The organism is Larkinella arboricola (assembly GCF_003259745.1).
In the GTDB taxonomy this organism is placed as follows: Bacteria; Bacteroidota; Bacteroidia; order Cytophagales; family Spirosomataceae; genus Larkinella; species Larkinella arboricola.
The window spans coordinates 1-43913 of sequence record NZ_QLMC01000012.1; the positions used below are offsets into that span (position 1 = coordinate 1).

34 protein-coding genes and 4 pseudogenes are annotated in these 43913 nt (G+C 45.4%); 26 read left to right on the forward strand and 12 right to left on the reverse strand.

Annotation, left to right across the window (positions count from 1 at the left end; translation table 11 throughout):
• Window positions 1-30: 30 nt before the first annotated feature.
• Window positions 31-1202 (reverse strand): IS3 family transposase gene (locus LX87_RS27070; RefSeq protein WP_374755150.1). Its coding sequence is split into 2 segments (ribosomal slippage): window positions 31-947 and window positions 947-1202, totalling 1173 coding nucleotides; the frame shifts between segments, so codons are not numbered across the junction.
• Between the two features lie 65 nt (window positions 1203-1267).
• On the opposite strand from LX87_RS27070, the pseudogene LX87_RS27075 reads away from it, so the two are divergent.
• The 6 genes and pseudogenes from LX87_RS27075 to LX87_RS29435 form a co-directional block, all read left to right on the forward strand.
• A pseudogene (locus LX87_RS27075) lies at window positions 1268-1945 on the forward strand (IS3 family transposase); the annotation flags it as partial.
• 40 nt (window positions 1946-1985) lie between these two features.
• Window positions 1986-2774 (forward strand): transposase, encoded by a 789-nt coding sequence (locus LX87_RS27080; protein ID WP_229310843.1) that lies wholly within the window; start codon window positions 1986-1988, stop codon window positions 2772-2774.
• A 475-nt stretch (window positions 2775-3249) separates the two neighbouring features.
• The gene (locus LX87_RS27085; protein ID WP_111631450.1) at window positions 3250-3561 is read left to right on the forward strand and encodes a type II toxin-antitoxin system HigB family toxin; all 312 of its coding nucleotides are present in this window, start codon (window positions 3250-3252) and stop codon (window positions 3559-3561) included.
• A complete protein-coding gene (locus LX87_RS27090; protein ID WP_111631451.1) occupies window positions 3545-3904 on the forward strand; it encodes a helix-turn-helix domain-containing protein in 360 nt (119 codons plus the stop codon). Before LX87_RS27085 ends, LX87_RS27090 begins: the two co-directional genes overlap by 17 nt.
• Before the next feature lie 53 nt (window positions 3905-3957).
• Window positions 3958-4374 (forward strand): hypothetical protein, encoded by a 417-nt coding sequence (locus tag LX87_RS27095; RefSeq protein ID WP_111631452.1) that lies wholly within the window; start codon window positions 3958-3960, stop codon window positions 4372-4374.
• A gap of 495 nt (window positions 4375-4869) precedes the next feature.
• Window positions 4870-5133, forward strand: a pseudogene (locus LX87_RS29435) (response regulator); the annotation flags it as partial.
• 461 nt (window positions 5134-5594) lie between these two features.
• Here LX87_RS29435 and LX87_RS27105 read toward each other — a convergent pair.
• Window positions 5595-6140: a hypothetical protein gene (locus tag LX87_RS27105; RefSeq protein WP_146624579.1), complete on the reverse strand. Its 546-nt coding sequence runs from the start codon at window positions 6138-6140 to the stop codon at window positions 5595-5597.
• Between the two features lie 512 nt (window positions 6141-6652).
• Complete coding sequence (locus tag LX87_RS27110; RefSeq protein WP_111631455.1) at window positions 6653-7264, reverse strand: hypothetical protein; 612 nt, start codon at window positions 7262-7264, stop codon at window positions 6653-6655.
• Window positions 7265-8026: 762 nt separating this feature from the next.
• Between LX87_RS27110 and LX87_RS27120 the strand changes: the two genes are divergently transcribed.
• Window positions 8027-8224, forward strand: coding sequence for a hypothetical protein (locus LX87_RS27120; RefSeq protein WP_111631457.1), 198 nt, complete (start codon window positions 8027-8029; stop codon window positions 8222-8224).
• A 32-nt stretch (window positions 8225-8256) separates the two neighbouring features.
• On the opposite strand, the pseudogene LX87_RS27125 reads toward LX87_RS27120, so the two are convergent.
• Window positions 8257-9720: pseudogene (locus LX87_RS27125) on the reverse strand (ISL3 family transposase); the annotation flags it as partial.
• A 733-nt stretch (window positions 9721-10453) separates the two neighbouring features.
• Here LX87_RS27125 and LX87_RS27130 point away from each other — a divergent pair.
• The 6 genes from LX87_RS27130 (at window position 10454) to LX87_RS27155 (ending at window position 17263) form a co-directional block, all read left to right on the forward strand.
• Window positions 10454-12787 carry a TonB-dependent receptor gene (locus LX87_RS27130; protein ID WP_111631459.1) on the forward strand — a complete coding sequence of 778 codons (2334 nt, stop codon included), beginning with the start codon at window positions 10454-10456 and terminating at the stop codon, window positions 12785-12787.
• Between the two features lie 5 nt (window positions 12788-12792).
• On the forward strand, window positions 12793-14001 hold the full coding sequence (locus LX87_RS27135; protein ID WP_229310844.1) for a DUF4374 domain-containing protein: 1209 nt from the start codon (window positions 12793-12795) through the stop codon (window positions 13999-14001).
• Window positions 14002-14092: 91 nt separating this feature from the next.
• Entirely contained in the window at window positions 14093-14416 is a 324-nt protein-coding gene (locus LX87_RS27140) for a hypothetical protein (protein ID WP_111631461.1), read from the forward strand.
• 2 nt (window positions 14417-14418) lie between these two features.
• Window positions 14419-14694 (forward strand): hypothetical protein, encoded by a 276-nt coding sequence (locus LX87_RS27145; RefSeq protein WP_111631462.1) that lies wholly within the window; start codon window positions 14419-14421, stop codon window positions 14692-14694.
• A 13-nt stretch (window positions 14695-14707) separates the two neighbouring features.
• The gene (locus LX87_RS27150) at window positions 14708-16387 is read left to right on the forward strand and encodes a PepSY-associated TM helix domain-containing protein (protein WP_111631463.1); all 1680 of its coding nucleotides are present in this window, start codon (window positions 14708-14710) and stop codon (window positions 16385-16387) included.
• Window positions 16388-16546: 159 nt separating this feature from the next.
• On the forward strand, window positions 16547-17263 hold the full coding sequence (locus tag LX87_RS27155; protein ID WP_111631464.1) for a DUF4198 domain-containing protein: 717 nt from the start codon (window positions 16547-16549) through the stop codon (window positions 17261-17263).
• Between the two features lie 115 nt (window positions 17264-17378).
• Here LX87_RS27155 and LX87_RS27160 read toward each other — a convergent pair whose 3' ends face one another.
• On the reverse strand, window positions 17379-17645 hold the full coding sequence (locus LX87_RS27160) for a recombinase family protein (RefSeq protein WP_111631465.1): 267 nt from the start codon (window positions 17643-17645) through the stop codon (window positions 17379-17381).
• A gap of 166 nt (window positions 17646-17811) precedes the next feature.
• Window positions 17812-18735, reverse strand: a complete 924-nt coding sequence (locus LX87_RS27165; protein ID WP_111631466.1) for a hypothetical protein — start codon at window positions 18733-18735, stop codon at window positions 17812-17814.
• 844 nt (window positions 18736-19579) lie between these two features.
• Between LX87_RS27165 and LX87_RS27170 the strand changes: the two genes are divergently transcribed.
• Both LX87_RS27170 and LX87_RS27175 read left to right on the forward strand, forming a co-directional pair.
• Window positions 19580-19906, forward strand: a complete 327-nt coding sequence (locus tag LX87_RS27170; protein ID WP_111631467.1) for a PadR family transcriptional regulator — start codon at window positions 19580-19582, stop codon at window positions 19904-19906.
• On the forward strand, window positions 19903-22518 hold the full coding sequence (locus LX87_RS27175; protein ID WP_170139484.1) for an ABC transporter permease: 2616 nt from the start codon (window positions 19903-19905) through the stop codon (window positions 22516-22518). Before LX87_RS27170 ends, LX87_RS27175 begins: the two co-directional genes overlap by 4 nt.
• 39 nt (window positions 22519-22557) lie before the next feature.
• Here the strand turns inward: LX87_RS27175 and LX87_RS27180 are convergent, their stop codons facing one another.
• Entirely contained in the window at window positions 22558-22767 is a 210-nt protein-coding gene (locus LX87_RS27180; protein ID WP_229310845.1) for a recombinase family protein, read from the reverse strand.
• Window positions 22768-23024: 257 nt separating this feature from the next.
• Window positions 23025-23948: a hypothetical protein gene (locus LX87_RS27185; RefSeq protein ID WP_111631469.1), complete on the reverse strand. Its 924-nt coding sequence runs from the start codon at window positions 23946-23948 to the stop codon at window positions 23025-23027.
• A gap of 536 nt (window positions 23949-24484) precedes the next feature.
• Here LX87_RS27185 and LX87_RS27190 point away from each other — a divergent pair.
• The 3 genes from LX87_RS27190 (at window position 24485) to LX87_RS27200 (ending at window position 26479) form a co-directional block, all read left to right on the forward strand.
• Window positions 24485-25372: a hypothetical protein gene (locus LX87_RS27190; RefSeq protein WP_111631470.1), complete on the forward strand. Its 888-nt coding sequence runs from the start codon at window positions 24485-24487 to the stop codon at window positions 25370-25372.
• Window positions 25373-25850: 478 nt separating this feature from the next.
• A complete protein-coding gene (locus tag LX87_RS27195) occupies window positions 25851-26057 on the forward strand; it encodes a hypothetical protein (protein ID WP_111631471.1) in 207 nt (68 codons plus the stop codon).
• Window positions 26054-26479 (forward strand): hypothetical protein, encoded by a 426-nt coding sequence (locus LX87_RS27200; protein WP_111631472.1) that lies wholly within the window; start codon window positions 26054-26056, stop codon window positions 26477-26479. Before LX87_RS27195 ends, LX87_RS27200 begins: the two co-directional genes overlap by 4 nt.
• 194 nt (window positions 26480-26673) lie before the next feature.
• On the opposite strand, the gene LX87_RS27205 is transcribed toward LX87_RS27200, so the two are convergent.
• Window positions 26674-27069, reverse strand: a complete 396-nt coding sequence (locus LX87_RS27205; RefSeq protein WP_170139485.1) for a hypothetical protein — start codon at window positions 27067-27069, stop codon at window positions 26674-26676.
• A gap of 699 nt (window positions 27070-27768) precedes the next feature.
• On the opposite strand from LX87_RS27205, the gene LX87_RS27210 reads away from it, so the two are divergent.
• The gene (locus LX87_RS27210) at window positions 27769-31623 is read left to right on the forward strand and encodes a T9SS type A sorting domain-containing protein (protein ID WP_170139486.1); all 3855 of its coding nucleotides are present in this window, start codon (window positions 27769-27771) and stop codon (window positions 31621-31623) included.
• A gap of 175 nt (window positions 31624-31798) precedes the next feature.
• Here LX87_RS27210 and LX87_RS27215 read toward each other — a convergent pair whose 3' ends face one another.
• From LX87_RS27215 to LX87_RS29440, 3 genes are all read right to left on the reverse strand, one after another.
• Window positions 31799-32479 (reverse strand): site-specific integrase, encoded by a 681-nt coding sequence (locus LX87_RS27215; protein ID WP_229310846.1) that lies wholly within the window; start codon window positions 32477-32479, stop codon window positions 31799-31801.
• Between the two features lie 860 nt (window positions 32480-33339).
• Window positions 33340-34275 carry an IS3 family transposase gene (locus tag LX87_RS27220; RefSeq protein ID WP_111631476.1) on the reverse strand — a complete coding sequence of 312 codons (936 nt, stop codon included), beginning with the start codon at window positions 34273-34275 and terminating at the stop codon, window positions 33340-33342.
• A gap of 6 nt (window positions 34276-34281) precedes the next feature.
• Window positions 34282-34485: a helix-turn-helix domain-containing protein gene (locus LX87_RS29440; RefSeq protein WP_170139487.1), complete on the reverse strand. Its 204-nt coding sequence runs from the start codon at window positions 34483-34485 to the stop codon at window positions 34282-34284.
• 1156 nt (window positions 34486-35641) lie between these two features.
• Between LX87_RS29440 and LX87_RS27230 the strand changes: the two genes are divergently transcribed.
• The 7 genes and pseudogenes from LX87_RS27230 to tnpA form a co-directional block, all read left to right on the forward strand.
• Complete coding sequence (locus tag LX87_RS27230; RefSeq protein WP_111631478.1) at window positions 35642-36811, forward strand: hypothetical protein; 1170 nt, start codon at window positions 35642-35644, stop codon at window positions 36809-36811.
• Window positions 36811-39087 (forward strand): hypothetical protein, encoded by a 2277-nt coding sequence (locus LX87_RS27235; protein WP_111631479.1) that lies wholly within the window; start codon window positions 36811-36813, stop codon window positions 39085-39087. Before LX87_RS27230 ends, LX87_RS27235 begins: the two co-directional genes overlap by 1 nt.
• 64 nt (window positions 39088-39151) lie before the next feature.
• Window positions 39152-40468, forward strand: a complete 1317-nt coding sequence (locus LX87_RS27240; RefSeq protein ID WP_111631480.1) for a toll/interleukin-1 receptor domain-containing protein — start codon at window positions 39152-39154, stop codon at window positions 40466-40468.
• A gap of 173 nt (window positions 40469-40641) precedes the next feature.
• Entirely contained in the window at window positions 40642-41778 is a 1137-nt protein-coding gene (locus LX87_RS27245; RefSeq protein ID WP_170139488.1) for a dsDNA nuclease domain-containing protein, read from the forward strand.
• Window positions 41778-42341, forward strand: coding sequence for a hypothetical protein (locus LX87_RS27250; RefSeq protein ID WP_111631482.1), 564 nt, complete (start codon window positions 41778-41780; stop codon window positions 42339-42341). The genes LX87_RS27245 and LX87_RS27250 overlap by 1 nt, the downstream gene beginning before the upstream one ends.
• Window positions 42342-42355: 14 nt before the next feature.
• Window positions 42356-43567: a hypothetical protein gene (locus tag LX87_RS27255; RefSeq protein WP_111631483.1), complete on the forward strand. Its 1212-nt coding sequence runs from the start codon at window positions 42356-42358 to the stop codon at window positions 43565-43567.
• 67 nt (window positions 43568-43634) lie between these two features.
• Window positions 43635-43895: pseudogene (gene tnpA / locus LX87_RS27260) on the forward strand (IS66 family insertion sequence element accessory protein TnpA); the annotation flags it as partial.
• Window positions 43896-43913 lie beyond the last annotated feature (18 nt).

Genomic DNA, 43913 nt, shown 5'->3' on the forward strand with positions numbered 1-43913 from the left:
TGGACTTGCAACAGAAAACTGGACAAATTTTTAAGCCACGTTTTGTAATGAACCATTATTGAATTCAAAAGGGGACAGATAGCCTAATCCTGAATGCCTTCTCTGTCGATTATACCAGATTTCAATATATTCAAATACGGATTGTTTAGCCTCAGCCCGAGTTTGGAAATCTTGATGATACACCAACTCCGACTTTAAGCTTTTAAAAAAGCTTTCTGCCACGGCGTTATCCCAGCAATTTCCCTTTCGGCTCATGCTTTGCAAAACCAATGGGTGTTTTTTCAATAATTGAGTAAATGCCGGACAGGCGTACTGTATGCCTCTATCAGAATGAAAGATGAGGTTGCGGGTGATAGGCCGATTTTTGACAGCCATTTGCCAGGCTGCAATAGTTGTTTCGATGGCCTTCATTGATTGGCTTAGCGACCATCCAATGATTTTTCGATCATACAAGTCCATAATGATAGTCAAGTAAACCCATCCTTCACTTGTAGAGATATACGTTAAATCAGATACCCAAGCTTTTCCGGGTTGCGAGGGATTAAAGTTTCGATTCAAATGATTGGCTGCCACTGGATACGAATGGTTAGTGTCGGTAGTAGCAACCACAAATTTCTTTTTAATAAGGCTTTTAAGGTGGGCTTTGCGCATGAGTCGAGCTACCCGAGGGCGGGAAATCTTTATACCTTGACTCAAAAGCTCCTGGGTAATTCGGGGGCTACCGTATGTCTGCTTGCTGGCCGAAAATACGGTACGAATCTGCTTCAGAAGATTTTCAGTTTCTTGCACTCGCTTGCTAGGTTTTTGTTTTAACCAGCTATAATAGCCACTACGGCTTACTTTCAGTACCTTACACATCTTCTCAACAGGAAACATAGCGACATGCGCCTTTATGAATCGAAATATTTCCCGTCGCTCTTGGAGAAGATGCCGACTGCCTTTTTTAGGATGTCCCTTTCTAGTTGAGCTTCCTTCAGTTCTCGTTTTAATCGGATGATTTCCTGTTGTTCCTGGCTTAACTGCTGGCGAGAAGAAGAATTCTTATCCTGCTGGGGAAGACGCTCTCGACGCCATCGGGCCAGAATGTCGGGGGTAATGCCTAATTCATTAGCCGTAGACGTCAATGAACCTTTTACCATAGCCAAATCCACAGCTAATTTCTTGAACTCCTCGTCGTAATGTCTTCGGGTCTTTTTCATCATTCACTAAGTTAGATCACGCTTAACTTAATGTCCAATCAAATGTAGCAGGTCCAGAACTCCGCGAGCAGGGCATAAAAGTATCCCGCAACCGGGTAGCCAGGCTCATGAAGAAGGCCGGTATTCGCAGTATCATCTACAAAAAGTATCGCGTGCAGACCACTGAATCAGATCACGATTATCCAGTGGCCAAAAATTTGCTGAACCGAGAGTTTACCGCTGACAAACCGGGCCAAAAATGGGTATCGGACATCACGTATATTGCCACTGGCCAAGGCTGGCTGTATCTGACCGCGATTTTAGATCTGGCCGACCGAAAAGTGGTAGGCTGGGCGATAAGCGATACGCTCAAAGCGGTAGGCACGACGGTAACAGCTTGGCGTATGGCGCTCAAAAATAGAGCAATATCCAGTCATCTTCTCTTTCATTCGGATCGGGGTGTTCAATATGCCTGCGCTGAATTTAGAGATGAGCTGAAGAATTTGCCGGTTGAACAGAGTATGACGGGGCCGCCCGGCGGTCGCAAAGGGAATTGTTGGGATAACGCGGTTGCGGAGAGTTTTTTCAAGACGCTCAAAAGTGAGTTGGTTAACCATGTGCATTTTGCCACACGTGCAGCAGCTCGGTTAGCGATCTTTGAGTATATCGAGAGTTGGTACAACCGTCGACGGAAACATTCGACATTGAAGTACCGAACACCCAGTCAACAGGAGTCTTATTTTTTCACTACCGCAATGGCCGCCTGAAAAATCTCCATAATACTGTTGCAAGTCCAACCTGCGCAGTTTGGGCCAAAAGTCCAAGAATGATACCATTGACGCAGTCGGCTTGGCTCGTATGGGGTTGGAGCAACTTCTTCCCCTTTGGCAACCACTATCTAAAAGCATTTATAGCCTACGTCTATTGACCCGTCAACACCAACGCTTGCAAGAATTAAAGACGCAATGTTTAAATCAAAAGCATGCTTTGGAACATAGCCCTATTAAGGATCTGTTGATCACCAAACAATTAGAAAAGCTATCAGGTATCTATGATCAGCAAATGCAAGCACTGCTTCAAGCTATTAACGAATTGATTCAAAAGGATACTCTGCTTCAGTGCCGCGTTGAAAAATTAGTAGCTATTAAAGGTTTAGGCTTACTGTCAATTGCAACACTGATTGCCGAAACCAATGGCTTTGAAGGTTTTGATAATCAACGTCAGTTAGTTAGCTACGCCGGTTATGATGTGGTAGAGAATCAATCCGGCAAGCGAGTGGGCAAAACCCGCATTTCTAAGAAAGGCAACAGCCATATCCGTCGTATACTTCATTTGCCCGCTTTCAATGCCGTTCGCTATGGAGAACCGGCTTGTCAATCACTCTTCGAGCGGGTTTATGGGCGCAGCGGCATAAAGATGAAAGGATATGTAGCCGTACAAAAAAAGCTTTTATTACTGGTCTACACGCTCTGGAAAAGTGAAGCGGCTTACGATCCCATGTATTCGACCCAACAGCAAAATGTATCCAAAAAAGTAGTCCCGACTAGCAGGACTACGCAGGATGAAGGAACTGTAGCTCTCTTCTCCCATGGATAATTCAAAGATATTGAAAAAATGCTAAATGAAAACTTGTACTTCACGACAGTACCAGCGTTCGGTAATCATCTGAGCATGAATACCGAATTCGCTGCTGAGTTGAGCCAGTGTTTTGTGTCCTTTGAGCGCTTCTAAAACCACCCTGGTTTTGAAGTGGGCATCGTGGATGCGTCGAATAGGATTGGCCATTGTTGGACATTTTCTAGTTGCAAGATAAGTTGTTTCAAGTTATTCTTGCTGTCCAGCTTTTGGAGAACACCATAGTAATAGTTTTGTCAGAAGTACCCGGATCAGCACTTTGGCTAAGCAACAGAAGTTTTAGCAAGCTTTGCAAACTAAAACTTTTCCTTTACCTTTGATGTTACCAGTATGGTAACAGGCATTATCGCTGATACCCTTAATATTCTCAGTCTCGGGGTGACCGCAATAACAGCAAATTCGCGAACCTTAAAACTCCTATTAGAGGAGACAGAGCATGAGAATTATTAGTGTAAAGTACATTGTGAATTTTTACGAGAAGCATCCAGCCTCGAAGAGCAGTCTGGATGCGTTTGTCAGCGAGGTAAAAGCCGCTGACTGGCAAAAACCCAACGACATTATTGAACGGTTCCCGAGCGCCGATCTGATTACTAGTAAGCGCTATGTGTTCAACATCAAGGGCAATAATTTTCGACTAGTTGCCGATGTCGAGTTCACAAAGAAGCTCGTTTTTGTTGTCTGGATTGGGACCCATGCAGAGTATGACAAAATAGACGTCAAGACCGTTAGATATGTTAAAAGTGATTAAAACAGAGCAGGAGTATGAAAACGCCCTAGAGCGTGTCTATGAACTCATGCAACTGGATTTAGAAGATGATTCTCCGGAATCTGATGAACTGGAAGTGTTGGCACTGCTTGTAGAACATTACGAGCAGGCTCACTACCCCATTGCACCGCCGAAACCGATCGATGCGATCCTGTTCCGTTTGGAACAAATGAATATGGACAAAAGCGAGTTGTCCAAAATTTTGGGTGCTCGTAGCCGCCAATCCGAGATCCTAAGCGGTAAAAGAAAGCTGAGTCTGGAGATGATCCGCAAACTGCACAGCGAGCTGCATATCCCTGCCGAAAGCCTTATTGCAGCTTACTAGTAATCAGTCCGGCTTCATTGAAGCCGGGTTTGTTTTATAGCTACCTTTGAGCGATGGCTAAGAAATTTCTATTAGCTCCCCTGACCCAGGCTGAACGGGCCCAGCAGATTCAGCAGGTTAACCAGATATTTCCACCCGAAGAACCCCGAGCGGAAGCTCCAAGCCCAGCCGGGGATAGTCAGCAGGAACTGGCTACCACAACGTACACCCGGAGCTTTTTGCACCATGGCATGCCATGCGAGGTCTCGTGCGAGATCAACAGCACCTGCAATGTATTAGCTTTTGTCAATGGCCAGGCGGTCTACTCTCGCTATCAGGTATACAAAGCGGAACTGGAGGGCTATCTGGTGACGGCCATGAAACTGGTGGAAGTGGAAGCCGAGCGCCGACATCCGCTTGGTGCTGAGGTAGACGCGACGCAGCGAATGTTGTTGCGGCTGGGGTTTGTCAAGCAGGAGAATACAGTGTGATTATGGATTGCAGGACATCGTCTACCGAAGATAGCTGATTAATTGAACCTATCACCTCTACCGTAATAGTTCTTTGCCATGCAGGTGCCGCGACTGCACAAGCGGGCTACAGCAGAAAAATAATTGTAAATACGCAATTGGATTTGCTCTTCAAGATCTCCCTACTCACGTTGAAGGCGCTGAATGTACGGTTGCTGATCCAACTTGATTTATTGCTGCTCCTTAACCTAGGCTAGGGTAAATTAATTGGTGCCTCGCAATTGGTATCATCTTTGATTGCTAAGTATCAGCAACGAGTTATTCACCTCACTATCAACCCTGGTTGATGCTGAGGGCAAAAAGATGAACAGAAAGCCAAGAATCCTGGTCGTAGATGATGATGCGACGTACCGGCATTTAATCACCCACCGGTTAATTCACGCCGGTTATCAGGTGCTTATTGCCAGTGATGGCCGCCAGGTTCTCAACTGGGTTTGATCAGCCGAGCAACGCCCCGATTTGATCCTGTTGGATTTGTTGATGCCCCATATGAGTGGCATTGAAGTACTGGAAAGCTTACGAGCTTCTGGCGATAAAGTGCCAGTGATCCTAATATCAGGTGCCGAGTGGCCCATCGCTCGGGAAGGGTTAGTCCAAAGTTCAGCGAATGCGTTTTTAGCCAAACCTTTTTCGGTCCAGGAATTATTGGGTAAAATTGAATTTCTGCTTCAGGCACCGAGTGAAGGTGATGCTTTAAGAAACAACCCCCCGGCGAAGTAGCCGAGCCTGATGTTTTGATGTGCTTTACACGTTTCTTACTGGGCAGAAAGGTAATTACCAGACAGTGGATTTTTCAGGAAAAGCATATGTGTTGCAGAGTTTAGCATACAAACGGGGGAATTTTGTACATGAACGACAATTTAATAAGACAGTTCCGGTATCCTTCAACAGGAAGCCGCCTGGTTCCGCGACATTGTTAATCCTCTTGAAGTTGGCGAGGTAATTTGCAACACCTACCAACTCGATGCTTATTACCGGGTGATTCAGCGTAACACCACTGAGGTAGTAGTCCATGTTTGTGCGATGAAAAAGGCCGACTGATACCCAATATCTTGCCGTTTCCCTTGGGCGACAGCCGTACTATTGGTAGTAAGATTTTTTGGGGCTGATTCTCCGACTTCTCAACCGCTTACGAAGCCAGGATCCGCTTGGTTAAATTTTTGACGTAGATTCATAGGCCACTACTTGAAGGTGGCTCTAAACTTGCCTTCCGTTACTTTATGATTAGCCGAAAGAACCTGATAAATGCCATTCGTCTGGGTAAACTGATCAAGGTTGCTTAAAGTAAAAGTCCCTTCCACTATGCCCCCTTTCAAGGTGTCTAGTTTCGTGATCTCGATAGTGCCCCTCGCATTAGGACCACTGGTTTGATAACCGGAGGTAGGTGTGTCGAGAAACATAAACGATGGCCGGTTGGAGACGTCAAAGCTGGAGAACTCGTATTTTTTAACCTGGATTGATTGGCTGCTGATGAGATGAACCGTGGCTTGCTGTTTCAGTTGACCCGAATACAGTACATGAATCAACTGGTACAAGGGCAGGGCTGGTGTGTTTGACAGGGTTACCACCGACGTATTGATGCTGACGTTATTCTCCAGGCGGTGTAAGGTGCCATCCAGTTTGAATTCAATAAAATCGGTGCCACCAGCTTTGGCATCGGGCGTAGCAGCTTCTTTTTGGCAGGCACTCAAACACAGGACACAGATTAGGGAGTAGAATAGTTTCATAGCTAAGGAGGTTGCTTTATTCTGTCTTGCCTCTCATTCCGCCCAGTTCTTTTACAATCTTAAGTATTTAATTATCAACAATCAAGCTCAATCAGTGATGGGTGTAAATTAGAGTAGTTCGATCCATCTCCAGGCATCTTTTACCGCATCGGTATTGCGGCTCACTCACTGAAGCTGCCAATGCCTCAGTTCCTGCCGCGATAATTGTTCAGCCGCTTAGTCAAATAGGATTTGAGGGAAGTGCGGGAATGCGTAGGTGTATGTAGTCAAGTAAAAGTGGACAACTAAGGGGGAAAAGAGAAGAGCCACCAGTGTGAGTAAGTCCGCTCTTAACATGGGCCAAGCCCGTATCTTATGTCTCGACCCACACTGGTGGCTCTTCATCATGTTTAAGGTATTCAAAATAAGGGTGTTGAGCAACCGTTACAAACGTACTATGTTAAGAGAATATCAAAGGAAAAGGCGACATCTACTTTCAATTAGAATCATAAAATAGTATCAGAGCGTACTTGTTAATCCTTTAATTTGCTAATCGCTTTTAGGCGGTTAATCAACTCCTTATTCGGCAGCGTGCTTGGAAACAATGCTTTTACTAACGGCAGTTGGTAGGGCTCTTCACTTTGTAAAAATTCTGTGGTGGGTAAATTCGGGAGATTATTTGCAAAGTAAGGTTGATTCTCGAATACACAGCTATGGCTACTGAACCGACTTAGGACATACCCACCAAAAACAGGCGTCCCATCTAAGGTTAATGCAATAGCATAATAAGAGCCGTGTTCTTTAGTCAACGAGTCTATTGCTACGCTGTTAGGGCCATTAGCTTTTGACAACCATTCATATAATGAAACCTTTAATTTGAAAAAGCCCTGCTTTTGGTCAAAATAGTCGATGTCTGATTCGGTCAAAGGCTGACCCACTAAACGAAACTTAGTAAGATTAACTTGGCAATTCCCATTCGTTCCAAGCCTATCACCAGGATCAGCTAAATAAATGGCCAATCCCTTCGAAGCTCTAGTCGACGCTATATCGCGTGGTGGTTCAGCGCTAGGATTACCAGAATCGGAGCATGACAAACTGCTCACGATCAGAAACAAACTTATTGTTATTGTAACGAGGTGTTTCATAGGACAAAAGTATTTTATATTACTGATTTGACTCAAGCCAAAATCTTGTTGTATAAGTAAAAACGCTTCTTACTGCTTTTTTGCATTCTCCCGCTGTATAGGATTTAATACCATAGGCTTTTGCTTCACATATATTACCATATGTCTTTCCATTACACCCACAGACAGGATCATAGTTGGTATAACACCCTGAGGAATCCCTTGGCTTTTCAGTACATGTTAAGTCCGGACTCACTTCTTTGCTGCGGCAACATAGAAAAGCAATGAGTAAGGGGAAAGACAGAAATGGGCGCATAATAATCAGTTTTTGATACGACCCCTACTATGTTAAAATGGTTGAAACTCCTGTTGTATAATCAATGTGGCTGTTGCAAAAGTCGCTATCCGAAATCATCGGCTTAAAAAATCGGTATTTTTAAGCTAATCCATTGTCTTGTCCTAAAATCGTTCGATTGAGCGGGTACCATTGAATACCCAGGACAACTGGAGTAGGCAGTTTGATGCTTTTTACTTACCTTGTTTTGACTTCAGAACCAAGCTCATCAACCTATAAATGGTACCTATCAGTCCTTCCTGAAATCTGGGCTGGAATGGATCATGCCTCCCCAAGAGGTACTTGATGAATTCACTGGTGATCTCCCCCGCGAGAATCCCGTATAGTAAAATCTTGATTCACCCATCCATTCCCTGAAGTCAGTTTGTGCTTCTAATCAGCCAAAACCATGGGAAAGCCAACTGCAGACTTGCCAATCGTCAATCCTCATGCTGCCGGAATTGATCGCACCGGCGCCCCGGATCGGCTCCCGTAACCATTGGGTAGCCGTCGATCAGAATAAGGAAAACGTCCAATCCTTTGGCGTTTACACGCTCGACCACCAACTTCTCATCAATCATCTACGGCAGTATGGTATTACGTCGGTAGCCATGGAAAGCACGGGTAGTTACTATATATTCCGGTGAATGGCTCATCGTCACTTTTGGTGAATCCGATCTTATGCAGATGGCATTATCATCCTTCGACGGAGTAACTCAAAACTCGCCCTGCCGTACATGGCTCGTTTCACCGTTTTCAGCCGATTCACTTGCCCTTCTACCTGACCACTACTCCATGTGGATTGAAAGGCTTGCCGGACGGCAGCATAATCCGATTCTAGACTCCGACTAAAGTGTCGTAAAGCATTAATTTCGGACTGTTTGGCCACTGATAGCCAGTGATCTAACCCGTTATCGTCTTGATCTTTCATTAAATTTCGGAATTGCAAAGCCAATTTGTGAGCTGTCTGTGCCAATGGGCAATTCAAATAAACCCGTTGTATAAAATCTCTGGCAGCTTCGTCCTGAATCGAATTTAAAGGGCGCATCAACCACTGACTGACCTGGCGCACGGAGTAGTAGGTTATTTGGGGACTCAGCGGCAATAATACTTTGGGATTTCTGGGATAGCTCCGAATCATCCGAAACAAACTACTGGCTCCGCCTCGAAAACCCCGTTGCTGAATCTCAGCATGCAGAATAGCAATACGCTGTTCGCCTTCCTGCCACCGCTGGCGAATGTAAGTTTCGTAAGCCGATACCCCGGAGGTTCGGACCGGGGTGTGCTTTCGGGCAGTGTATTGAGTCCATTGAAGGTATTTTCTTACTGTGGTACGTGAGATGCCCAGCTGCCGGGCAATGGAACGGCCCGAATGACCCGCTTGTTGCAAAGTCTTAACTTGCTCAAATCGTATCTGGCGGTTACTAACTGGGGCAGAAGGCTTTTGCACTGGCTGGTCTTCGATAGCTTCCTGCCCTTGCAGACTCAGTTCTTGGGCCGTTTGTCGTAACAGGATCTGTTGCCCTTCCACAAACCGCTCAATCGCATCGCCTAAGTTCTTTAACAGATGCCACCGGTCGGCAATCTGCACCGCCTGGGGGGCGCCTTCGGTCGCTACTAAGGCATAGGTACTGGCTCGATCCCGGCAGATGATTTCCACCCCCGGATGATCTAGTAGCCACTGTTTCAGCGTTTGCGTTTCCCGATCCGGTAGCAGATCGACCACTTTTTGCTTTTCCAAATCGACTAGAATAGTGCCATAGCGATCTCCCTTTTTAAATGCCCAATCGTCCACTCCTAATACTTTGGGCGTTTGCTGAGCCGGTAACGGAGCGGACAGTAGGCGTCGAAGTAGGGTTGAACCACTAACTTTAAGTCCAAAGAGCTTACACACCCGACTCCCGACTTGGCCACCAGTAATCATAGCGATCTGGAGCAATTTCATTTGGCAAGCTTCCATCCAGCGGGCATAGGGATGAATGCACATTGAAAATCGTTCCGTAAATATCCGACGAGAGCAGTCAGAGTTATCACAAAAAAACTTACGGACTTTTAACTGCCAAATCAAAGGCTTGCTTACCACAGGTAAGTCGGTAAGCTTCCGATAATACCGGCTATGGATGCGCTTACTGAGCATAGCGCAGCATGGACACGACTTTCATGGATCGGTGCTGATCAGTTGAACCTGGAAACCATCAGATGATTCGATAACGGCCGTACATGTAAGAAACGGCAGGGAAGATAAAAAAGACGCCAACACGTCTAGTAAACACCAATTTCACCAAAAGTGACGATGAGCCAATATGCCCGGAATGGGGTCAGCATCACCGGAATATCCAGCTTCCTGGAACAGGGGGCTTTTTTTGTTGGAGAGGGCAGGAAGGGCAACCCAACCGACGGGCAATTACGATGAGCCAACTTCTCCGAAATATACAGTTAATGGACATCATCCCCTGGATGCCCAGTTAGTCAAAGGGTCACATGGCCGATTGCCGGACTCAGAATCAGATTATCCAGTCTTTCTGACGTATTGCCCAGAGTTATTGCCCCAAACCTATACATATATACAAATCTCGGAAAGTTGTATCCCTAAAATGCTTCATCGAATAGTATGTCAATAAGAATAAACTCTTGCACTTATTAAAGTAAGATTAATTTTATTTGGACTATTTATAAATAATAACTTAGTTTTGTGCCACTGTTTATGACATCCAGAATGTAGCTGCAACTACGTTTCGAGAGCTGATCAGCTTTGACGAAAGCCTTTGGGCGACTTTAAGCGGTGAGTATAAACAAAAAGAGCCGGTCGGCTGCAACCTTCCGGCTCGGCCTGTCTGGCGACAGGTGCTCTACAACGGGGTAACATTATAAAGCAAATGCAAATTAACAAAATTCTGCATGTAGGACTTCTATGTCTTCTTACTTATTGTGGATGGGCTCAACAAACGGGGAGCAGTCTGATTGGAACCATACGAACGGCTGAGGGGCAGCCACTACCGGGGGCATCGATTAGCCTGACCGACAGAAGCTCGGGAACGTTCGCCGATCCACAGGGAACGTATCGGCTGGAAAACCTAAGCGCCGGTAAACACACCGTCGTTGTCTCGTTTGTTGGTTATCAGAAAACCAGCCGGGTGGTTCACGTGCATGAAGGCAAGCCGACGCGGATGGACGTCAACCTGCAGCCCGAATCCAACGAATTAGATGCGGTGACTGTAATCGGTCGTACCGAAGTCCAGGAGGTGAATCGACAGTCGTTCAATGTTACCGCCATTGATGCCAAGCAACTCTATAATTCCACACTTGATCTCAGCAGTGCACTGGATCGAGTGTCCGGCGTACGGGTGCGCGAATCAGGGGGCGTAGGCTCCAATTTCAATCTTTCCTTAAACGGTTTTTCTGGCAACCGTATCCGGTATTTCATTGACGGAGTACCGATGGACAATTTCGGCTCCTCCTTTCAAATCAATAACATTCCGATCAATACCGCTGAAAGGCTTGAAGTATATAAAGGGGTTGTTCCGATCTGGCTGGGTTCGGATGCGTTGGGAGGGGCGATCAACATTGTTACCGGCGATCGTTTTCGGAATTATGTAGATGCTTCTTATTCCTATGGCTCTTTTAATACGCATCGTAGCGTCGTAAATACAGCGTTTACGACCAAAAGTGGCTTTACGATACGTCTAAATGCCTTCCAGAACTACTCGGACAACAACTACAAAGTTACTGTTGATGCCGCCGATATTTATACGGGTGCTTATAAGCCCAATGCCGTCGTCAGGCGTTTTCACGATACGTATCACAACGAAACGGTTATTGCCAATGTAGGCGTGGTCGGTAAAAAATTCGCCGACCAACTGCTGTTGGGAATCACTCTTGGGAAAAATTATAAGGAATTACAAACGGGAGCCCGAATGGTTGCGGTCTTCGGTGGCTGGCACAGACGGGGCAATATTGTCATGCCCACGGTAAAGTACCGCAAAACAAACCTGATCAAAGGCCTCGATGTGACGCTGAATGCCAATTACAACCTGGGCAAGGAACGTAACATCGATACACTGTCGGCACGATTTGACTGGTATGGTAATTCAAAGCCGAATCCGAATGGAGAAGGCCGTGGCCGCAGTCTGTCGACATACGGTAATAACAATGGACTACTAACCGCAACCGCCAACTACAAATTATCGGATCGACAAGCCATTGCGCTAAGTAACGTCTTCAGTACGTTTTATCGAAAAGGCACAGATGTATTTAACGAAAGTTTCACGCAGGGCGATATACGACCCCGACTCAATAAGAATGTATTGGGTGTAGGCTATACCTACGATGTGAAAGATAAATGGAGCACCTCTATTTTTGGCAAATATTTATACCAGAAAACGCCCGGCCAAACCACATTCAGGAAATTTGGTTATGGTGTGGCCACCAGTTATTTCCTGACACCCGGTTTTCAGTTGAAAGCTTCGTACGAGCAAGCTAATCGTTTGCCGGAAGCCAACGAACTTTTTGGGGATGTGGAATTAGTGCAGGGTAATCTTTCCCTAAAACCTGAGCAAAGTCAGAACATAAACGTTGGGTTCACCTACAGTTTTGTGGCTAAAGAAGATCACCGTTTTCTGATCAATGCAAACGCCATTTACCGGTATTCCGATAATTACATCTATTCCAGATTCAATCAGAATCAATCGGCTCTGGTACTGGATAACCTCGACGGCGTATTTACCCTCGGCGGTGAAGGAGAAATCCGGTATTCCTACAAACGATTCTTATCGGCCGGAGCAACCCTCACCTATCAGAAACTGGAGAACCGACAACAGTACGTGTTTGATAGCAACGGCAATCGGGTCCTGAGCCCGGTTTACAAGGACCAAATGCCCAATATTCCGTATTTCTTCGGCAATGCAGATGCCTCGCTGACACTGAGGGATCTCGGACAAAAAGGAAACGTACTGAACATTGGCTACAATCTGCTGTACGTCCATGCCTTTTGGCTCTACTGGCCCAGTCGCGGGGGCGATAAGCTTAGTATTCCAAGGCAAGTTAGTCATGATCTGAATGCGGTATATAGTCTGAAGAATGGCAAGTACAATATCGGACTAGAGGCACGTAACATCACGGACAATCTGCTGTATGACAACTTCAGCTTACAAAAGCCCGGTCGGGGCTTCTACCTGAACTTTCGTTATTTCTTTAATTCGTTTAACATATAATGTCTATGAAATTCAGATCGACTCTCGCGCTAACTATGGCTGCGGGGATTCTGGCCTCGTGTAGTGACAAGAATGAAATCGCACTCGACAATCCAGGTAATTACATCTTGGCGGTTAGTCCGGCGGCCTCCACGGGTGTGGCTGATTATCTGATAACGGCTCAAAACCTGGATACCGGCACCATCTCAACGGCAGGCAATGGAGTTGAGCAGGATGGAACGTACCGCTATTATGTAACGCATAATGGCAAGTTCTTCAGTATGCTTTACGGGCAGGGTAATCCCGGAGCTGTTACCGCCTACAATATCCAGAATGGTAAACTGACCAAACTAACCAATTTTCAGACCGAAACCGTACAAGCCTTTGCACCATTTAATGATGACCTGTTGTTATTCAAAATTTCACGAAGCCTGACGGCGCCTACCTCAAGCTGGTATAAGGTAAATACCAACAGCCTGACCATCTCCTCAGAAGGTACCGTCAACACCCTCGACCTGACCGGGTTGGGCGAACTGGCTCATTTCACCTGGATCAAGCAAGTGGGTACGAAGCTATTTGCTCCTTATCAAACCATTAACGATCGAAGCTTCAATACGGCTTATCCCGATCAGGCTTCCATTGCTATTTTCAATTATGCCGATATGAAACTTGACAAGGTGATTACGGATAAGCGGACTAGTTTTATTGGGAAGTATTTCACAGACGGCCTTTCTGTTCAGGAAAATGGGGATATCTATGGATTTTCTCCCGCAGCTGCCACAACAGGAGGGACGATTTCTACGACCAAACCCTCGGCTGTCTTAAAAATCAAGTCAGGTACTACCGAGTTTGATCAAAGCTATTTCTTCGACGTGGAGGCCGCCAGCGGTGGAATGAGCATTACTTCGTGGCTGTATGTAGGGAACAATACGTATATCGTAAACGCTGTGGCAAGGGCTGAAAAAACGAATGGATTTCCGAATGGTAATCATATAGGTATTGTGAATGTAATTGATAAAACCTACAAAGCGGTTACAGGCATGCCTGACGTGGCCAGCATCTCCAACCTGACCACCACCAACTATACGCCTAAAGATGGTAAAACAGGGTACATCGGTGTCAACTTAACCGACGGCACCAGCTACATCTATAAGATTGATGCAAGCACGCAAACGGCTACCCGAGGTTTAAAAGTGGAAGGTGGTGCCGTTACCGCCGTACAAAATCTGAAATAAGACATCCTGATGCCACCGAACCAGAGGCTTCCAGGAGCCTCTGGTTCGCTGAGTTTGTAAAGCACAACTGGTAAATCATTCTGAACTGCTTATGCTCACCACCTTGTACTTCGTACAGTTTATCGCCTTTTACCTTTGGCAAATCACGGCTCCTAAACGTCAGCCCGTAGGCGGGTTCTGGACCTACGCGGTAGCGAACAAATCGCAGACGCGTCTTATTGGGGTTGCCTTATCGCTGGCCGCTTGCGTAGGCTTTGTCGCTCAATGGGGTTTGGCAAGTGGCCTATTTGGCTTTTTTGTGGGGTTGATGGCCGTTGGTTGTCTTTCAGTGGTCATCGAGCCGTTGAATTACTTGCGTGTTCAGGGAGTTGCTGCGATCTATATCAGTTGTGTGCTCTTAGAAATGATCCTTTAGCTATGCCAGCCAATAAAAAATACCTGACAAAATCGCCTTGGATAAAATTATCTAAACTACTGGCGGGTTCGCTAGGTGGTTACTTAGTGACCATTAGTTTTCACGCGGCCCTGACCCGCGTGTTTCCGAAGGAATACGTCATGGTGACCTCGTTCATAACGGGCTACCTACTTTGGGCAACGCTTTTATTAGTTGCTTTCCTGATCCCGCAAGCCTGGAAAACCTGGGCCATCTATGCGCTAGCAATAGGGGTCTGTTCAGGCATTTACTTCATTTGAATCGGTTACGGTTATGGACAACAGGAAATACAATATTTATTTCAATACCCATACGATTAGTGGCATCATTATCTGCGCGATTTTGTATGTTATGTTCTTTGCCGGTTCGTTCTCCTTCTTTAAGGACGATTTGGCCTCGTGGCAAAAAAATGAGTCCTATTTGAGCCATGAAGCGGAGGTAAAAAAGAATTTCAACTTTATTCTGGATTCACTCGCCAAACATCATACGCTGAAAGGGCGTGATTTTGACCTGACGATGCAACGGCATCAGGCGGGCGTATACGTTTCGATGACGGCCTCGCACGATCCGATTGTACAAAAACAAAAGAAGCCTAAAAAGAAACCGGAAGGAAGACGTGGCCGGGGTAGAGGTGGAGATGAGGATTCTGCGTTCTTTACCTATGATTTCAGCAAACAGCAGGAGGCTGATTACGCGTCCAGCTATACCATCGGTGAATTTTTGTACCGCTTACACTTTTTAGCGCAACTAAACCAGGTTTTCCCCTTTCGTATTGGCGTACCCTTTGGTTACCTGCTGGCCGGTATTGTCTCCTTCATCTTTCTATTTGCCCTCATTACGGGGTTGCTGCTGCACTGGGACAAGATTGTATCTAATTTCTTTACGTTCAGGCCCTGGAGTAAACGCAAAACTTTATGGACCGATCTGCATACGGTTCTGGGGGTGATCGGTTTTCCGTATCAACTCGTGTTCGCGATAACGGGCGTGATCCTGATCTTTAATTCCTTCCTGATTATTCCCTATACGAAGTTATTTTACAAGGGCAATGAAGAAAAAATATACCAGGATCTGGGGTATGGCATAAAGTCAGATTTTACGTATGCGAACCAGCCGTTGGCCACCCCATTCGATATCAACCGGCTGGTTACTCAGACCGAACAGAAATGGCCCCAAAGCGATATCAGTTTGATTGCCATCCGAAATTACGGGGATGAAAACATGCACGTGGTGATCCAAGGAAAGCCCCATACGGATGCCCAGCTGAATGGTCAGGGGGAAATCATCTACCGGATACGCGACCAGAAGATTATTTCGGAACGTGCCCCGCTGGCAACGCCTTCGTATATACACACAGTCAGAGGGCTCATTTTACGGCTGCATTTTGGCGATTTTGGTGGTAGGCCCCTGCGCGTGGTCTATTTCGTTTTGGGTATTCTGGGCTGTATCGTCATCAACTCCGGCGTGATGATCTGGCTGGTAGCTAGGGACAATAAGAATATTCCCGCCCGTAAACGAACCTTTAATTTCTGGACTGCCAACGTCTATATCTCCTCCAGCTTAAGTATGTTGCCCGTTACGGCTTTCACCATGACGGCATTGCTGCTGCTCAATAAACCGGACCAATCGGATATCTATCATTGGTACTTTTATTCCTGGCTCACCCTGGGCGTTTATTTCCTGATTCGGAAAGATCTGGCCCTGGTGAATCGGCAATCGCTATGCTTATCCATGGTAACCTGTTTTCTACTGCCTCTGGCTGACGGGGTCAGACGCGGTAACTGGTTTTGGAACACTTTTACCCGTGGTGCTTTTGACATCCTGTTTATCGATGTGCTTTTTCTTTGTTTATCGATTATTAGCGGAGTTATTCTGTGGAAGCTTGAGCAGAAAAAGCGTACTCATCCAAGTTCGGTACAGGTAAAAGAGAAAGTTGGCCAATTAGGCACTTCTTGATACAGGATAGCTTAACTGCTAGTGCACCCTCACGCCCGATGGTAACCGATTCCTGCACCCACACTTCGTTTGGTAGACACGGTTTTATCCTTGCCGATCTGAATAAACAGAATCATTCCTTTTCTCATCAAATCAATAGTCCATTTCAACAACCTTGTCATGAACCGATTCAGCTTGCTTACTCTGCTTATTTCACTCCTCAACCTTGCAAACGTATATGCGCATGCGTTATGGATACAAACCAACCCAATTGGCAAAAAGGGCCAGAAACAAACGGTTACCGTTCTTTACGCCGAACCGGGTGAGCCGTCTGAAAAGATTGGCGACTGGTATTCCGATGTCAAATCGTTTGAGTTATGGCTAATCGGCCCCGGTGGTCAGAAAACCCAGCTAACGGTAAGCCCGGCTCAGGACCACTTTACGGCCGAATTTACTCCCGAACAGGACGGCGTTTATACACTGGCTGTCGGCCATGGAGCTAAAGGCCTGGGGGGTACCACTAAATATCAGTTTAATGCGACCGCAGCGGTAACCGTCGGCAAGCAGACCTCAGCGTTGATAGCTCACCCCAATGAATTAAATGTAGCCGTTACGGATGCAGGAAAATCCTACGCCGTAGGCAAGCCGGTGTTGCTGACGGTTGTCTTCAACAGCCGCCCGGCTGAAAAACTGCGGGTATCGGTGCATTCGCCTAGTGGTTGGAATAGAGAAATCCAGACGAATGCAAGTGGTATTGCCGAGTTTACCCCCGTCTGGCCGGGCCGCTATTATATTGAAGCTAGTAAGACCGAAAAGAGGGCCGGGGAACAGGATGGCAAGCCTTATCAGGCAGTATGGCGCTGTGCGACCTATGTGCTTGACGTCATGGAACGCTAATTTAGCATTAAAGGTCATTGCCACTGTATTATCCTCTCAACTGTAAGTTTCTTAGCCATGGGAATATGGGCAGAACCATTAAGTTAGCCCATACTCCTTAGGGCGAGGTGATCCTCTACTCGGATTGTGAGCTAAGGTACGCTTCCAGTTTGGCCCTTTGTTTCGCTACCTTTCCGCCGATGAATTTCATCGACTGCACGATTCTATCATAGCCTTCGACTGGAGCCAATTGCCGACTCGCGCTGGGCAAGGCGCTGATGACTAAGATGGTCCAGTTTTGCCGGGTTAAAAGCCGTTTGACGGTTTCCGCCCGAAACAACATTCCTTTGCGGGTGCGAAAGCCGGGTTCGTTGAGTTGCCGGGCAATCGCCGTTAAGGTCAATTTCTGAAATTGATCAAGCTATAAACATGTTGAGCAGATAGCTTACGGTGTTTAGGCTATATTAGCCATGAGATAGCACCGGATCAACTCATAATCATCTTCCTTCCCCTTTCCAACTCTCCATCAAAATAGGAGAAGACGGCAGACCGTTCGCCGGTATCCTGGTTTACAAAGTAAAGCTCAAGAGACCATCCAGGAGCGGGGCCTTTCTCATCAGCAGCGGATCGGGATCATAAGCCTGCCTGGAGTGCTGTTGGAGTTCGACCAACCCAAACCAATGGGCAAACTGCTCGACAAAGCGCCAGCGGTACACCCGCTCAAATTCCAGCCACGAACCCGCCAGACGAGACGAGGGAATCGGTTCTCGCAAGTGGGGAAAGGCCCTGAGGACTTTAGCCGCATAAAAATCCGTGTTCTGCCATTGACTGCCGTAGCGGTGGACCAGGTACAGCGAATAGGCCCAGCCGAACTGCCCCGCCGGGGTTTGGGCCTGATCCAGATATGCCCAGTTAAAGCGGTGGGTATAGTCCTGGAGCACCTGCTTAAAGAGCACGCTTCGCTGTTTCGCCAAAGCCTGCCCGCCCGCTTTGGTCAACCAGAGCGCATTTTGTCGTTTTTTCACGAAGGGGCTCAGCATCAGGCCCACTTTCAGTGCCTGCAGAAAGGCCACATTGTCCTCGGAAATCTTTTTAGTTATGCCCAGTTCAATATCCTCCTGCACCAGCAGCTTGCATTCATAGAGTTCTCGGCAGAGTGCCAGGGGCAGGTTGCCCTTGAGGGTCAGTTTGATGGGCTGGACGAGTAGGTGCTGATAAAGTATCTCCATCAACACGAAGAAGGGAATTTGATCCAGCAGCGAATCGGCCAGCTCAGGCAGTAAGCACAGCGGTGAGCTACTGCCCCAGGGGTCGCTCAGTAACGGATGCATCTGCTGGGGCGAGAGGCCTTCAAAATCCGGAAGCGGCTGCTGGTTGCGGGCCTGCATAAAAGCGGCCATCTTCTGATTCACTTCTTCGAGTGACAAGTGGCCTTGGGTCACCTCGGGATGAGCTGTGAGGAAGGCTTGCCAGATTTCGTAGGCAACTCCCATAGGACCAGCAGCTTAGAGAAGGGGGTGAGTAGTTCAAAGATATCATAAATTGAAAAGCGAGATTATCATGCCCCGATAAAATCTCTTCCATTCTGATTTTAGCGTTACAACGTTTTCACAACGCTGGACATCGAACCGATCGGAGTCCAAAGAAGTGGGTTTAACATTTATTAAACGTCCGTTTAAGCCTTGTAATAAAATCGACACGTCAATACTTGTGACCGTGGAACACCTCTAGGGCTGGGAAATCAGACAAAATTTACAGAGGCTTGACCCTCGTAGAGCTTTTATGATTTTACAAAAAGGGGCAAATACATTCGTCTACCTTATCACAGACGAATCATTCACCAAGAAGACATTTTAAGTACAAACAAGTATTGGAAAGGGGAAGAGAGGTTCCAAATTTTCCGTTGCGTTACCACAGTCTGATCATTTATTGAAGTGACTTATAGTTACAAATTCATTTGCCTAACCCATGAAGTTGTACTTGCCACATACCTCAAAACAAGCAGAGCTTGTACGATGCACTCATAAAAGCAAGAGTGATTCAAAAATAAATTGCTGTACATTTGGGACTTTCGCAGGATCGGCCTCTCAATTGAGCGGATGATGCTATTTCATGTTTATACCTACACCGTCCGCGAGCTTTCCCATTTCCTATTGCTGCCCCTTATCTCAGTTTATTAGTCAACTTTTTTACCTGTCCAAAACCGTACAGAAACTGTCCGTTTTTGGACAAGATATTCCAGACCGTTCGGGAGAAATGGGTCATTCCTGTTCACAATACCCTTTTTTCGAGACTGGTCCGTCATTTGTTATACATTTATGCAAGTAATCAGGCCATATGAAAGGAACTTACTTAGGCGAATTTGAAGAGGTGGTTTTGCTGGCCGTGGCCATCCGCTCGGGCGACGCCTACGGCGCGGCTGTGGTGAGCGAGATTGAGCAGCAGATGGGTCGTTCGGTAAACTTGGGGGCGGTGCACTCGGCCTTGAACCGACTCCAGGAAAAAGGCTTGGTCAGCTCCGAAATGGGTGGCAGGACAACCGAACGGGGTGGTCGTCGCAAACGCCTGTATGCAGTGACAGCTTATGGTCGCCGGGCCCTCGATGAGATGCGTCAATTGCGTAATCAGATGTGGGACACCATTCCCCGCACCGTCTGGTCATGAAATCCGTCAATCCGCCACCCTTCGCTACCCGCTTGCTGCACTGGTTCTATGCTTCTCCGCAGGCAGAGGAGCTGGAAGGTGATTTGGATGAACTATTTCAGCAACGCGTGCGGGAAGTTGGCTTGAAACAGGCCCGATGGCGCTACGTGCGCGATGTGGTGAGTCTGCTGCGGCCTTCCCTGATGAAACGAAAAGAAAAACGCTATTCAAAACCAACCCATACCACGATGTTGCGTAACTATCTCACCATTGCCTGGCGAAATCTACGGAAAAACACGGCCTATTCTTTTATTAACATCGGCGGGTTAGCGGTAGGAATGACCGTGGCCATGTTGATCGGGCTCTGGATCTACGATGAAGTAAGTTTCAATCAATACCATCCCAACTACGACCGCATTGCCCAGGTCATGCAACATGGTACGTTTAATGGTAAGGTCGATTCCCAGGTGGCGAACCCCGGCGTCCTGGGTCCCGAAATCCGGGCCAAGTATGGCCCAACTTTCAAGTATGTGGTGCAGGCCTCCTGGCCCGGTTCATACATACTGTCACTAGGCGATAATCATGTCTCGAAAGAAGGCATCTATTTTGAACCCGACGGCCCGGTTATGCTGGGCCTGCGCATGCGGCAGGGGACGTATAGCGGCTTAAAAGATCCCTACTCGATTATGCTTTCGGAATCGGTGGCCAAATCCCTGTTTGGGACCCAAAATCCATTGGGTAAAACCCTAAAAGTAGGCCGAAAATATGCTGTAAAAGTAACGGGTGTTTACGAAGACCTGCCCTACAACACCTCCTTTCGGAATGTAAAAGTGATTATGCCGTGGGCATTGTGGCTGATCGATAATCCCTGGGCCAAAACGATGAGAAACCCCTGGGGAAGCAACTTTAGTCAGACATTTGCTCAGGTGGCCGACCACATAACTATGGAAGAGGCTTCGGGCCGAATCAAGAATGTTAAATTGGCCAACGTGAGTAAGGAGGAAGCCCGGTACAACTGGGTGGTTTTTCTGCACCCCATGCGCAAGTGGGAATTGTATAGCGAATTCAAAAATGGCGTGAATACGGGCGGTCAAATCAAATACGTCTGGCTGTTTGGCATTATCGGCATCTTTGTCCTGGTGCTGGCTTGTATCAATTTCATGAATTTGGCCACGGCCCGTAGCGAAAAAAGAGCCAAAGAAGTGGGTATCCGTAAAGCGGTTGGCTCGGTGCGGTCGCAGTTGATCAATCAATTTTTTGCGGAGTCCTATCTGGTGGTGTCCCTGGCGTTCCTGGTGGCGGTGCTGCTGGTGTTAGTGCTACTGCCGCCTTTCAATGAAATAGCCGATAAAAAAATAGAGTTTCTTTGGGCACATCCGCAGTTCTGGCTCATGAGCTTGGCTTTTATTGGCATGACCGGATTACTGGCAGGCAGCTATCCGGCTTTTTATTTGTCTTCGTTTCAGCCGCTGAGTGTCTTAAAGGGTACGTTTCGGGTGGGCAAGTGGGCCGCTATTCCTCGTAAAGCCTTGGTGGTTCTGCAATTTACCGTTTCCATTGTTCTCATTATTGGGACCATCATCGTCTATCAACAAATCCAGCACGCTAAAAACCGGCCCATTGGCTATAATCGCAACGGGCTGGTTACCATGGGCGTAGAGAAAGAAATAAGTGATCATTTCGACGCATTCAGAGCCGAGCTGAAATCGGCCGGTGCCATCGAAGAATTGGCCGTCTCGAACAGTCCGTTGACGGGTGTCTGGAACACCAATGGGGGCTTCGACTGGGCGGGCAAAGACCCCAACCTGGCGGTCGATTTCCCCAACGCCAACGTGACCTATGAATGGGGCAAAACCGTGGGTTGGAAAGTAAAGCAAGGGCGCGACTTCTCCCGCGAGTTCGCGACGGATTCATCGGCCTTCATCATTAACGAAGCCATGAAGCAATTTCTGGGCTTCAAAAACCCGGTCGGCAAAATCCTGAAGTGGGATAATAAGCCCTACACGATTATTGGGGTGGTGAGTGACATTATGGCCGAGTCTCCTTTTTACCCGGTTCGCCCTTCGCTGTATCATATCACCGGTTCGGACTATCAAGGAAATATGGTTCTTCGCCTTCATGCGGCCAAAAGCCCTAATCAGTCCATCGCGCTAATTGAGCAAATATGGCGAAAATACGTCCCCAACGTACCCTTTCAGTATGAATTTGTCCATCAGCAGTACGGGGCCAAATTCAAATCGGAGGAACGGATTGGCACCTTATCGGCCTACTTTGCGGTACTGGCTATTTTCATTTCCTGTTTAGGAATATTCGGCATGGCGAGTTTCGTGGCTGAACAACGTACGAAAGAAATCGGTATTCGCAAAGTGTTAGGGGCCAGCGTTATCAATCTCTGGCAGTTACTCACCAAAGATTTTGCGGTGCTCGTATTGGTTGCCTGCGTGATTGCGTCCCCGATTGCCTGGTACTACCTCACCGACTGGCTGAGAGAGTATGATTATCGGGTCACTATTTCGTGGTGGGTGTTTGTCGTAGCTGCGGCTGGCGCTTTACTGATTACGCTTATAACGGTCAGTTTTCAGAGTATTAAGGCTGCGTTAGTCAATCCGGTGAAGAGCCTGCGTAGCGAATAGCAAGCTACTAGGAGCAAAATGGGGATAACTAGGGTGGTCCTATTTTTCTTTTCCACCCTTCTGCCGAACCAAGAGCCGTTTGACGGTTTCGGCCCGAAACAAGGCTCCTTTACGGGTACGAAAGCCGTGTTCGTTGAGTTGCTGGGCAATGGCCGTTAACGTCAGGTTCTGATACTGGTAAAGTCGGATTAACTCACCCGCCTGTTTGTTGGCCGGGTGGCTGCGGGCGTTCTCCTTAATCACCTCCACGCCTATGTAGCGGTTGTATTAAAGCTACATACAAAATCTACCTTAGCCAAGCGTAAGGTGACGTACTTTAAGCGTCATAGAGGCCTTGTTACAAATCTTAAACGGTCGTTTCCGGTTTGTAACTTTCCTGAGAAGCCCTTACTAGGCTCCTTCCACTAAAAATAAATGATCCGTTTTAGCGAGTTGGGATCTTGGTTCCCCTTTCCAACTTTTCATCAAAATAGGGCAGACGGCAGACCGTTCTTAGGGATCCTGGTTTACAAAGTAAAGCGCAAGAGGCTATCCAGAAGCGGAGTCTTTCGGATTAACAACGGATCGGGATCATAAAACCGCCGGGGCTGCTCTTGGAGTTCAACCAACACAAACCAATGGGCAAACTGCTCGACAAAGCGCCAGCGGTACACCCGCTCAAATTCCAAATAAGAACCCGCTAGGCGAGACGAGGGAATCGGTTCTCGCAAGTGGGGAAAGGCCTTTAAGACTTTAGCGGCATAAAAATCCGTGCTTTGCCACTGACTACCGTAGCAGTGGACCAGGTACAGCGAATAGGCCCAGCCGAACTGCCCCGCTGGGGTCTGGGCCTGATCCAGATACGCCCAGTTAAAGCGGTGGGTATAGTCCTGGAGCACCTGCTTGAAGAGCACGCTCCGCTTTTTTGCCAAAGCCTGCCCGCCCGCTTTGGTCAGCGAGAGGGTATTTTGCCGTTTTTTCACGAAGGGGCTCAGCAACAGGCCCGTTTTCAGCGCCTGCAGAAAGGCCACATTGTCCTCGGAGATCTTTTTGGTAATGCCCTTTTCGATATCTTCCTGCACCAGCAGCTTGCGTTCATAGAGCTCTCGACACAGCGCCAGAGGCAGGTTGCCCTTCGGAGTCAGTTTGATGGGTTGGACGAGTAAGTGCTGATAGAGGACTTCCATCAACCTAAAAAAAGGAATTTGATCCAGTAGTGAATCCTCCATCTCAGGCAGTAAGCACAGCGGTGAGCTACTGCCCCAGGGGTCACTCAGTAACAGATGCATCTGCTGGGGGGAGAGGTCTTCAAAATCCGGCAGCGGCTGCTGGTTGCGGGCCTGCATAAAAGCGGCCATCTTCTGATTCACTTCCTGGAGTGACCAGTGGCCGTGGGCCACCTCGGGATGAGCGGTAATGAAGGCTTGCCAAATTTCGTCAGCGACTCCCATAGAACAAGCGGGCAAGAGTAGTGGATGAGTGCTTCAAAGATACAGGAAATCCAATGCGAGTGGGGCATACCTCGACAAAATCAAGATCTTTGCTTCTATAACATTTTCACAACGCTCGTTTAAGACTTGAAATAAGCTGGATTCTCGCTTTCTTAATCTAGTGAAACCTCGTCATAACATGTTAAGTTACTAATACTACTACAAACAAATACCACAAAGGCGACCGCCGCGCGGGGAAAAGGCATCATTCTAATTCAGATCAACAACTGACACCACTATGCCAAATAACAACAGGTCGTGGTATGGGATTCAACCGCTTTACTAAATTGGTCCAACCAAGCGGGACTAAGACAACTGGTAACGCCAATGTTTTAGTCGTAGTGTTACTAAGGGCTTCCATTACTTATTCCCCCTTGGCTCTGATGGCAGGCTCGCACAATTCACTACATAAATTGAGTAGTATAGGGGCTGCCATTAAGCCCTATAGCGGTAAAACTCAAAGATTGCCGTCTATCTTTACCCTCAAATCGATAACTATGAACAAATTTTTAAAGACCATCACTACCGCGTTTATTGCACTGGTTATATCCTCTTGTGTTTACGGCATAGTCAAAGCATTTACTGGCAACTATCTTGTCAACGCGTCTTTCATCACCAGTGGATTGATTCTGCTGGCCGTTGCTCTCCTGCTTTACGGGGTAATCTACAGCTTAAAAAAAGTTTGGACGCTGAGTGTCGTCCTGATAGCCGTTTTCTTAGAGAGTTGCAACTACGCCAAATCCAACCAGCAAGTGGTTGTGAGTGACGACTGCGGTATGAAATGGAAGCTAATCGGTGCGGGCGATGCCGTACCCCGAGGCACCGGAAACCCCTGCTTTATGAAGGTGGTCATTCCCAACTTTCCCATGCAAGGTGACAGCCGTTTTATTGCCAACCTGAAAGACCGCGTTCGGGCAACGGTTCACATTGATTACGATTACTCCATCACCAAGCCACTGGCCTTCATTGTTCAGGCCAAGTATTTAGGCAAGGCCAACACGAATGCCGATGAAAGTGGGGCGCTGGAACCCTCGGCCTTTGAAGGAGCGGAGAACATGGTCATTGATAAGCGGATCAAGGATGTAAGCAAGTCCCTGTTTTTGGGCCAGGATATTATCGAACTCGATCAGGCCGATCTTGAAAATCACCTTCTGGTTGAATCCAACCAGGCACTCGAGCCCTACGGTGTGCAGTTGAACTTTATCACGCTGACCTTTGATCTTGATGAGCAGACCCGCCAGGCTATTGATGTGTCTACTGCCATGAAGATCTACGAAAGCAAGGGACTGGCCGACGTTGGAAAGCAAGTGATGATTCAACGCGCCGGGGCTACCAAGATCACCGTTGAAAACAAGCTTCCGCAGGCTGCGGAACCCAAAGACTAATTAAGCCCCGCGCCTGCTCTCACCGGGGCAGGCGCCCAAGCACAAAACCCGGCGAAGTAGCCGGGCTTGTCTTGTCCTTTACACGTTTCTTACCGGCTAGAAAGGTAGTTGCCAGACCGTGTCTTTTTCAGGAAAGCATCTGGATTGCCGAGTCTGGCCTACGAACGGTCAGCTTGAATACATGAATAACGATTTAATAAGGTATCCCACTACTTAAATCGTGACGCAAAAGTAACGTTTGCGGGAAAGCATTTGCCATGTAGATCCAACGGCTTCATAAGCGAGCTACAGCAGAAAAATACGTGTAAATAGGTAGAACGACATTCCGACAAAAGTAGAATAGCTCCTTTTTGAGATCACCCCCTTGGTAGTGATAGGTATGAGCAATCTTCCAACTAACCAAGGATTTAAAGGGTCATAGGAATCAAAGGTTAGCATCAAATGAACTAGTTTTGACTTACTCCCAGCCACTTACCCCATGAAAGCTCTCCTACTGCTCCTGCTTTTCACCTCTGTTACGGTAAGTTACCGAAAAACGGTCTTTGAACCGGACCTTACCGATCCACGCTTACCGGCCTACACCCAGAAAGGCAATCAAGTGGGCGGGGCCTTCATTAACGGTGTTGCCTGGCAAACCTATTATTCGGGGCCCCAAGGGGTGAACCCACCCAAAGATGCTTTGTGATTACTAGCGATTCCGCCGGAACCACCACTCAGTTTCAACTTCGGGGAACCCTCCATGAAGGGGCTCACAAAGGCAAAACGGTTTACCTGGACTTTTTGATTGGTCAACTTCACATTACAGCACCGGGTCAACTGCTGGCACTCAAAGGCCGGACCTTTGTGCTGGACGGAAAACAGAACTATGCCGTGCTGGAGGATTACGACGGGGCCTATAGCCAAAATAACCGCATGATCACCCGCTATACTGGCGGTATGGGGGAGTTGCAGATTAAGTATGTCAGGGAGCTAACGCACATGACGGTTAATGCATCGGGCTATTCGTACCATCCTTGCATCATCTCGGGTAGTTTTACTACCACTATCCCGGCCGGTTCGACGCAACTGGAGATCCTGCAGGGGCGTTTTGATTTTATCTACCCCTGATTGTGAGTGTAGCGATAGAAGTGTCCAATAGCAATGCCAGTAGCTTTTCTAGGGAATAGGGTTTTGTTTGCCTCATGAAAGATTCCAACAGATCAACGTCAGAAAGCTGACGTTGAAAACAGGCCCTGAATTGCGGGGATCATGAACTGACCCATCAAAGTGGGTTTAGTTACGAAACGGATTCTGAAGCCTGGCTACAAAGGTGCAATAGAGGAGACAGTCAGGTAGTAGAATCGATAACCCACCGGGCCCGTGATACGCTTTTCACGTTCGTAGTAGCGGCCTGTAAAGCGTACTTGAGTCATGGGCTTTTGATAGTCTACGGGTAGGTTACAGGTAAGTCCCATATCGGCCGAATCCATGCTGGTAGCCACCTGGATTCCATACGTAGCCGCCGTCGAATCATAGTACACGGTGCCCACTGCTTCTTTCAGTTCTCTGACAAAGGCGCCTGCCTGGGGGCAGGGATCTACTCTTTCTTTTTTCTGACAACCGACCAGGAAGGTCAGAAAAGCGATAAGCTTAATGATCGATAGGCAAGGCTTCATACGATTGATGGAAATAAATTTAATTGTTAGAGGCAGAATCACAGGCCGGGGTTGGAATACATCCTAAAAGATTAATTGCTCTATTTATAGGGGAGCAAGGAATTAGGTCACCTTCCCACGTTGTGGAGTGGCCAGCAAACCGGGCCTACTGGATTACCGTAGGCTTCTGAGTTAACACTGACTATCGGCCTGAGTCGCCAATAAATAGGCTATCGACAAAATTGACTCCATTGAAAAAAGCAGGATTCAGATTGGCGACCAAATCATTTCCATCAGCTGTGCCGAGGCTGTTTACAAACGGCTGAAGGGATTACCGTAGGCTGAGCCCTTAGGTAATTTTCGGTGTTCTATTTCTACGAAATAAAACCTCGTGACTGACCTTGGCCCTGAAAATTAGACATTGAATGAGAAGATGAGTTTTTTGACTAAGAGAAGAACGCGGAAGTAGTGATTTAACGTTTATCAAACGCCAGATTAGAAAATGTAACGGAGCAGTACTATTATACAAATAAGATTTGGGAAAGCCTTACTACTGGTTGTGACTCATTAAATCCAGCTTTACATTCAGTTTAAACATACCTTCGACGCAATACCTGGCACAACAGTTGCGGCGAATCCAGTTGATGACAAAGTTTCATATAATCAATTTTAACACCATCGCTTTAGCGTATCTTGTAGTAGATTCACCCAACTTTTCAATTGGAAATGCTTGATAGCCTTAGAAGGCTATTACCCTCTCGTATGGTTCGCGTATTTGTTTTTTTTCTGCTCCTGGGCTGGCTGTTAACGAGCAGTCAACTCACTCAAGCACAATTCGTTAAAAATTATCAGTTTGATTCGCCCATCGTATCGATTCTCGAAAAAGAGCACACGCTTTTTGTCGCTACTCAGCAAAACGGAGTTTATGTTTCGACCGACCGCGGTAAGACGTGGGAAAACCGGTGGTATGACCGTTACATGGATTTAGTGAAAAGGGTGGAATGGCATGCAGTAAACGTCAATTCAATGGTTTTCTGCGGAAACCGGTTACTGGTCGCCACCGATGGAGGAATATTTGTCTCCGATGACCAGGCCTTCAGCTGGCACCGGGGCAACAATCCTTTCGAATATATTTCGCCGGCGGCCCCCATTATTGATAGCAAACCGACCTATACGTCTACCTATTTATCCCTTTCGGTCCAGGGCACTAGGATTTACTGCGTCGAACGGTTTTTTGACCTTGCCAAAGCCACGTATGCTACCCGGATGATTTATTCAACCGATCAGGGGGACAACTGGCACATTTTTTTTCAGGATCCTACCGTAACCGTTGGTGCCGTTACCGCTACGGCAACGGGTGTATACATCGGGGGAGCCTCTGAAGGCAAAACCTGGCTCCGACACCAGCCAACTGGTAGCAACCAATGGCAAAAGGTAGAGCTTAATACCGAAATCGGCAAAATCACGTCCATTCAATTTGACAAGAAGAACATTCTGATTAGTGGCATTCGAGACTGGAAGGATGAGGGCGGTGCCATTTATGGCGTCTTAATTGGCTGCGTGACCTCAACGGATGAGGGGCAGCATTGGCAGCATGCGGATTTTCCCATTTTTGATGGCTTTATAAATGTTCCTGTCCATGCAACGACCGCTGCCCAGGGCCTTTTTATCGTTGGATTGCGGAGTCAGATTGCGTATTCCACCGGTTCTCAGTGGACAACCGATACGCTGGGCCTCTTTCAGCCTAGTGCTTTGCCGGAAGGAGGCATGCTCATCAGCCGGGACACCCTCTGGATGGGCTTCCAGGACTATACCAGCTTAGACGCAGGCTTGCAGTCCAGACTTCCTTCGAGTGGTCATCTAGTCAGACGCCCCCTGAGTGATTTTCAAGCGGATCGTTCCCAACCGCTTCCCCCCGGACTCCTAAAGGCGGATGCCCGCTACCGCAACCAGATTCAACTCAGTTGGCAACGCAGCCATGAAAGGCCGTATCAGTACCTGCTTGAGCGATCGGATAACGACCCGGATCATTTTCAGCAAATTGCCAAGGTGTCAGCCTCGACCCAATTTTATACCGACACCCAGGTACTGAATGGGAATACCTATTTTTACCGCCTGCGGACCCAAGGGGCCACTCCGACCCAGCAATCGGTTTACACGCCCGTTCTTAAAGTGCCCAAACCGCAAATCCGACTGCGACCGGCCTACCTGAGTCGGTTAGAAGATGTTCAGATGCCTTCGAAGGATACGCTTTTTGCCCGGTGTGGGTCGGAGCTAGTTCGTTCAACGGACGGTGGGCAGACCTGGGCCGAGTTGACACCGTGCTTCTTTTCTCATGCCCGGTATGATCGCTTTTCCAGCAAATTTGTAAGCATTTCTTTTCCCACGGCAAAAATTGGCTATGGTTTGATTGACACGGGCATGATGCTCAAAACGCAGGATGGGGGAGAGTCCTGGGTTCTTATTCCCAATCTGGCCGGCCATAACCTGGTTAAAATCTTTTTTGAGAGCCCGGCCAGCGGCTTTGCGTTCGTGCATGATGCCCGGTCCGATGGCGATTTGCTCTATAAAACCACCGATGGTGGGCAAACCTTCCGGCCGGTCGTTGAAGGACTCCGGTTGAGAGCGCTTAAACGCCAGAATGGCTTGTGGGTTGGGTTAGATAATAACCAAAAGCTCGTGTTTACGGCAGACGGCAACACCTGGACGCATAGTGAACAAACGGCTTTCGTTCCCTTTGTTTTCTCCCCTAAGCGGTTTATCGTGGTCGAACGCGATTACAACCAGGATGTCGTCAAGCAAACCCATGACGGCGGTCAAACCTGGGAAGTGCTTAAGCTACCGGTTGGCTATAGGGATCAGATTCATGCGATTCAGTTTATCAACGAAACCGTGGGGTTTATCCTAGGTGGGCCCCTGAACGGTACGGGTCGCCCAGCCTTTGTTTACCGAACCATTGATGGGGGAGCCAGTTGGGTACCGATTCGGACGCCTGAGCTAATCCGGGGTGAAGCGACCGAATTAGCCTTTGTAGGCAACCACTTATTTTTGGTTTGTGAGCCCGATAAAAACCAGGATAACTTGCCTTATTCTTTCCTGGGAAATGTTCTCAGGTCCACCGATGCGGGAGAAACCTGGGAATTTGTCAGCAACATTCATAATTCCCACGACTACACTACGGCATCCGTATCGTTTAGCACCCCGAAAAATGGAGTGTTGCTGACTCGAAATACCCAGGGTGGTTACCACAATTTTTATTACCAAACCGTCGATGGTGGGATTAACTGGTTGAGGAAAAGCCTGGATGATTGGGCTCCGCTCTGGCAGGTAAAATTCATCAATGCGAATGATGGCTTTCTGATCGGACCCAACCTGATTTACTACACCACAGATGGGGGCAAGCAGTGGAGCAAACAATCGGTAACGGCTTTTTCAGTGACTCGTTTACCCTACCAGTATAGTGCCCCGGGGGTCGATTACCTGGTGGCGCATGATGGCTATTTTCAGTTCTTAAGTGCCAAGTATTGGGTGGCCCTCAGTGATGACGATAAACTGTACGTCAGCACAAACCAGGGACAAACTTGGCAGCAGCTACCCACGCCAGTACTACAAAAGCCGGAATTTTATTTTGTCACCGAAAAAATCGGGTATGTCACCGTGACGGGGCCGCACTCGAACACGATTGATCATATCTACTTTGGAGCTCAGTTATACAAGACCACCGACGGAGGCTCCACCTGGGCTAAAGTGGGGCCTATTCGTGACCACGGTTTGTATTTTTTAACCGAACATATTGGGTTTGCGGGTAAGAAGCGGACGAGCAATGGCGGCAAAAGTTGGGAGCCGATTGCGGCTTTTTCGGAAAACTATTATTTGGGAAGTGCCAAGTACCACTTCATTGATCAAAAGACCGGGTATGCCGAAGGCCGACTCCTGACGACCGATGCCGGGGAAACCTGGACATCGCTTGCTTATCTGGATGAAACTACGTTGCATCAGGCCACTATGCGACTCAATACCACGATGCTGGCCGTGGACCGGTTGTACACCCAAGATGGCGTCAAACTCCTGCCCAATGCCGCACCCTGCAATCCCGTACAAATCCTTGGAGACAGTACGGTACTGATCGAACAAACGGCCCAAAGCACGTATAAAGTCCAGGCTCCCCTGTATCGGCCGGATATTGGGTATAGCTGGTCCATAAATACGGGGGGCACGTTCGTGGAAAAGGCCGATAGCGTGACGGTAACGTGGGATAAAGCCACCCCGGCGAATTCCTTTCTGCTGTCGGTGAAAGCCGTTAACGATGGTGGAGAAAGTACACCGGTAAACCGGCTTATTGCCCGTAAACTCATTATCACGGCTACCCAGCCCAGTGTGTCGACCCGGGTGGACGTGTTTCCCAATCCAACTGCGGACCGGCTTCACCTTAAAGCCCCGCCCTCCATCAAAATTCAATCCGTACACTGGTATCAAAATGATGGAAAGGAATTGCACGTGCCCCCGGCTGCAGATGGGTCTTATCCGGTAAGCCACTTGCCCTTCGGAATTTACTGGATCCGCATCCAGCTCAACAGTCACCAAGGGGAGACGAAACGAATCCTGATCGCTCCCTAATGGAGAGAAAAGCCCAGAGGGATGCTTATTCTCCAAGATGGCTACAGAGTAACAACCAGAATCCCGCAGCCAGTCGTTGTTGACCATGCAGATAAAGGGAAAAACAAGCCTCTAAGCCTTGAGTCAATAAAAGCATGTGTCGGTTGGCAGTTGTATAAAATAGACATGAAAAGTCTTACAAGCCTAGGTTCATGGCGGCATTGTGCTGGCGAATATTTTCCAGGCGGGTGTACTTCTGAATCATCAACGTGGTCTTGTGCTTGGTCTGGCGCATGACCTCCGAGTCATCGGCGCCGGCCAGCTTGGCAATGGTGACAAACGAAGCCCTCAGCGAGTGGGCCGAATACGAAGGCCCCATGTAACGCTTGACCAGATCATTCACTGTCTTGCCGGTGAGTCGGTCGGCGGTGAGCTGATCACCCTTGCGCACCCGAACGAACAAGGGATTCCGGCCCACAGAAGCCGTATTCAGCCGACCTACCCAAGCCTGCAGGGTGCGGATGGGACACAGGGCCACTTCGGGACTGTAATAAATGGCCTTCTCTTCGTGATCCCCGTACGGGTTGGTCTTGCTGCGGCCCATTGAAACGATGAGCCCTTCCTCGGTAAAGGAAAGATCCTCCACGTTTAAAGCCACCAGCTCCGAGCGCCGGAAGGCACCGGTAAAGCCTAAAAGCAACAGGGCCTTGTTGCGCAGGCCCGCCAGCGAGTCGGTCTCCATGCCCCTGAGCAACGTTTTCATCCGGTGGAGGGTAAAAGCGGGCGCCTGTTTCTGGCGGATGCCCTTGGTGCGCTTGATGCCCTCCAGCACAATTCGGACTTGTTTGTCGGTGGCGGGACTGTTGAAGCCCCGCACCTGGTGGAGCTTGGAGATGGCCGCCAGCTTACGGGTCAAGGTAGCCCACTTGCAGGTGTCAGCCAGGGGCGCCGCATAAGCGGCCAGGGTGATGGGCAGAGTGGGCAAATCGTCCAAGCCCTGCTCAAAACAGTAGGCTTGAAAGTGCCGCAGGTCGGTGCGGTAGGCGCGCTGGGTATTGGCGGCTCCTTCCAGACCGGTGCGGGCGTAGTGGGCTACGCAGTCGACCAGGGTAGCAGATAAATTCACTGTGGGACCCGAAGGCCTAAGGTCTTTTTTCACACATTGGCATTGTATGGGTTTAGATAAGCAAAAGTAGAAAGAAAAGTAATATTACTTTTGATAACTAAAGTTTATCGGAAGTAACATGAGATTAAGTAATTGATGGTTGAAGGGGGTATTCTGTTTAAATCGTTTAACGAAGCTACCATTAGCTTGATCGCCAGTACCTTTAGAGTTGTCGAGATGACAGCAAATGTCTTGGTCTCACTATCATTTTATAACGGAGTTGTGAAAAGTCATTTACAAGGCGGTGAAAAGTCAAATTCTATCCATTGCTAATGGCGAAGACACACCCAAGTGGGAAAGGGGAATAAATTTGGGGCTGATCAAGCTAGTGAATTGAGTGCTCAAACCAAGGAATTCAAATTAACTCACTCAGGCCAGGTCTCTAATCCGGCTGCAATTCGTAAAGCTCGTTGCACATCTTCCCAATAATAGCCACTATCGTAGTCGTTCGAAAGTCTATCACAGATACTCAGAAAATCACTAGCAGCCTGCACGCGCTGCTGTTGAGCCATGGTAAGATCGGGCTCAGGCGGGATTTGATTTGGTGGGGTGGTCCTGTTTGGCCGGACACTTTACTTATGAGAGTTTAATAAAACAGTTCGATGAAATTGGTTTTCAAAATCAATCGGTGAACAATACCCTAGCGACGAATGCAATCGACGGACGTTATAATGCCCTTCAATGTAATTAAACAACTCATTGCGTGCGTCTTGCAGGTTCATAAAACATCCATCTTCCAGCAACTCCGCTTTTAGACGCCCCCAGAATGATTCTGCATGGGCGTTTTGATAGGGATTTTTCGCTTCAGCCATGCTCTGCCGACACCGCCATTTATCCAGCCGTTGCCGGAAAGAATGACCAAAATACTGACCACCCCGGTCTGAGTGGACGATCAGGCCCGGTTTCGGTTGCCGCTGCTTGAGAGCCTGATCAAAAGCCTGCACAATTAGGCTTTCTTTCATGTGCTTGTCGACCCACCAGCCGACAATCCGACGGGAAAATAGATCTAACCAACTGGCTAGATAGGCCCATTTTCCATCTGCCAAAGGCAAATACGTAATATCGCCAACCCAAACCTGATTAGGTACCGTAGGCTTGCCGAACTCAAGTAACCGGTTAGGGCAAGCCATTAAGCCATGGTTGGAGTTAGTCGTTTTTGGCACGAAACTACGGGGCTGAATCGCTCGCCAATCCTGTTCGTGCATCAATCGGCGAACCCGATGTCGACCCGCCTTTACTCCCTGTTTTTTCAGCGCTTCCAGTACACGACGACTCCCATATCGCCGACTATTGTCCCAAAAGATCGTTTCAATCGCCGTTGTCACGGGTTGATCGTCAATCACTTGTATAAAAATTATGCCGTTACGATAAGCATAATAGCTACTCTTACTAACAGCCAGCACTTTACAAAGCAGTCTGACTGGAAAGGCGGTTTCTTCGGCCTGAATGAATCGATAGATTTGCCTTATGTCTGTCGGCTTGGGCAGCCCCGCTGAAAATGGCGACAGCTTTTTTTAGGATCTCGCGCCGGGCGACGGTCGCTCCATCTCCGCTTGGCGTAGTTGCCGACGTAAGCTGTCGACTTCTTGTTGAAGAGTTTGATCTCCTTTTTCCCCTTTGCAACTTGCCTTCCGCCAGGCGTGAATTAGGCTGTCGCTAATACCCATCTTGCGGGCCACGGCCATGATGGGTTCACCATTGGCTACTAGCCGCAGCACATCGGCCCGCGCGGACGGCTCCGTTAAACTCGGCGGTATACTTTCGTTTTGGTTGTTGGGATTGGTTCATGCCGGGCCGACGCATCGGCACACGAAGTTAAAAAAGTTTCGTGTCCGGATTTTTAGGACCATATCATGGGACATCTTCCATAGACACAAAGGTAACAAGAAGAGCATTAAAAAGCCCTCTGGAGTGAACCGAGAGGGCTGTTGAAGCATAACAGAATAAAAACGGCCGTTTTAGAAGTTTATTGTGTAGCCTGAAACAGGAGGAACATTATTTAGCACTTTTTTTCATCAATACGAAGCGAGCATCCTTTGAACTAGTGTTAGCAAAATACCATGATCGCGTTGCTAGCTTCTAATCTTAAGCAACTGAAGGAGAAGGCCTACAGAGCTTAAAGGACCGTTTAAGCCTTGTAATAAGATTGACACTTGCCTGCCCAATCCCGTGGAACACTTACTTGTTGAAAAATCAGAAGAATATCACAGAGCCACTACCAGCGTAATGGACTTGTTATGAAAATTCAAATATGCTATCTGTAATTTGTGTAATCTGTTACCAACCCACTAAAGACGCTGCTAAGTCATCAAAGTCTATCTTCTATAGATTAATAATAATGTAGGTTTGAGTACAAGCAAATACGGAAAAAGGGAGATAATACGGTTTGCTTAGAAAACTTATTACTGTTCCTCAATCCGGCCACTACTCCAAACCGGCTGCAATCTGTAGGGTCCGGGATTTATTCACCTATGTTCTTCAACAGACGTTGAGAACACAATCGGAGCTCTTTTCAAAAACTCCCGCTCCCCTTTCTCAATCATGGTTGAAGGTGTTAATCTCCAAAAGGCAGGGACGTAATATCTATAGTGATATTAATTAAAAACTGTAAATTTAGGTGAATAATGGGAGCCAAGGGCCAGTCCGAAAGATTTCATTCAAACCCCTCGACAATCGCGGGGACTTGTGCCTGCATACGATGACAAGCTGACACTCGACTTCTCTCGACCGGTAGAACTTACAGATATATTGGAATGGCTATTCAAAATTCGCCTTGAAAGCTTAACACTTATCTAATTTAAAAAGGTTAAGAATGCTGCGATACTGCTTTTCAATACAAGTATTAGTGGTATTCAAACTTGAAAAATTAATCTTATGATTAAGATACCAGGAAACTTAACAATTCCTAAAATACAGAAGTTATATTATGATTTATCCCTAAACAATAACTCGGTTGTTGATGTACAGTTGCCTAAAAGAATAGAAAAATTGGATTTCGGAGTCTTTTTTTCATTCCTACAGTTTTTAGCCACGTGGATCAGAAAAGAAAACTCTGGCAAATTATGTCTACCTATTAATAGTATTGAAGAGGCGATCCATTATCTTAACGATAATGAATTTGTTTATCCCTCAATTGTACTCTCTTGGGAAAAAGATATTGTTGATAATAATGGTAATAATATAAAAAAACATCTTAAAACCCCAAGTAAACAGTATTATGAAAGGATGGATTATTTCGAGTTAAAAGGTACATCAGTGCCTTTATATTGTTTCGATCACGATAAATCAGATAGAGGATTGTCTAAGCATTTTTACAAAAATAATAGAGAGTTAGTTTCTGAAGATGTATTAGGCTTTAATTTATATAGAGCATTTCAAAAAATTGGGTTTCATAATCCGTCAGTATTTAGAAAAAGTATCAAGGAAAGCTTAAACTCATTTACCTCGATTATTCATGAACTTTTTTCAAACACACATGAGCATGCAAAAACAAATGAGTTAGGATTTAATTTATATCCTAACATAAGAGCCTTACAATTAAAATTCCACAAAAAACCTATTGTAAAATATATTGAAACATATAATAATTTTAACGGGCTTTCAGATTATTTCAAATCAGATTTCAAAGTCAACGAATCAGGGGACTTATATCTTATTGAAATTTCCATATTAGATAGTGGCCCAGGGTTGGTCAAGAGGTATAAAGGTGTTTCTACATATAATATGAGTATAAACGAAGAAGTTGACATAATAAAAAAATGTTTGTATAGGCATACTACTTCAACTAGTAGCTTTAGAGCTGAAACTAAAGGAATAGGTTTAGACCGAGTTCTTCAAACTATCGATGGTCGGGGATTCGTAAGGATTAAAAGCGGTCGAGTTGACATTTTTAGAGACATGAAATCTAAAAGGTACTTTCATCATGATAACGCTTCTGATATACAGATTTACGATTGGCAGACTAACAGTGATGTGAACTTTACGGTATTCCCTCCTGCTGAAGGCACATTAATTTCTATTTTCTTTCCCCTAGATTACCAATAATGAGAAACTACTTTATATTTCAATATGAAGACTTAGTTTCTTCAAAGCAAAAATTTAGAGCGACAGTAATATTTATTCCCCATGAGAAAATTCATTCTCAGAATACTTTGTCGCAAGAAATAAGCTATTTCTTTCAAGAAAATAGTATTACTGAAAAATTAGTTGTAATCCTTCCGGAATATCTTGACAAGGAGTCCTTGAAATATTTCTTTCAGTATAGGGACGATACCTTTGTACGGATTCCAGGTAAATCTTCAGACTATTTTGAAAAAAGTTTACTTATATATTCGTTTAACTCGTCAGGTGAGCTTGAACTTAAATTTGGTAATAAGCCGAAAAACGAAAAAAAATTTATCAGTTTACTACTAAGAAGTGGTTCAACAACTATATTTAAGAATAATGGTGGTTTAGTTGAGTCAACCCCTGATCATCACTTTGTTTTTCCATCAAATAAGCATAGCTCAAAATTTTTAAGAACAGGCAATGTATTAATTTATCAATCTGAAATTTTCTTTCTAGCTATTCAACTTCTAAAGCATATGAAAGAAGTTAGCAGCATTTACTGTGATACTTCTTCAATTAATGTTCTTCCTTATGCAGTTTTTGAGCTTCAAAGAAGATTCAAATTATCATTTGAATGTCCAACTGTTCATAGCTTTTCATCTTACGAGATGTTTGAATCTTATAAAGAAAGCTTTCCATATGATTCTTTGATCCTTATATCAGCTTCAACATCTGGTAATATTGTGGATAGAATTTTAAATGAGAAGCGAGCTGAAAGGTCACAAATTCAAGTTATATACTTTTTGGGACCTAATGAAAAATATCAAAATCATATCTCTAATGTAATTTGTAACTTAACGAAAGATGAAAACTTTCAATTAGGTGAACTTGAATTTAAAACATATAACTCTTCTGATAAATGTGAACTGTGTTCTATTGCGCATTCAAGGCCAATAAATATACGCAGTGATGTTTTCCTAACGGTGCAGCCTAAAGTTGAAGTCCATCTCTTAAAAACAACTAATGATTATAATCCTAAGCCTGTCAGTCAATTTGTCCAAAAGTTTAGAGGCTACTCAGATACCGACAACGTAATCAAAGTATTTTACAAAGAAAATGATGCTAATGCTGATTATGAAATTTACTTCGATTTTGCACATCTTATTGAAAACATTGAAGATGAGAAGTTTAGTAAATTTAAAGAATCGCTAAATAGATATATTGACAAAACGATCCCTGCCAATACCAAATATATTTTATACTTACCAGATATTGCTTCAAAAAAACTTGCAGAATATATTGTCGCAAAAATACCAACTAATGTAAATTTGAAGTTAATAAAATTAGAACAAAATTTTATTGATCAAATTATAGAAGAAAGCGGCTCTTTAATAATTGTTGCATCTTGCATTTCAACTGGAAAAAAGCTGTTACAGATAAGCCGGTTGATGAGAAGCCGCGAAAATATAAATTTGGTATATTTCGTAGGTATATATCGGCCAATATCAGAAAAATTCTCAATCGAACTTATTAATGATTTAAAAAAGGGTAAAGATAAGAGTGATGAAAGGCCTTTTATATCTGTGGAACAAATAAACTGTTCAATACAACAGGTAAGTACATCTTGGGAAAACGAGAAACATTTTTTCGAAAAAATGCTCAGTACAGTTAACGATGAAAGTGATAAAGTTTTGTATGATTACATTAATGATAGGTTAGATACCTTAAGGAAAAACAAAGAAACTAGGGGGCTATCAGATAAAGTATTTTTAAGAAAATATAATGGCGAGAATTTATATTTAAGAAAAAATTTTGCTTTTTGGAATTTTACAGATTATACTAAAGATGACATTTCACAATCCGAGGTATATTTTACTATATCAACTTTAGTTACAAATTTAGAGAATAATGATATAAATTTATTTCCATCTTTGAAGCAAACTAATTATGTTAGAAATATCTTAAGTCCTAGAAACTTTCATAGATTTAATGATGGTATAATTCAAGCGTCACTATTGAGGGCTGGCAAGTCAGACTTCTTTTCATATTATTTAGATAGCGAGTCTAATTTAAAAATGAAAGAATTCTTACTTAGTATTATTGAAAAGTATAATACAGAAGATGGTGAAGCATTATTAGAGTTTTTACTTGCAATAGGCCTTAAAAAGTTAAGATTAAAGCGAGAAGATTTAAGAGAAGTGTTAGCAATAGCTCAAAAATGTGAAAATATATTAATTGCGGGAATATCAAAGTATATTTATAATATAGTCTAACATTTTAGGTTATAATGTGGCGACGGATCAGTGAATTTTTTGTTGGTAAAATCAGGTATTGGATATGAAAAACTTAAATTTTACTCGAGAGTTTAACAAGTTACTGGACATATTAAATAGAAAGGAATCGTACTTATCGGGCCCTAAATTTATCAATGTAGTTAGGAAAGTTGATCCGTATTTTCCTGATTACAATAAGTTTATTGACATCAGAAAAAGTGAAAATAAAAGCACCAGTCGCAAAGATTACTTTTATGACATACTTTTAGCAATGGATGAGTCAGGTAGAAGTGTGCTCATCGAGAAATTGTACGAGGCGGCTGATGAGCAATTGAGAAATAATCATATACCAACTGAAGAAGAGTTTATTCAAGATAAAAGTCTCATATCCCAACCTACATCATCGATTAAAGTAGAAGTACAACATGGATTCAAACAGTCAACATTAATACATCCTAAAGTATTTATTTCATATGCCTGGGAAAGTGATGAGTTGAAAAAATGGGTGAGACAATTAGCCATTGATTTAAGAAAAAACGGTATTGATGCGACAATAGATCAATGGGCAATGGTTCCTGGCGATCAGATGACGCACTTTATGGAAAAATCCATTAGGGAGAACGCCTATGTTTTAATCGTGTGTACTCCAGCTTACAAAAGGAAATCTGAAGAAAGAACTGGTGGTGTTGGATATGAAGGGGATATAATGACTGCTGAGGTTGTAGCTAGTAGTAATCACAGAAAGTTTATTCCCATATTAAAGCATGGAACTAAAAGTGAATCTCTTCCATCTTGGCTTTCAGGTAAATATTACATTGATCTGTCAAGTATTAGCCACTTTGAGCGTAATTTTGAAGATTTACTGACCACTATATTTAATACCCGAGAAGTTGCTCCTAATTTGGGCATTATTCCAAATAGATTTCAACAAAGACCAACAAAAACATACTCTTCAGAAATTGAAGAGTATCATGACATAAAAATAAAAGGAATAGTAGTCGATGAGGTTACGCAGCCATTAAACGACGGCTCAAGAGGTAGTGGTTTATACAAAATACCTTTTGAATTAAACAAACAGCCAAATTCAGAGTGGATACAATTGTTTATTAGCGCTTTCGACAGACCCTCAGAATTTACATCTATGCATCGGCCAGGTATAGCTTCTGTCAATGGAAACAAAATTTATTTAGACGGTACTACTATAGAAGAAGTAGAGCGTTACCATAAAAAGACATTGAAGTTAGCCGTAAATGTTGCTAATCGTCATTATTCAGAAATTTTAAAGCAGAAGCAAGGAGAAGCTGAATTAGATCAGTTAAGAAAGGTTCAACATAGAAAATATATTGATGAGGCAAGTAAAAGGATAAGTTTTGACGATTGAATTTAAAATAGTAGATATTTTTGCCTCAATAGCTATCCATTCCAGTCCTTGATCAGTAAAAATGCTCCATCAGACTGTTTTCAGTTTTAGTCAGTATTTTTATTATTCGTCGTGGAAATGTCTGCGGCAAGCAATACTTTCATCCTTACCTAACTTAAAGTGAGCAGAATTTGGTGAAATCAATTTACGAAATTCAACCTATTGATATCAGCGGTCGTCATGCGCGAAATGGTTTTGATTATCAAGATCATATTGGCGCAGGCTTTTGTTTGGACATGTTGCTTCGGGAAGATCTCGAAGAGATTTGGTTTGAAACCCACGATGACATCACGCTCCTATGGCATGGCCAAGCCGGAATTCGCGTTGAGTTTGTTCAGGTCAAATCCAATAATCTCTCCTCTAGATGGTCAGTAAAGTCGATCACACATCGTGATAATGGTCCCGGTTCGTCTTTGCTCGAAAAATCCTTGTTTCAGTATCGGTGTAAAGAAGCTTCTACGTTTCGGATTGTTACAGCTTATGACGTTCACGCTGATTTAGAACTATTAAAATTAGAAATTTCTAGTCGTCCGTGCATTAATGACTCGGATAACTTGAAGGCATTAGTTACGAAGATTAAGCAGCGTTTCGGGGGAGATATAGTCGTACCAGAATCTGGTATAGGTGTTGATTTCTGGGTTGACAACTGCCGGTGGGACAAACGTCCTGATGACATTGTACAAGTTGAAAATCACAATAAGCTACTTTCTGAGCAAGTGTTCAAGAGTAAACGGGTCAACTTGGTACCTGAGCACAGGGATGAACTGTACATGAAGCTTCTTTTTTTAGTGAAGGAAGCCTCTTCGAAAAATTTGACTACTTTTCCAGGGTGTTATAAGATCACTCGTCGTTACCTGAATGACTGGTTTGATAAAACACAGTTGCTTTTATCAAATTATAGCAGGTCTGACAATCCACTTCGCGACAAAATGCAGGCTGCAGGCTTACCTGATCCCCTTGTCCTTACTGCGGAAGATTTACATTGGCGCTACAGAGAGGCTCGTTTGGACCCTGACTATTATGGTGGCCCAACTGCATTCAAACGTCTAGAGGACGAGGTTATGTCCTTTCTACCAAAGTTACAATCTTACCAGTATAGTCTAAGCGGTTCATTTGATTCATTGCAGTTCCATAAATTCTGTATTGATGAGGTTTATAAAATTATTGAAAAGGATCGATTAAGTGAGTTTTCTTTGCCGGAACATATTGCAGCGGGCTTTTTTTATCAGGTTACGAACCGTTGTTTAATGCGTTTTACTGTAAACAGCTGATGAGATCTATTAATAATCTTAGGGGTTTCTCATCAGGAAAGACGCTTTCTTCAGATGATTTGATTGAATTCCACGCTTCTCGATTATTGCTGCTAATCCAATTATGTGGCATTAAGGATTCTAAAACAAAAACGGCAAAAATAGAAGGATTAACTAAGTTAGCTAAACTTGATTTTTTTGTTCGGCATCCTGCATTTTTCAACAAAGTAGCCGCTCATTTGAGCAGCAGTGATTCGATTCAAAGTGACGATATTGAATCTAAAATGGTACGCTTTCATTACGGTCCATGGGATAAGCGCTATTACCAGATTATACCATATTTGGAAGCAAGAGGCTTAATTTGGGTTTTAAAAAATGGTAGCGCTTACAATTTTGTCCTAACTAATTTGGGTAAGTCCATTGCTGAACAACTCCTTGCTCATGACGAGTTTGGGGAAGTCTCGGAGCGCATGAAATCCGTTAAAAAATTACTGGGTGGTAAAACTGGCAATTTTTTAAAAGAACTCATTTACAAAGTTTTTGACGAAGAAGTCAAAGAAAAAAACTTAGATGACCTTATTTGAATTCATCAACGATCATGAGTGAGAAATTGCTTGTTAAAACCATTATTCGCACTAATTCTCTTGGGGAAAAAGAGATGATTGAATTTTCCAATGGCGTGAATTTATTAGTTGGCGCTTCGAATAGTGGAAAAACAGTTTGGTTGATGATGCTGGATTACCTACTCGGTGACGCCGGACCAGTGGAAGACGCACTTAATAAGGACGACAGAGATGGGCAATTCCTATATGAGATTTACGATCAACTGAGTGCAGTAATTGAAATAAATAATGTAGAGTATCTGATTGAACGCAAGTGGAAACAGAAAGGATTAAAATCTAAAATTCTTGTTGACGACAAAGCCTACGATGCCTCCGAATTCTCGAAATTTATTCTTGATAAGCTATCAATCCCAGTTTTAAAATTTCCTAAAGGCAACCCCTATCAGGATGGTGCCTGGATTGAACTCACGTTCCGTATTCTGTTTAGGCATATTTACCGTCAAGAACGGTTCTGGAGCGATCTGGCGGATAAGCAGCCGGAGAGTGAACAACATGCGGCCATTTGTCAATTTCTTGGTTTAGCAGAAGATCTCTTTTCTCCTTTAGGTAATGAACTCATTGACAAGCGCAAAGAGTTAATTCGCCTTCAAGCACAAAAGGATCAATTTCAGGAAGTTCTTGACCAGATCACTAAACGTCTGCTTCCTGTAGGAGAAAAAAGTATAACATTTGTTACGGTTGATTCCCTAAGTGAACGCATCAAGGAACTTCGTGACCAGTCACAGGTTCTACTGGCTCAACGACAAAGTATAATTGCAAATGGGATAAATGCCTCATTGAATGAGGGTAAACCGGATGTAGTTTTAGAGATTAAATTAACCGAAGATCGAGCCCGTATTGTTCAGGAGTTGGAAACCTCAGCGGAACTGCGTAAACGAGAAACGGAAAAATTGAATCGCTTTGTGAATTTACTCAAATCTGTTGACTCCGAGTATAGCAAACTAAACCGAGCTAAATCGGCTGGTGAATTATTAGCTGACATAAAAATTACGCACTGTCCGGCCTGTGATCAAGAAATTGACCCAAAACCTGTGGATGATGAAACCTGCTTTTTATGCCATCAAACCCTAAATCACACTGCTAATGAAGATCGAGTGGAGTTTGAGCTTCATCAACTGGATAGTGAGCGGAAAGAACTGCGGGAATTAATTGAGCGAATTAAGAGTGAACAGCTTGAGTTGTCCTGAACCCTTAAAAATGAGCCAGTGAAAAGTAGCGTAAAAAACATAACTTTCACTGTAATTGAAAAGGGGAATGAAAGCAAATCGATTTACCGAATCGCAGATTGTAGCGATCCTTAAACAACAGGATAGCGGTCAAACCGTCGCCCAGATTACCCGGGAGCATGGCATTAGTGAGGCCACGTTTTATAATTGGCGGGCCAAATACGGCGGCATGCAGGTTTCGGAAGTCAAGCGGCTTAAAGAGTTGGAAGAAGAGAATCGCCGGCTGAAGAAGATGTATGCCGAGCTGAGTCTGCAAAACGAAATTATTAAGGAGGTTCTGGGAAAAAAGTGGTGAGGCCTGCTGAGC

Excerpts from the sequence above, each read along its gene's own strand:
- LX87_RS27210 (WP_170139486.1), top strand. The coding sequence starts at position 27,769 with ATGGTTCGCGTATTTGTTTTTTTTCTGCTCCTGGGCTGGCTGTTAACG.
- LX87_RS27170 (WP_111631467.1), top strand. The coding sequence starts at position 19,580 with ATGAAAGGAACTTACTTAGGCGAATTTGAAGAGGTGGTTTTGCTGGCC.
- LX87_RS27135 (WP_229310844.1), top strand. The coding sequence starts at position 12,793 with ATGAAATTCAGATCGACTCTCGCGCTAACTATGGCTGCGGGGATTCTG.
- LX87_RS27105 (WP_146624579.1), bottom strand. The coding sequence starts at position 6,140 with ATGAAACTATTCTACTCCCTAATCTGTGTCCTGTGTTTGAGTGCCTGC.
- LX87_RS27085 (WP_111631450.1), top strand. The coding sequence starts at position 3,250 with ATGAGAATTATTAGTGTAAAGTACATTGTGAATTTTTACGAGAAGCAT.
- LX87_RS27090 (WP_111631451.1), top strand. The coding sequence starts at position 3,545 with ATGTTAAAAGTGATTAAAACAGAGCAGGAGTATGAAAACGCCCTAGAG.
- LX87_RS27140 (WP_111631461.1), top strand. The coding sequence starts at position 14,093 with ATGCTCACCACCTTGTACTTCGTACAGTTTATCGCCTTTTACCTTTGG.
- LX87_RS27120 (WP_111631457.1), top strand. The coding sequence starts at position 8,027 with ATGCTGCCGGAATTGATCGCACCGGCGCCCCGGATCGGCTCCCGTAAC.
- LX87_RS27165 (WP_111631466.1), bottom strand. The coding sequence starts at position 18,735 with ATGGGAGTTGCCTACGAAATCTGGCAAGCCTTCCTCACAGCTCATCCC.
- LX87_RS27255 (WP_111631483.1), top strand. The coding sequence starts at position 42,356 with ATGAGTGAGAAATTGCTTGTTAAAACCATTATTCGCACTAATTCTCTT.
- LX87_RS27195 (WP_111631471.1), top strand. The coding sequence starts at position 25,851 with ATGAAAGCTCTCCTACTGCTCCTGCTTTTCACCTCTGTTACGGTAAGT.
- LX87_RS27175 (WP_170139484.1), top strand. The coding sequence starts at position 19,903 with ATGAAATCCGTCAATCCGCCACCCTTCGCTACCCGCTTGCTGCACTGG.
- LX87_RS27150 (WP_111631463.1), top strand. The coding sequence starts at position 14,708 with ATGGACAACAGGAAATACAATATTTATTTCAATACCCATACGATTAGT.
- LX87_RS27110 (WP_111631455.1), bottom strand. The coding sequence starts at position 7,264 with ATGAAACACCTCGTTACAATAACAATAAGTTTGTTTCTGATCGTGAGC.
- LX87_RS27185 (WP_111631469.1), bottom strand. The coding sequence starts at position 23,948 with ATGGGAGTCGCTGACGAAATTTGGCAAGCCTTCATTACCGCTCATCCC.
- LX87_RS27095 (WP_111631452.1), top strand. The coding sequence starts at position 3,958 with ATGGCTAAGAAATTTCTATTAGCTCCCCTGACCCAGGCTGAACGGGCC.
- LX87_RS27190 (WP_111631470.1), top strand. The coding sequence starts at position 24,485 with ATGAACAAATTTTTAAAGACCATCACTACCGCGTTTATTGCACTGGTT.
- LX87_RS27155 (WP_111631464.1), top strand. The coding sequence starts at position 16,547 with ATGAACCGATTCAGCTTGCTTACTCTGCTTATTTCACTCCTCAACCTT.
- LX87_RS27250 (WP_111631482.1), top strand. The coding sequence starts at position 41,778 with ATGAGATCTATTAATAATCTTAGGGGTTTCTCATCAGGAAAGACGCTT.
- LX87_RS27130 (WP_111631459.1), top strand. The coding sequence starts at position 10,454 with ATGCAAATTAACAAAATTCTGCATGTAGGACTTCTATGTCTTCTTACT.
- LX87_RS27240 (WP_111631480.1), top strand. The coding sequence starts at position 39,152 with ATGAAAAACTTAAATTTTACTCGAGAGTTTAACAAGTTACTGGACATA.
- LX87_RS27145 (WP_111631462.1), top strand. The coding sequence starts at position 14,419 with ATGCCAGCCAATAAAAAATACCTGACAAAATCGCCTTGGATAAAATTA.
- LX87_RS27235 (WP_111631479.1), top strand. The coding sequence starts at position 36,811 with ATGAGAAACTACTTTATATTTCAATATGAAGACTTAGTTTCTTCAAAG.
- LX87_RS27230 (WP_111631478.1), top strand. The coding sequence starts at position 35,642 with ATGATTAAGATACCAGGAAACTTAACAATTCCTAAAATACAGAAGTTA.